This window comes from Lachnoclostridium sp. An169 (assembly GCF_002160525.1).
Lineage (GTDB): Bacteria > Bacillota > Clostridia > Lachnospirales > Lachnospiraceae > Mediterraneibacter > Mediterraneibacter cottocaccae.
The window spans coordinates 1-57,671 of the sequence record NZ_NFKT01000003.1 but is presented as its reverse complement, the minus strand read 5'-3'; the positions used below and the strand labels follow the sequence as shown (position 1 = coordinate 57,671).

55 protein-coding genes, 1 tRNA gene, 1 pseudogene, 1 riboswitch and 1 other annotated feature (1 of these 59 running past the window's edge) are annotated in these 57,671 nt (G+C 51.1%); of the genes and pseudogenes, 16 read left to right on the top strand and 41 right to left on the bottom strand.

The window, feature by feature from the left end:
* The 3 genes in view from B5F07_RS03170 to B5F07_RS03160 are tightly spaced (at most 40 nt apart) and all read left to right on the top strand, a layout consistent with a single transcriptional unit that may run on beyond the window.
* On the top strand, positions 1-1,475 hold the 3' portion of the coding sequence (locus B5F07_RS03170) for an OPT family oligopeptide transporter (protein WP_087159833.1). 418 nt of this gene lie to the left of the window's left edge; only the last 1,475 of its 1,893 coding nucleotides appear in the window; its start codon lies off the left edge, out of view; it ends in the stop codon at positions 1,473-1,475.
* A 40-nt stretch (positions 1,476-1,515) separates the two neighbouring features.
* On the top strand, positions 1,516-1,869 hold the full coding sequence (locus tag B5F07_RS03165) for a PqqD family protein (RefSeq protein WP_191403776.1): 354 nt from the start codon (positions 1,516-1,518) through the stop codon (positions 1,867-1,869).
* Positions 1,869-2,228 (top strand): hypothetical protein, encoded by a 360-nt coding sequence (locus B5F07_RS03160; protein WP_204248807.1) that lies wholly within the window; start codon positions 1,869-1,871, stop codon positions 2,226-2,228. Before B5F07_RS03165 ends, B5F07_RS03160 begins: the two co-directional genes overlap by 1 nt.
* Before the next feature lie 141 nt (positions 2,229-2,369).
* Here the strand turns inward: B5F07_RS03160 and B5F07_RS03155 are convergent, their stop codons facing one another.
* Both B5F07_RS03155 and B5F07_RS03150 read right to left on the bottom strand, forming a co-directional pair.
* Positions 2,370-2,741, bottom strand: coding sequence for an SHOCT domain-containing protein (locus tag B5F07_RS03155; protein ID WP_087159831.1), 372 nt, complete (start codon positions 2,739-2,741; stop codon positions 2,370-2,372).
* Between the two features lie 90 nt (positions 2,742-2,831).
* On the bottom strand, positions 2,832-4,289 hold the full coding sequence (locus B5F07_RS03150) for an aminoacyl-histidine dipeptidase (RefSeq protein WP_087159830.1): 1,458 nt from the start codon (positions 4,287-4,289) through the stop codon (positions 2,832-2,834).
* Between the two features lie 196 nt (positions 4,290-4,485).
* A riboswitch (M-box (ykoK) riboswitch) is annotated at positions 4,486-4,655 on the top strand.
* A 159-nt stretch (positions 4,656-4,814) separates the two neighbouring features.
* Between B5F07_RS03150 and mgtE the strand changes: the two genes are divergently transcribed.
* Entirely contained in the window at positions 4,815-6,146 is a 1,332-nt protein-coding gene (gene mgtE, locus B5F07_RS03145) for a magnesium transporter (RefSeq protein WP_087159829.1), read from the top strand.
* A 112-nt stretch (positions 6,147-6,258) separates the two neighbouring features.
* Here the strand turns inward: mgtE and B5F07_RS03140 are convergent, their stop codons facing one another.
* From B5F07_RS03140 to B5F07_RS03080, 13 genes are all read right to left on the bottom strand, one after another.
* Positions 6,259-7,299 (bottom strand): branched-chain amino acid aminotransferase, encoded by a 1,041-nt coding sequence (locus B5F07_RS03140; RefSeq protein ID WP_087159828.1) that lies wholly within the window; start codon positions 7,297-7,299, stop codon positions 6,259-6,261.
* A gap of 313 nt (positions 7,300-7,612) precedes the next feature.
* Entirely contained in the window at positions 7,613-8,122 is a 510-nt protein-coding gene (gene ilvN, locus B5F07_RS03135) for an acetolactate synthase small subunit (RefSeq protein WP_087159827.1), read from the bottom strand.
* Positions 8,123-8,155: 33 nt separating this feature from the next.
* A complete protein-coding gene (gene ilvB, locus B5F07_RS03130) occupies positions 8,156-9,874 on the bottom strand; it encodes a biosynthetic-type acetolactate synthase large subunit (protein WP_087159826.1) in 1,719 nt (572 codons plus the stop codon).
* Positions 9,875-9,925: 51 nt separating this feature from the next.
* Positions 9,926-10,189: a binding site (T-box leader), on the bottom strand.
* Between the two features lie 87 nt (positions 10,190-10,276).
* A complete protein-coding gene (locus B5F07_RS03125; protein ID WP_087159825.1) occupies positions 10,277-11,083 on the bottom strand; it encodes a lysoplasmalogenase family protein in 807 nt (268 codons plus the stop codon).
* A 16-nt stretch (positions 11,084-11,099) separates the two neighbouring features.
* Complete coding sequence (locus tag B5F07_RS03120) at positions 11,100-11,927, bottom strand: metal ABC transporter permease (protein ID WP_087159824.1); 828 nt, start codon at positions 11,925-11,927, stop codon at positions 11,100-11,102.
* Positions 11,920-12,630 (bottom strand): metal ABC transporter ATP-binding protein, encoded by a 711-nt coding sequence (locus B5F07_RS03115; RefSeq protein ID WP_087159823.1) that lies wholly within the window; start codon positions 12,628-12,630, stop codon positions 11,920-11,922. The genes B5F07_RS03120 and B5F07_RS03115 overlap by 8 nt, the downstream gene beginning before the upstream one ends.
* Entirely contained in the window at positions 12,630-13,718 is a 1,089-nt protein-coding gene (locus B5F07_RS03110) for a metal ABC transporter substrate-binding protein (protein WP_242972414.1), read from the bottom strand. The genes B5F07_RS03115 and B5F07_RS03110 overlap by 1 nt, the downstream gene beginning before the upstream one ends.
* Positions 13,672-14,166 (bottom strand): dihydrofolate reductase, encoded by a 495-nt coding sequence (locus B5F07_RS03105; RefSeq protein ID WP_087159821.1) that lies wholly within the window; start codon positions 14,164-14,166, stop codon positions 13,672-13,674. The genes B5F07_RS03110 and B5F07_RS03105 overlap by 47 nt, the downstream gene beginning before the upstream one ends.
* Positions 14,167-14,186: 20 nt before the next feature.
* A complete protein-coding gene (gene thyA / locus B5F07_RS03100; RefSeq protein WP_087159820.1) occupies positions 14,187-15,035 on the bottom strand; it encodes a thymidylate synthase in 849 nt (282 codons plus the stop codon).
* A 63-nt stretch (positions 15,036-15,098) separates the two neighbouring features.
* The gene (locus tag B5F07_RS03095) at positions 15,099-15,533 is read right to left on the bottom strand and encodes a MarR family winged helix-turn-helix transcriptional regulator (protein ID WP_087159819.1); all 435 of its coding nucleotides are present in this window, start codon (positions 15,531-15,533) and stop codon (positions 15,099-15,101) included.
* A gap of 34 nt (positions 15,534-15,567) precedes the next feature.
* Complete coding sequence (locus tag B5F07_RS03090; RefSeq protein ID WP_087159818.1) at positions 15,568-16,854, bottom strand: homoserine dehydrogenase; 1,287 nt, start codon at positions 16,852-16,854, stop codon at positions 15,568-15,570.
* A 201-nt stretch (positions 16,855-17,055) separates the two neighbouring features.
* Positions 17,056-17,128: transfer RNA gene (locus B5F07_RS03085), tRNA-Gly, on the bottom strand.
* Between the two features lie 81 nt (positions 17,129-17,209).
* Entirely contained in the window at positions 17,210-18,106 is an 897-nt protein-coding gene (locus tag B5F07_RS03080; RefSeq protein WP_087159817.1) for a helix-turn-helix transcriptional regulator, read from the bottom strand.
* A 127-nt stretch (positions 18,107-18,233) separates the two neighbouring features.
* Between B5F07_RS03080 and B5F07_RS03075 the strand changes: the two genes are divergently transcribed.
* The 8 genes and pseudogenes from B5F07_RS03075 (at position 18,234) to B5F07_RS03040 (ending at position 23,109) form a co-directional block, all read left to right on the top strand.
* Positions 18,234-19,451 (top strand): MFS transporter, encoded by a 1,218-nt coding sequence (locus B5F07_RS03075; RefSeq protein WP_087159816.1) that lies wholly within the window; start codon positions 18,234-18,236, stop codon positions 19,449-19,451.
* Between the two features lie 97 nt (positions 19,452-19,548).
* The gene (locus tag B5F07_RS03070) at positions 19,549-19,827 is read left to right on the top strand and encodes a type II toxin-antitoxin system HicB family antitoxin (protein WP_087159815.1); all 279 of its coding nucleotides are present in this window, start codon (positions 19,549-19,551) and stop codon (positions 19,825-19,827) included.
* A 31-nt stretch (positions 19,828-19,858) separates the two neighbouring features.
* Positions 19,859-20,131 (top strand): hypothetical protein, encoded by a 273-nt coding sequence (locus B5F07_RS03065; protein ID WP_087159814.1) that lies wholly within the window; start codon positions 19,859-19,861, stop codon positions 20,129-20,131.
* Positions 20,115-20,240: a DUF4160 domain-containing protein gene (locus B5F07_RS23515; RefSeq protein ID WP_242972413.1), complete on the top strand. Its 126-nt coding sequence runs from the start codon at positions 20,115-20,117 to the stop codon at positions 20,238-20,240. Before B5F07_RS03065 ends, B5F07_RS23515 begins: the two co-directional genes overlap by 17 nt.
* A 111-nt stretch (positions 20,241-20,351) precedes the next feature.
* On the top strand, positions 20,352-20,759 hold the full coding sequence (locus tag B5F07_RS03055) for a hypothetical protein (protein WP_087159813.1): 408 nt from the start codon (positions 20,352-20,354) through the stop codon (positions 20,757-20,759).
* A 150-nt stretch (positions 20,760-20,909) separates the two neighbouring features.
* Positions 20,910-21,503 (top strand): type IV toxin-antitoxin system AbiEi family antitoxin domain-containing protein, encoded by a 594-nt coding sequence (locus B5F07_RS03050; RefSeq protein WP_087159812.1) that lies wholly within the window; start codon positions 20,910-20,912, stop codon positions 21,501-21,503.
* Positions 21,503-22,344: pseudogene (locus B5F07_RS03045) on the top strand (nucleotidyl transferase AbiEii/AbiGii toxin family protein). The gene B5F07_RS03050 and the pseudogene B5F07_RS03045 overlap by 1 nt, the downstream one beginning before the upstream one ends.
* Positions 22,345-22,644: 300 nt before the next feature.
* Complete coding sequence (locus B5F07_RS03040; RefSeq protein ID WP_162613044.1) at positions 22,645-23,109, top strand: helix-turn-helix transcriptional regulator; 465 nt, start codon at positions 22,645-22,647, stop codon at positions 23,107-23,109.
* A 135-nt stretch (positions 23,110-23,244) separates the two neighbouring features.
* On the opposite strand, the gene aspS is transcribed toward B5F07_RS03040, so the two are convergent.
* The 13 genes from aspS to B5F07_RS02975 all read right to left on the bottom strand — a co-directional run bounded on the left by aspS (position 23,245) and on the right by B5F07_RS02975 (position 41,508).
* Positions 23,245-25,032: an aspartate--tRNA ligase gene (aspS, locus tag B5F07_RS03035; protein ID WP_087159810.1), complete on the bottom strand. Its 1,788-nt coding sequence runs from the start codon at positions 25,030-25,032 to the stop codon at positions 23,245-23,247.
* A gap of 21 nt (positions 25,033-25,053) precedes the next feature.
* On the bottom strand, positions 25,054-26,319 hold the full coding sequence (gene hisS, locus B5F07_RS03030) for a histidine--tRNA ligase (protein ID WP_087159809.1): 1,266 nt from the start codon (positions 26,317-26,319) through the stop codon (positions 25,054-25,056).
* A complete protein-coding gene (gene hemZ / locus B5F07_RS03025; protein WP_087159808.1) occupies positions 26,310-27,803 on the bottom strand; it encodes a coproporphyrinogen dehydrogenase HemZ in 1,494 nt (497 codons plus the stop codon). The genes hisS and hemZ overlap by 10 nt, the downstream gene beginning before the upstream one ends.
* A gap of 90 nt (positions 27,804-27,893) precedes the next feature.
* A complete protein-coding gene (locus tag B5F07_RS03020; protein ID WP_087160011.1) occupies positions 27,894-28,517 on the bottom strand; it encodes an MBL fold metallo-hydrolase in 624 nt (207 codons plus the stop codon).
* On the bottom strand, positions 28,517-30,823 hold the full coding sequence (locus B5F07_RS03015) for a RelA/SpoT family protein (RefSeq protein ID WP_087159807.1): 2,307 nt from the start codon (positions 30,821-30,823) through the stop codon (positions 28,517-28,519). Before B5F07_RS03015 ends, B5F07_RS03020 begins: the two co-directional genes overlap by 1 nt.
* A gap of 126 nt (positions 30,824-30,949) precedes the next feature.
* Positions 30,950-32,662: a single-stranded-DNA-specific exonuclease RecJ gene (gene recJ, locus B5F07_RS03010; RefSeq protein WP_087159806.1), complete on the bottom strand. Its 1,713-nt coding sequence runs from the start codon at positions 32,660-32,662 to the stop codon at positions 30,950-30,952.
* Between the two features lie 134 nt (positions 32,663-32,796).
* Positions 32,797-35,178 carry a protein translocase subunit SecD gene (gene secD / locus B5F07_RS03005; RefSeq protein WP_087160010.1) on the bottom strand — a complete coding sequence of 794 codons (2,382 nt, stop codon included), beginning with the start codon at positions 35,176-35,178 and terminating at the stop codon, positions 32,797-32,799.
* Between the two features lie 16 nt (positions 35,179-35,194).
* Positions 35,195-36,589, bottom strand: a complete 1,395-nt coding sequence (scfB, locus tag B5F07_RS03000; protein WP_087159805.1) for a thioether cross-link-forming SCIFF peptide maturase — start codon at positions 36,587-36,589, stop codon at positions 35,195-35,197.
* 143 nt (positions 36,590-36,732) lie between these two features.
* Positions 36,733-36,876 (bottom strand): six-cysteine ranthipeptide SCIFF, encoded by a 144-nt coding sequence (gene scfA, locus B5F07_RS02995; protein WP_072524833.1) that lies wholly within the window; start codon positions 36,874-36,876, stop codon positions 36,733-36,735.
* A gap of 76 nt (positions 36,877-36,952) precedes the next feature.
* On the bottom strand, positions 36,953-37,288 hold the full coding sequence (locus tag B5F07_RS02990) for a TIGR04086 family membrane protein (RefSeq protein ID WP_242972426.1): 336 nt from the start codon (positions 37,286-37,288) through the stop codon (positions 36,953-36,955).
* Positions 37,289-37,584: 296 nt separating this feature from the next.
* Positions 37,585-38,130, bottom strand: coding sequence for a stage V sporulation protein T (gene spoVT / locus B5F07_RS02985; RefSeq protein WP_087159804.1), 546 nt, complete (start codon positions 38,128-38,130; stop codon positions 37,585-37,587).
* A gap of 115 nt (positions 38,131-38,245) precedes the next feature.
* The gene (locus tag B5F07_RS02980; protein WP_242972412.1) at positions 38,246-39,652 is read right to left on the bottom strand and encodes an ammonium transporter; all 1,407 of its coding nucleotides are present in this window, start codon (positions 39,650-39,652) and stop codon (positions 38,246-38,248) included.
* A 227-nt stretch (positions 39,653-39,879) separates the two neighbouring features.
* Positions 39,880-41,508: a Na/Pi cotransporter family protein gene (locus B5F07_RS02975; RefSeq protein ID WP_087159802.1), complete on the bottom strand. Its 1,629-nt coding sequence runs from the start codon at positions 41,506-41,508 to the stop codon at positions 39,880-39,882.
* A gap of 272 nt (positions 41,509-41,780) precedes the next feature.
* Here B5F07_RS02975 and B5F07_RS02970 point away from each other — a divergent pair, with 272 nt between their 5' ends.
* Genes B5F07_RS02970 through B5F07_RS02960 form a run of 3 tightly spaced genes read left to right on the top strand, consistent with a single transcriptional unit; the run spans position 41,781 to position 43,834 of the window.
* Entirely contained in the window at positions 41,781-42,422 is a 642-nt protein-coding gene (locus B5F07_RS02970; protein WP_087159801.1) for a PduL/EutD family phosphate acyltransferase, read from the top strand.
* Between the two features lie 28 nt (positions 42,423-42,450).
* On the top strand, positions 42,451-42,897 hold the full coding sequence (locus B5F07_RS02965; protein WP_087159800.1) for a GatB/YqeY domain-containing protein: 447 nt from the start codon (positions 42,451-42,453) through the stop codon (positions 42,895-42,897).
* A 16-nt stretch (positions 42,898-42,913) separates the two neighbouring features.
* On the top strand, positions 42,914-43,834 hold the full coding sequence (locus tag B5F07_RS02960) for an AEC family transporter (RefSeq protein WP_087159799.1): 921 nt from the start codon (positions 42,914-42,916) through the stop codon (positions 43,832-43,834).
* Here the strand turns inward: B5F07_RS02960 and B5F07_RS02955 are convergent.
* The 9 genes from B5F07_RS02955 to B5F07_RS02915 form a co-directional block, all read right to left on the bottom strand.
* Complete coding sequence (locus B5F07_RS02955) at positions 43,828-44,484, bottom strand: cytidylate kinase-like family protein (RefSeq protein WP_087159798.1); 657 nt, start codon at positions 44,482-44,484, stop codon at positions 43,828-43,830. The two genes, B5F07_RS02960 and B5F07_RS02955, sit on opposite strands and share 7 nt — an antisense overlap.
* Positions 44,485-44,593: 109 nt before the next feature.
* Complete coding sequence (locus B5F07_RS02950) at positions 44,594-46,642, bottom strand: ABC transporter permease (protein WP_087159797.1); 2,049 nt, start codon at positions 46,640-46,642, stop codon at positions 44,594-44,596.
* Positions 46,639-47,403 carry an ABC transporter ATP-binding protein gene (locus B5F07_RS02945; protein ID WP_087159796.1) on the bottom strand — a complete coding sequence of 255 codons (765 nt, stop codon included), beginning with the start codon at positions 47,401-47,403 and terminating at the stop codon, positions 46,639-46,641. Before B5F07_RS02945 ends, B5F07_RS02950 begins: the two co-directional genes overlap by 4 nt.
* Before the next feature lie 156 nt (positions 47,404-47,559).
* Positions 47,560-48,552, bottom strand: a complete 993-nt coding sequence (locus B5F07_RS02940) for a sensor histidine kinase (protein ID WP_242972411.1) — start codon at positions 48,550-48,552, stop codon at positions 47,560-47,562.
* Between the two features lie 22 nt (positions 48,553-48,574).
* Entirely contained in the window at positions 48,575-49,252 is a 678-nt protein-coding gene (locus B5F07_RS02935; protein ID WP_087159795.1) for a response regulator transcription factor, read from the bottom strand.
* Positions 49,253-49,270: 18 nt separating this feature from the next.
* On the bottom strand, positions 49,271-49,690 hold the full coding sequence (locus tag B5F07_RS02930) for a GNAT family N-acetyltransferase (protein WP_242972410.1): 420 nt from the start codon (positions 49,688-49,690) through the stop codon (positions 49,271-49,273).
* Positions 49,691-49,873: 183 nt separating this feature from the next.
* Positions 49,874-50,095, bottom strand: a complete 222-nt coding sequence (locus B5F07_RS02925; protein ID WP_140397975.1) for a hypothetical protein — start codon at positions 50,093-50,095, stop codon at positions 49,874-49,876.
* Positions 50,070-51,551, bottom strand: a complete 1,482-nt coding sequence (locus B5F07_RS02920) for an LCP family protein (protein ID WP_087159793.1) — start codon at positions 51,549-51,551, stop codon at positions 50,070-50,072. Before B5F07_RS02920 ends, B5F07_RS02925 begins: the two co-directional genes overlap by 26 nt.
* A gap of 194 nt (positions 51,552-51,745) precedes the next feature.
* Positions 51,746-53,371, bottom strand: a complete 1,626-nt coding sequence (locus B5F07_RS02915) for a phosphotransferase (protein WP_087159792.1) — start codon at positions 53,369-53,371, stop codon at positions 51,746-51,748.
* 171 nt (positions 53,372-53,542) lie between these two features.
* On the opposite strand from B5F07_RS02915, the gene B5F07_RS02910 reads away from it, so the two are divergent.
* A complete protein-coding gene (locus B5F07_RS02910) occupies positions 53,543-54,133 on the top strand; it encodes a VanZ family protein (protein ID WP_242972409.1) in 591 nt (196 codons plus the stop codon).
* 20 nt (positions 54,134-54,153) lie between these two features.
* Here the strand turns inward: B5F07_RS02910 and B5F07_RS02905 are convergent, their stop codons facing one another.
* From B5F07_RS02905 to B5F07_RS02890, 4 genes are all read right to left on the bottom strand, one after another.
* Complete coding sequence (locus B5F07_RS02905) at positions 54,154-54,282, bottom strand: DUF3789 domain-containing protein (RefSeq protein WP_087159790.1); 129 nt, start codon at positions 54,280-54,282, stop codon at positions 54,154-54,156.
* A gap of 151 nt (positions 54,283-54,433) precedes the next feature.
* Positions 54,434-55,363, bottom strand: a complete 930-nt coding sequence (locus tag B5F07_RS02900) for an FAD:protein FMN transferase (protein WP_087159789.1) — start codon at positions 55,361-55,363, stop codon at positions 54,434-54,436.
* Positions 55,335-56,933: a response regulator gene (locus B5F07_RS02895; RefSeq protein ID WP_162613043.1), complete on the bottom strand. Its 1,599-nt coding sequence runs from the start codon at positions 56,931-56,933 to the stop codon at positions 55,335-55,337. Before B5F07_RS02895 ends, B5F07_RS02900 begins: the two co-directional genes overlap by 29 nt.
* Positions 56,914-57,555, bottom strand: coding sequence for a sensor histidine kinase (locus tag B5F07_RS02890; RefSeq protein WP_275533106.1), 642 nt, complete (start codon positions 57,553-57,555; stop codon positions 56,914-56,916). The genes B5F07_RS02895 and B5F07_RS02890 overlap by 20 nt, the downstream gene beginning before the upstream one ends.
* Positions 57,556-57,671 lie beyond the last annotated feature (116 nt).

The window sequence follows — 57,671 nt, the reverse complement described above, 5'->3', positions numbered from 1 at the left end:
TGATCGTGGAAGAACACGGAACGCTGCCGTTCCCGGAGGGAACTGCATGTGCGGAAGTCCTTCTCGCAGGCGAGCAGGGCGGAAGCAAAGCCGGATCCGTATTCGCCGGCCTTGGAATCTCCGCAGCGTATAAGTTCATCGCAGACGGACTGAAGTTCTTCCCCAGCGAGATCGGATATGCATTCAAAGGCTTCGCCGGCTCCCAGATCGGGATCCAGGTACTCCCGTCTCTTGCAGGCGTGGGCTTTATCTGCGGTCCGAAGATCGCAAGCTACATGCTTGCCGGCGGTACTTTAAGCTGGTTCGTGCTCATGCCGATGATCGCGCTCTTCGGCGGGGATCAGATTTTATTCCCTGCCAGCAAGCCGATCAGCGAACTTACACCGGATCTGCTCTGGACCAACTATATCAAATACATCGGCGCAGGAGCTGTGGCTGCAGGCGGTATCATCAGCCTGATCAAGAGCTTCCCGCTGATCGTACGCACCTTCAAACAGGCAATGGCGAGCATGTCCAGAAACCATGCGCAGAAGAAAGTCCTGCGTACAGAACAGGATCTTCCCATGCCGATTCTGCTCGTCATCGCGCTTGTAATCGCAGTTGCGATCTGGCTTCTCCCGGTATTCCCGGTGAACCCGCTTGGCGCACTGATCGTGGTAGTGTTCGGTTTCTTCTTTGCCACCGTGTCCTCCCGTATGGTCGGACTGATCGGATCCTCCAATAACCCGGTATCCGGTATGGCAATCGCAACACTGATTATCGCCACACTTCTTCTGAAGGCAACCGGGACAACCGGAACAACCGGAATGGTAGGCGCCATCGCCATCGGCGGTATCATCTGCATCATCGCAGCCATCGCCGGAGATACTTCACAGGACTTAAAGACCGGATTTATCGTAGGCGCAACACCGAAGAAACAGCAGCTCGGAGAGATGATCGGAGTGGTCGCTTCCTCCATTGCCATCGGATTCGTTCTCTACCTGCTTAACGCAGCCTGGGAGTACGGTTCAGACAAGCTTCCGGCAGCACAGGCAACCATGATGAAAATGCTTGTTGAAGGTATCATGAACGCGGAACTTCCCTGGGCTATGATCCTGATCGGCGTCTTTATCGCCATCGCAGTTGAGATCCTGAAGATTCCGGTTATGCCGTTTGCAGTAGGTCTTTACCTTCCGTTCAGCTTAAGCGCAGGTATCATGGCAGGCGGTATCATCCGCTTCATCGTGGACCGCATCAAGGGAAGCGATGAGGAGAAGAAGGCACGCGCAGACCGCGGTACACTCTTTACTTCCGGTCTTATCGCCGGAGAGGGTATCGTGGGCATCATCCTGGCAATCCTTGCGGTAGCCGGAGTGGACGATGCAGTCGGTTCCTTCCTGCCCTTCAAACTTCCGCAGATCGGAAGCCTGATCATCTTCCTGATCCTGCTCTTCGGTATCTATAAAGTGTGCATGAAGAAAGAGAAGAACAAATAGCATAAAGATTAAAGAAAGGAAAACAGGAGTGACAATGCCGATGAAAAAGAAAGAAAGCCGGAACTATCTTGACTATGTGCCGGTAAGGAACCCGGAAATTGAATATGAGACAGGGGACGACGGCATCGTCATCCTGTATGTGGAGTGGAAAGGATTCTACCACCGGATCGCGCAGCGATTCTTCCACAGACCCAGGGTGAGCGACATCACCATGGATGCATACGGAAGCTTCGTCTGGGGGGGCATTGACGGGAAAAAGGATGTACACGCCCTCTCGCAGGAGCTGGACAGCCGTTTTCCCGGCATGGAGAAATCCCTCTCCCGCCTGATCAAATTTCTGGAGATCATGCATGACAATCACCTGATCTTCTGGAAGGGGGAGAAACAGAAATAATGCTGCAGACCATTCTCCACTATATTCCTTACGTACTTCTCTTCGCCGTGGCGGTGGCGTTCATCTACGGATGGGGGCTCTGGCGCACGGCGAGGCAGAAGCAGGATCTGGCGAATCTCTTAAGTTCAAAAGGAATCGCCCGGATCCGGAAAGCGCTCCGCAAAAACGGAGCCATGACAGAAGAAGAGCTGAAAAGCGTGGTCGCAGGTCTGACGGCAAAACAGCCTTTCAGCAAAGAGACCATCGGCGTGACCGACCCGGAGAAATTTCTCCGCTCTCTTCTCCCCTATATGAAACGGCAGAAAATGATCACAGAGGAGACGGAAAAGGGACGGACGGTATATCGCCTGAGACGCTAGGGAAAAGCGCTCCGGCAGACACGCCACAGAAAAAGAACCGGAACCCCTCCGTGCAACACGGTCTGAGGTTTCCGGTTCTTTTTCTTTTTATGGATCTGTATTTTCGATCTGTATTTTCAGAGATCTGCGGGTCTGTCATTATCACAGTCTTCCAAGGATCTCCTTTCGCTTCTGCTCGTACTCCTCTTCCGTGATCCTGCCGGACTCATAGAGGGACTTTGCCGCATTCAGCCGTTCTTCTATCTCTGTTTTCAGGCTTTCTGTTTTTTCTTCACTGATTCCCGGATCTTCCCCATCCTCTATGACGATCTCATGGGAAGGTACTCCCCGGTCCGAAAATGCGTTGATTCCGTTGATGATCGTGATAATCAGCGCAAAGACTGTCCATATAATTCCAAACATTCCGAATGTCGGAATTACCACAAACACACCGATCAGGCAGAAAAGTACTCCTGCCGCCATCCCTGCCTTGGACTGGGTTTTCCCCGGTTTCACCCTGATATTCTTTGACATTTCCGCATATCCTCCTTTCATCCGCTGTTTCTCAACATCTCACCGATCTCCGGCATGCCAGGTTATTGGTTCACCTGGCATGCCGGGTCCTTACTCCGCCAGGCGGGCAAGGATATCTTTCAGGAATTCATAGAACCGCTCTGAGGAGTCCAGAGGCAGGTACTCATCCGGAGTATGGCACTCCAGGATCGTCGGTCCCACCGCGATGGCGTCAAGCCCTGGGATCGCGTCGGAGAAGAGTCCGCACTCCAGTCCCGCATGGATCGCCTCGATCTTCAGCTCCTCACCGAAGAGCTCCCGGTAGCTTTCCTGACAGATCTCACGGATCCGGGATTCCTCTTTGTAGCTCCATCCCGGGTATTCCCCGCTGCACTCCATGGCAAATCCGAAGGTATCCGCCAGAGTCCTGAGCCTCGTCCGCATCTCCTCCTGGAGGGAAGCCACGGAGGAACGCGGGGAGAATACGATCAGGAGGCGGTCCTCCTCTGCCTTTACGATACCCAGATTCGAGGAAGTCACAACGAATCCTTCCATCTTCATGTTTCTTCTCTGAACCCCGTTGGGCGCAAGGTACACTGCTGTCACAAGGTTGCGCGCGTCCTCCTCTGAGAGCGCCGCTGCCTCCCGGTTCTCTTCCACTGCGATCTCACAGGAGAAATCCGGCTCATAGGGCGTAATCTCATCTGCAAATGTCTCCGCCAGACTGCAGGCAAGCGCCTCTGCCTTCTTCGCCTCTTCCGCATCCGTATAGATCAGGGACGCCTCACACTCTCTCGGAATCGCGTTGTCCTTATTTCCGCCCGCAAATGTGACCAGTCTTCCATCTGTCTCCGTGAGAAGCCGGTTCAGCATCCGCGCCATCAGGATATTGCCGTTCTGGCGCTCTTTGGAGATATCTGTCCCGGAGTGACCTCCCTGCAGTCCTTCCACTGTAATCTGCAGCATGGTTCCGGATACCGTCTCACGCTGCACTTTCTTTGTCAGCTCCACATGCATCCCGCCTGCGCAGCTTACTGTGGCAACTCCTTCCGTCTCGGAATCCATATTTACCATAATCCGGGCGCTGATCTGGGATTTGTCCAGGGCAGCCGCGCCATTGAGCCCGATCTCCTCCTGGGTGGTAAACACGCACTCCACAGGCGGATGGGCCAGCGTATCATCATCCAGAACCGTCAGCATCAGAGCCACGGCAATTCCATTGTCCGCGCCAAGAGTAGTGCCGTTTGCCGTAAGGTTGCCGTCCTTCACAACCAGGTCCAGACCGTCTTTCTCAAAGTCGTGCTCCACGCCTGCACGTTTCTCGCACACCATATCTGTATGCCCCTGGAGCATTACCGCCGGCTTGTCCTCCGCGCCTTTGCTTCCGGCTTTCTTGATGATCACATTGTACATATCATCCCGGTAGTGCCAAAGACCTCTCTCCTCCGCGAATTTCACCAGGTAATCACTGATCCCTTTCTCATTCGCCGATCCCCGAGGCACTGCGCTGATCTCCTCAAAAAAGTGAAATAATTTTTCCGGCTTATAACCGGTAATTCTGTAATCCATAGTCATCCTACTTTCTGTAATCTTATTTTTCCGGCACGGCTGCGCCGGAAACGATCCTTAAATGATTATAGCAGATTTCCGTCCTTCTGACACCTGTTCCGGCTAATCTTTCTTCTTTTCCCGAAAAAAACTCCATGTTTTTCTTGACACATCCTCCCATATAGACTAGAATATTCGGTGCAGAAGAATTGAATATCCGTCATTTCGGTAGGTGAGGTTACCACAGGGATTGGGTTTATCCCGAAGATTGCTGCCGCGAGATTGTGGAGACACAAAGAGCTGGTCAGCAGGCTGCGTCGAGAAGGCGCAACCTAATGCAATTGATATGCCCTGTGATGCTAAAGCTTGGACGATTTGTACAGAACCGTTTTCGGGAAATATTATGAAACAGAGTGCGGCTCCGTCATTGTTCAGGCATTGACGGAGTTTTTGTTTATAAAAAAGGAGGTGAGGTTATGGACTCTGGCGCCAGTTGTCACTTGTGCGGCTTAAAGAAAGAAAATTGCATAAAGAGAGGTATTTATCATGAACAGAGATATTTTTGTAAAACTCCTGCAGCAGCGTCAGTTCAAAGCTGTCAGGAGCATTCTGGATGTAATGAACGAAGTGGACATAGCCTCACTTCTCTCGGAACTTGAAGACAAGGAGCTTGCCCTTGCCTTCCGTCTGATCCCCAAGGACAAGGCTGCAGAAGTGTTCGCCAATATGGATTCTTCCATGCAGAGCAGTCTGGTGGAGATCTTCACGGAAAAAGAGCTGAAAGAGCTGCTCGATGACCTGTACATGGATGACACCGTGGATATCCTCGAGGAACTGCCTGCCAATCTGGTCAGCCGTATCCTGGACGCCGTATCCCCGGATGCGAGAGTCAAGATCAACGAGCTTCTCAACTATCCGGACGACAGCGCCGGAAGCATCATGACCACGGAGTATGTGGATCTGCGCCAGACTATGACAGTTGCCCAGTCCATGGCGCACATTAAGAAAACCGGCATCCATAAGGAGACCATCTACACCTGCTATGTCACAGAGCGCAGGAAACTGATCGGAACCGTCTCCGCCAAGGAACTGATGACCGAGGACGATGATATGCTGATCCGGGATCTCATGGAGACGAAGATCATCTCCGTGCGCACCCACACGGATAAGGAAGACGTGGCACAGCTCTTCCGCAAATATGACCTGATCGCCATCCCGGTTCTCGACGAGGACGATCTGCTGGTGGGAATCGTCACCTTCGACGACGCCATGGATGTCATGGTCGAGGAGGCGACGGAGGACATCACAAAGATGGCTGCCATCAACCCCAGCGAGAAGCCCTATTTTGCCACCTCCGTGTTCGCTCACGCGAAAAACCGGATTCCCTGGCTTCTGATCCTGATGTTTACATCCATCATTACCGGAAATATTATAACCAAATATGAGAATGCATTTGCAGCCATTCCCCTTCTTGTGGCGTTCATCCCCATGCTGATGGACACCGGAGGAAACTGCGGCTCCCAGAGTTCCACGCTGATCATCCGGGGGATCGCACTGGGCGAGATCCGGTTCCGGGATATTTTCCGCGTTATTTTCAAGGAATTCCGCATTTCCCTGATCGTCGGACTGGTCCTCTCGGCTGCCAACGGGGTCCGCATCCTGATCCAGTACCGGAATGCCGAACTGGCACTGGTCATCATGCTCTCCCTGATCTTTACTGTCATCATCTCAAAGATGATCGGCTGTATCCTGCCCCTGCTCGCAAAACGCGCGGGACTGGACCCGGCTATCATGGCTTCGCCCCTGATCACAACGCTGGTCGATATCTGCTCGATCCTGATCTATTTCAACGTGGCGACCGTGCTGTTCCATCTTTGAAATACACCGGCCGTATGTGCTGTCCCGGCTTCCGATATACGGACAGCTCCGTGCGGCCGGATAACAAAAAAGAACCCGCCCAGGCTGGTTCTTTTTTGATACATTCTATTTCTTATTCGATTACCTTGATCCAGCCTTCCGGCGCCTCGATGTGTCCCATCTGGATACCGGTCAGAGTATCGTACAGCTTCTGGATCGTCGGTCCCATCTTCTCCATTCCGCTCGGGAAGCAGATCTCCTCGCCGTGGTTTACGACTTTTCCAACCGGAGAGATCACTGCCGCTGTTCCGCACAGTCCGCACTCTGCGAAGTCTTTCACTTCATCGAAGTATACTTCTCTCTCCTCAACCTCGAGTCCGAGATAATGCTCCGCCACATACATCAGAGATCTTCTTGTGATAGACGGAAGGATCGTCTTTGATTTTGGTGTGACGATCTTGTTGTCCTTTGTCACAAAGAGGAAGTTGGCTCCGCCTGTCTCCTCAACCTTGGTTCTGGTCGCAGAATCAAGATACATATTCTCATCGAATCCGTTCTTATGTGCTGTCACAATTGCATGCAGGCTCATGGCATAGTTCAAACCAGCCTTGATGTGTCCTGTTCCGTGCGGCGCCGCACGGTCAAAGTCCGAAACACAGATTGTAATCGGCTTTACGCCGCCCTTGAAGTACGGTCCCACCGGTGTGGTAAATACACGGAACTGATACTCGTCAGCCGGCTTCACACCGATTACCGGGTTGATGCCGAACATGTACGGTCTGATATAAAGTGTCGCTCCTGAGCCGTACGGCGGTACGTAAGCCGCGTTTGCCTTTACGGTCTGGACAACCGCATCTACAAAGCGGTCCTCCGGAAATACCGGCATCTCCAGGCGTTTCGCCGAATCTACCATACGGGCTGCATTCAGGTCCGGACGGAAAGTTACAATGTGTCCGTCTTCCGTCGTATATGCCTTCATGCCCTCAAATACAGTCTGGGCATACTGAAGAACTCCCGCGCACTCGTTCATCACGATATTCGGGTCATCGATCAGCGCGCCGTCATCCCATTTCCCGTCCTTGTAATTAGAGACGTACCTTTTATCGGTCTGCACATAGCCAAACCCCAGGTTCGCCCAGTCAATGTTCTTCTTCTCCATTGTAAATTCCTCCATTCCCCGCTGCTTCACACAGTTCGTCAAAATCATTACGGAGACATTATAATACGATCATTAAGAAAAATCAAGAGTGCGCTCGGTTTTTTACGGGGGATGATATCCCGGGTGCTTATTTTTCCCCATACCTGATTTCAGGCTGTACTGTTTCATGTTGTCACGAAGGCCCGTAGTGGAACGCCGGCCCTTGGGCTGCGTCTTTTGCAGCCTTAGTGCCGCTGCGTTCCACTCCCGAGCGAAAGCGTGGCCGCCGGGACAATATGGAACAGTACAGACGGACGGTTGGCAGATGTGTGAAAAGTAAGGCGCCGGGCTATCTCTCCATCATACTTATGGACTCGATTCCCACGCTTCCGCCCCGGACCACCTCTATGGTCCTGAACTCTTCTTTCATCAGTTTCACCACCGCGTCATTCTTCGTGGCCGTCTGCACGAACTCCACCAGGACGCTGTCCCTGCCGTAGTCGATCACCTTTGCCTTGAAAGTCTCGGCGATCTGGAACACTTCCACCTTGTCTGCAGCGCTGCAGTTGAACACCTTGATGTAGAGAATTTCCTTCATCCTCACAAAAATATCGGTGAAGTCGATGACCTTGATGACCTCGATCATGCGGTTGAGCTGTTTCTTGATCTGCTCAAAGGTCTCGTCATCGCTGACTGTGGCAATCGTCATCCTGGAGACGGTGGGATCCTCGGTTGTCCCCACCGTCAGGCTGTCCAGATTATAAGATTTTGCGGAAAAGAGGCCGGAAATCTTGGAGAGAACACCAACCTGATTTTCAACATACAGTGAGATCCATCTTTTTTTCATATTATTATCCATATTCTCTGTTACCTCCAATCACGTTGTCCCGGACTAGCAGTCCATAATCATCTCTTCCAGAGTTCCGCCGGGCTTGATCATCGGGTAGACCATCTCTTCCGGATCGATGATGAACTCGATCAGCGTCGGCACCTTTGTATTTTTCTTCGCCTCTTCAAATGCAGCTGCGATCTCTTCCTTCTTCGTCACGCGGATTCCCTTTGCCCCGTAACTCTCCGCCAGTTTTACAAAATCCGGTGTATACTCAGGCATCTCCTCCCCATTGGTCCTGCGGTAAAGCGCTCCTGCGCGCATATTCGTCATGCCGTAGCGTTTTCCGTAGAAGAGCTTCTGCCACTGGCGCACCATTCCAAGATACTCATTGTTGAACACGCAGAGGATCAGAGGCAGCTCCTCCAGCACAGCAGTGGCAAATTCCTGAATATTCATCTGCATGCCGCCGTCTCCTGAGATGGCGATCACGGTTTTATCCGGATTCCCGAGTTTCGCGCCGATCGCTGCCGGGAACCCGTATCCCATGGTTCCAAGGCCGCCGGAGGTCACCAGCTGCTTCTTCGGGGTGATCTCCGCATACTGGGTGACAAACATCTGGTGCTGTCCCACGTCCGTAGTGATAATCGCGTCGTCGAACTGGCGGTTCATCTCCTCGATAATGTCCATGGGGCTCATATTTCCCCGGCTGCGCATGGTAAGCGGATGTTCTTCCTTCCACGCCCGGATCTGCGCAAGCCATTCCTCCGTCTCACAGGGCTCCACATACTCGTTCATCTTCGTCACCGCCTCAAGGGCATCCGCCACAATCGGCACATCCACATGGATATTTCTGGAAATGGAAGCGGTATCGATATCGATGTGAACGATCTCCGCCTTCGGGGCAAATGCATGGAGCTTTCCGGTGATCCGGTCATTGAATCTCGTTCCGATGGAGAAGAGCAGATCGCACTCGCTCACCGCCATGTTAGCCGCGTACTGGCCGTGCATTCCGAGATTTCCTATAAACAGCGGATGGTTCGTCGGCACCGCCCCGCGTCCCATGATCGTGGTGACAACCGGCACGTTCGTCTTTTCCACCACTTCCGTAAACACGGCGTTCGCCCGGGCGATATTCACGCCTCCACCTGCAAGGAACAGCGGTCTTTTCGCCTTTTTCAGCATTTTCAGGGCACGCTTCAACTGTCCCATATGTACGCTGGTATTGGGCTTGTAACCGCGGATATTTACCGAATCCGGATATTCTGCGCTTCCCAGCTCTCCCATCACGTCTTTTGGAAGATCGATAAGCACCGGTCCCGGTCTGCCGGTTCTGGCGATGTAGAAGGCTTCCTTGATGATCCTTCCCAGATCCTTGCGGTCGCGTACCGTCACTCCGTATTTTGTGATGCTCCTTGTGATGCCCACGATATCGACTTCCTGGAAGGCATCGTTTCCGATCAGGTGCCTTGCCACCTGCCCGGTAAAGCAGACAAGGGGAACACTGTCATAGTTCGCCGTCGCCAGTCCGGTGACAAGGTTCGTCGCTCCCGGACCGCTTGTCACCAGGCAGACGCCCACCTTTCCCGTTGTCCGTGCATAGGCGTCCGCCTCATGGACAAGCGCCTGCTCATGTCTGGGAAGAATGACCCGGATATCGTTCTGTTTGTACAGCTCGTCGCTGATATCAATGGTACAGGCTCCCGGATATCCGAAAATAGTATCCACTCCTTCCTCTTTCAATGCTCTTACCAGCAATTTGTTTCCTGTAATCTGTCTCACTTTGCTACCTCCTTTTTTAGAAAAGAAAAGCCCCAAGCATCTTCTGCAAATGCTTAGGGCGAATCTGTCATCCGTGTTACCACCTAAATTCAGAGAAATCCTCTCTGCGCTCTGCCGGTACGGGACTCTGGTCTGCTGTCCGATACCGCTTCCCTGTAACGCGGGAAAAACGTTGAGCCCTACTAATGCGCCGGCGGCGCCGTTTGGGTCCACTGCTCGAAGGCTACTTCCATGACCCCCTCACGAAGATTTCCACCATCCATCTTCTCTCTGGGCTTTGGCAGGCCATGTACTCCTCCCTGTCACTGCATTTCTGATATCCTGTAAATATTATGGGTAAAAAATTTAAATTCATTATAGTGTGTATTTTTATCTTTGTCAATCCTGTTTTCTTGATCTTTTTTAAGCAAGACGCAGAGCCAGCAGGTAGACAGAGAGATAATAGAGAATCAGCACGGCGGCTCCCCGCACTTTACTTCTCTTTCTTCCGAGGCGGTTGATTCCGAGGAGAATGTCTGAGACGAGGAAGAACACGCCTCCTGCTATCGGGATCAGTCCTGCTGCATTTCCTGTCTCCAGGATGCGCACGGTGCCGGAAACGACGGCAGCGGAACACATGACGCTGAGGATAAGGATATACAGGACCGCAGGCACAAGCAGCTTCTTCAGATGGGGAATGTATTTACGCAGGAAGAAAGCTGCAAGGAAAACGGACAGTAGAAAGCATACCCCCAGAAGCAGGGAAATCTCCGTCTGCGTGGGAATTTCTGCCCCGTAGGAATATATGCCCGCAGTTTTCCCTGCATATTCCTCTGCATATTTTTCCGCATATTTTCCCGCAGCAGAAACCTCTCCGCCCAGAACAAATCCCGCGGTCATACAGATATGTCCGGCGCTGAAGCAGACCGCGCCCCAGACAAACTTACATTCCAGGAGCACATCCGCCGCCATGTAAAAGACCAGAGCGGCAAGGGTACAGATATAAGCATACAGCATTTCTCCGGTATTTCCGTCAGCTGCAGCTGTTCCCATGTTTCCGACGACGATTCCCGTTCCCGGGAACAGCTTAGAAAAGCTGCAGACAAGCAGAAGCACGGGCATAAACGTGGCTGCTGCCTTGCAGAACAGCGCCGCTCTCCTGTTCTTTTTCTTTCTCAGAAAATAAAATGTTCCAAATACTGCCATGAACGGAATGACCGCTATCGCCATAATCTCCTCCCGACTTCTACCGCCATGTTTTCCTCCTGATCACACCTGCCAGAGAATAGAGAATCAATGCTGCAATATTCGCCATCACCACGCTGGCCCCCGCCGGAGTCGCGCAGTAATACGACAGGGCAATCCCCGCCGCCAGACACACCACCGAGATCACCGCCGAATGGATCACCACACTGCGGAAGGTGGTACACACACGCATGGATGTAAGCGCCGGGAAGATAATCAGGCTGGAGATCAGCAGCGTCCCCATCATCCGCATTCCCAGAACAATCGTCACCGCCGTCAGCACGGCAATCAGTGTGTTGTACAGATCCGCCTTCACCCCTGTGGCCTGAGCAAAGGTCTCGTCAAAGGTAATGGCAAATATTTTGTTGTAAAAGAAAATATAAAGGATCAGGACAACCGCCGCCAGAGCAACGCTCAGGCGGACATCCTCCGCGCTCATCGCCAGGATACTGCCGAACATGTAATTGTACACATCCGTGTTCATCCCTGTGGTGAGCGAGATCACCATCACGCCCACGGCAAGAGAGGACGTGGAGATCAGGGCGATGGCCGCATCCCCCTTGATCCTGCTGTTTCCCCGGATACGCAGAAGAAGGATGGCAGCCACAATCACCACCGGAATGGCAACCGTCAGGGGTGCCGCATTGAGCGCCGCCGCCACCGCCAGCGCGCCGAATCCCACATGGGAGAGGCCGTCCCCGATCATGGAGTACCGCTTCAGCACAAGGCTGACCCCCAGAAGCGCCGAACACAGCGCCACAAGCGCCCCGACAATGAATGCCCGCACCATAAAGGGATAGGAAAACATCTCAATCACCGACTCAAACATGCTGCTCACCTCCCAGAAACGTCCGTCCCACGCGGCTGTGCTCATACTCCTTTGCCGTCCCGAAGAACAGCGCCGTCTCCTGCAGATGCAGGATGTGGCTGGCATACTGAACCGCGCTCTCAATATCGTGGGAAACCATCACCACTGCGATACCGGATTCCCGGTTGATCTTCCGGATCAGCTGGTAGAACTCCGCCGTGACAATGGGATCCAGTCCGGTCACCGGCTCATCCAGCAGAAGCAGTGTCTTCGTAGCGCACAGTGCCCGCGCCAGCAGGACTCTCTGCTTCTGACCGCCCGAGAGATCCCGGAAACACTGGCGCGCCAGATCCCGGATACCAAGCATATCCATCTTCTCCCACGCCTGCTTTTTGTCTGCCTGGGTATAGAACGGGCGGATTCCCCGGCTGTTCAGACGACCGGAGAGCACCACCTCATACACGCTGGCAGGAAAATCCTTCTGGGAATCCGTCTGCTGGGGAAGGTAGCCGATCTCGTTCTGCCGCAGACCGTCCCCGTAGAGGATTCTGCCCTTCTCCACAGATTTCAGTCCAAGGAGACTTTTCACAAGAGTGCTCTTTCCAGAGCCATTTTCCCCCACAATACACAGATAATCCCCCGAATGTATCTCAAAATTCAGGTTTCTGACCACAGTCTGGCCTTCATACCCGATGGATACATTTTCACATTTGATCAGAGCCATCAGTTCAGAACCTCCTTCAGCGTCTCTACATTCTGTTCCATCATCGTCAGGTAGCTCTCACCGTTCTCAAACTGCTCTGCCGAGAGATTGTGACAGCTGTAAAATACTCTGACTTCCGTTCCTGTCGTCTCTGCAACCGCGTTGGCTATATCCGCATTGCTCAGCTCCATCTTCAGCACGGCAGGGACGTTCTCCTCTTTTACTTTGTCAATGAGAAACACCATGGTCGCGGCGCTGGGCTCCGTGTCGGAGGCGCACCCCGGGAATGCCGCATAGTAGTCCAGTCCGTACTCATCCGCAAAATACCGGAACGGGAAACGATCCCCGAAAATCAGGAGACTGCGCTCTGCATGTTCCACCACGTCCCGGAACTCCCCGTCCAGATCCATCAGCTTCTCCGTATATTCCGCCGCGTTCTCTTCATAAATGTCTGAGTGTCTGGGATCAGCTTCTTCGAGAAGCCCCGCAATCTCATCCACAATCGCCGCGGCATTGACCGGAGATGTCCAGACATGTTCGTCGATCTCATGGACCGAGTGGACATCTTCCTCTTCTTCCCCGTCCTCTTCTTCCCCGTCATGGGAGTGCCCGCCCACAGACTCTTTCATGCCCTCCACATGCTCCTCCTCCACCGTGTCCACACAGTCAATAAGGCGGAGCGTGCGCATATCGCTTGCGGGCATGGACTCCAGGATATCTTCCACCCAGACGTCATTTTCTCCGCCTACATAGATAAAGATATCACAGTTCTGTATGGCGATGATATCCCGGGGAGTGGGTTCGTAGGAATGGGATTCCTCACCGGGTTTGAGAAGCATCTGAAGATCCACCTCATCCCCGGCAATCTCCCGCACAAAATCATACTGGGGGAAAATTGTCGTCACCACACGGATCTTCCCGTCCTCCGCGCCGTCTCCGGAAGAGGCTGTATCCTTCCCGCTGTCTGCTGCCGGCTGACAGCCCGCTGTCACAACAGCCGCCAGAAGCGCCATAACCAGGATCTTCGCGCCTGCAGAAGCCTCCCGGCAGCCGTTACGCCTCTTACGCCTTTCTTCTCTCATATTTCGTAAAAGTAAATTCCAAATCAAAACAGGTCTGCTCCTCGCTTTCCTCTGTCATCTCCCACTCATCCATCTCATCGAGATTCGGGAAGAAGGTATCCGCCTGAAAAGCCCGGTCGATCTTTGTCACCAGAACCGTGTCACAGTACGGAAGCATCATGCGGTATACACTTTCTCCTCCGATAACGTAAATATCGTCGGAATTATATTTCTCCAGTTCCCTGAGCAGTTCATCCTCCGTGTGGACAATCACAGCGTCCTTCACACTGTAGTTTGGGTTCCCGGTGAGCACAATATTCGTGCGGTTTTTAAGAGGAAGCCCATTCGGGAAACTTTCCAGTGTCTTTCGTCCCATAACTACAACTTTTCCGGTAGTTGTCTGTCTGAAAAACTTCATGTCAGACGGGATGCTCACAAGCAGCCTGTTGTTTAATCCGATACCCCAGTTTCTGTCTGCGGACAGTATTGCCTTCATAATGTTTCTCCTCCCAGTTTTTATACAGCCACAGGAATATTTTTAATCTGCGGATGTGTCTCATAATTTTCCAGTGTCACATCGTCCGGTGTGAAGTCGTAGAAATCCTTCACATCCGGATTCAGGTGAAATACCGGCGCCGGAAGCGGCTCGCGGGAAATCAGTTCCTCCACCATCGGCACATGGCGGTCGTAAATATGGGCGTCCGCAATCACATGCACAAACTCTCCCGCCTTCATGCCGCACACCTGTGCCAGCATATGAATCAGCACCGCATACTGGCACACATTCCAGTTGTTCGCCGTGAGCACGTCCTGGGAACGCTGGTTCAGGATCCCGTTAAGCGTCAGGACGTCGCTGTCTTTTTCTTTGGTCACATTAAATGTCATACTGTAGGCGCAGGGATAGAGATTCATCTCATGGAGATCCTGATGCACATAGATGTTCGTCAGAATCCGCCGGCTGTACGGATTATTCTTCAGGTCATAGATCACCCGGTCCACCTGATCCATCATGCCCTCTTTATACTGATGCTTCACTCCCATCTGATAGCCGTATGCCTTGCCGATGGAGCCGTTCTCATCCGCCCAACTGTCCCAGATATGGCTTTTAAGCTCATGGACGTTGTTGGACTTCTTCTGCCAGATCCACAGCATCTCGTCCACACAGCTCTTGATCGCCGTCCTGCGCAGTGTCAGGGCAGGGAACTCTTTTGAAAGGTCATACCGGTTCACAACCCCGAATTTCTTAATCGTGTAGGCAGAAGTGCCGTCCTCCCACACCGGACGGACCTTCTCTCCCTCTGTACTGGTGCCGTTGTCAAGAATATCCCGGCACATATCGATAAACACTCTGTCAGCGTAACTCATTTTTCTCTTCCTTCCTGTCTCATACTTCCTGTTTCACATATTTTCACCATCACCGGATCACAGTCACGGATCTGCAATATTGTAGAGCAGTTTCTCCAGATTCTTCCGCAGCGCCTCCGTCTCCCGCTTCGTCATGCCCCGGGTCAGCTCCCGGTCCATCTTTCTGCGGTCCGTCTCCATGCGTTTCTGGATATCGTATGCTTTTTCCGTGAGGTAAATATTTTTCTTTCTCCGGTCCTCCGCGTTCGGGACGCACAGCACATAGCCCTTCTCATCCAGCCGTTTGAGTATCCCGGTGACAGTCGGATTCTTCAGATTCAGATGGCGCTCCACATCTCTCTGGCTCACCTCTTCCTTGCTTGTGTGGAAAAGATAGTCCAGCACCGCACACTGGGATGAAGTAATCCCGATTCTTTTCAGCTTCTCATTCAAATCTTTCTCGTATACATTGTTGATCTGTTTGATCAGAAACCCAAGCGGGCGGCTCCTTCTCTCCATCCGTTTCCTCCTGTTCCTCCTGCTGTCTTCTTCATCAGTCTTTCATATATACCCGGATCACGCTGCTGATCTCATGGACACATTCCATCGCCCGCAGCTCGTCCAGGGCATCCTGCATATGGTACTCTTTCACTTTCTCCGTCACTATGACAAGTTCCGCGCGCTCCGGTACAGCGTGCTGCTGCACAACCCGCTCGATGCTCACCTTGTGCTCTCCGAACACCCGGGCGATCGCCGCCAGGACGCCGGACTGGTTCGCCACCTGCATGCGGATGAAAAACTTGTTGCGCACATCCCCGAAATTCCGAATCGGGATCTCTTTGTAGCAGGTACAGCTGATTCTTCCCGTACAGCCGTACTGCAGATTTCTCACCACATCGATCACATCGCCGACCACCGCGCTGGCTGTGGGCATCTCTCCGGCGCCTCTTCCGTAGAACATGGCATCGTCTACCGCGTCTCCGTGAAGGAACACCGCGTTGAATGAATCCCGCACCGGCGCAAGGGGATGATCCTTCGCGATCATCATCGGATAGACTCCCGCCATAATGCCCTCCTTCGTATGCCTTGCCACGCCGAGCAGCTTGATTACACTGTCAAACTCCTCCGCATAGGCGATGTCCCGGGACGTAATCTGCGTAATCCCCTCGATATGCACATCGGAAAACACCACTCTCGAGTGAAATGCCAGAGAAGCCATGATCGCCACCTTGCGCCCTGCATCCAGCCCTTCGATGTCCGCCGTGGGATCAGCCTCCGCATATCCCAGTTCCTGAGCCTTTTTCAGGGCGTCCTTAAACTCCATACCGTCCTCTGTCATCTTTGTCAGAATATAGTTGGTCGTCCCGTTCACAATTCCCAGAACCGCTGTGATGTCATTTGCCGCAAGGCACTGCTTCAGGGGACGTATGATCGGTATGCCGCCTGCCACTGCAGCCTCGAAAAGGAAATCTCTGCCGTACTTCCGGGCATCGTCCAGAAGAATGCCGCCATCTTCTGCAATCAGATCCTTATTTGCAGAGACTACATTCTTCCCCGCTTTGAGAGCCTCCCGGATAATCGTGCGCGCAGGCTCGATGCCGCCCATCACCTCTATAACAATCTGAATCTCATCGTCGTCAACGATCTCATGCCAGTCATCTGTCAGAAGGGCAGGATCAATCCCCTCCCGTTTCTTTGCCATATTGTGAACAAGGATTCTGCTGACCTCAATCTGCGCCCCTGCCGTCTGTTCCATCACATCCGCGCGCATTTTCAGGAGCTTCCATACTCCCGTTCCCACTGTTCCAAGACCTAAGAGACCAACTTTTACCGTCTTCATGTATTTCCTCCTTCTACGTACCTTGACACCATACAGATATCTTTTTTATCCCCCTCTTTGCATTACATTAGAGTATACCATGATTTCCAGACCGGCGAAAGACCTGCCGGGAAAAATACCTGTCGAAAAAAAATAGCCGTTGAGATAATTCCCATACCTATCAGGCAACTATCCCAACAGCTACTCCGCTGCAATAAAAAAAGCGACAGACGGGGTTCGAACCCGCGACCCCGACCTTGGCAAGGTCGTACTCTACCAGCTGAGCCACTGTCGCATTTTTCTGTGTTCCGCTGACCGGAACAATAGATACTATACTATACCATCAAATAAATGTCAACACTTTTTTCAAATTTTTTTATTTAAAATTTTTCACCCGTTTTTTCATGGCCCGCGGGGACTCTCCGAACTCCTTTTTAAACAGTCTGCTGAAATATCCCGGATCGTCAAATCCCGTCAGAGAGGCTATCTCGGTAAATGAACTGTCTGTCTCAAGGAGAAGCTTCTCCGCCTGCGACAGCCGGTATTTTCTCAGATATTCTATGGGCGTCATCCCCCTGCCTGCCCGGAAGCAGCGGATCGCCTCGTTCTTCCCGATATTTCCCGCTTCCGCAATATCCCCCAGACTGATCCGGTCCATAAAATGTTCCCGGATGAATACCGTCATTTTCTTCAGCCTTGTCTCTGTGAGCATATTCGCTGTCCCCCGTGCTGTACAGACCATATCTCCCCGGTTGAGGAAAAGGATGCCCCACAGCCGGCACAATCCGGACTGCACCAGAATCTCCCAGGCATCCGCCCGGTCGCGGCAGATCCGGAAAATCTCCCTGAGCTGCCCACTCAGCTCTCTCTCATACTCCCGTTCCCCGCGGATCAGCATGCAGGAGTACGGATTTTCCAGAAACGGCAGGACATATTTCTGATACACAACGCCCGACTCCTGAGCGATAAATTCTGCCGGAAACACAATATTCGGTGCAATACAGGAAGCACAGGCCCGAAAACTGTGCATCACGCCTGAATTGATAAACACAGCCTCTCCCTCCTGCAGTATGTATTCTTCCTCGCCGATACGGATCTGCGCCTTTCCGCGCTCGATCAGCATAAATTCAAATTCCCGGTGCCAGTGCCAACCGATTTCGTGATCCCGGTATTTGTAGATATCTTCATAATAATAATCAATTCTGCTGTTCCCCGCGCCCGGACGGTTTCTCTCCATCATCGCATCATCTGTGACTACATCCGTAAGCTGCATTCTTCCACACCTCCCCGAGTGATATATTACCAGTTTTCAGTGATATTGTACAAGTAATATGAAAGAAAATTTTATATTATGTGTTTCAGTTGTTATTTTTCACTTTATCACGGAGGCAGAATATATTATGAACGAATCCTGTTCAGGGAACAGATCCCTACCCAAAAAAGAATCTTATACAAAGACCGTAGCCGCCTGCTACACGGGATATGTGGTGCAGGCAATCGTAAACAATTTTGTGCCGCTTCTGTTTCTGACGTTTCAGAGTACATACGGCATTTCCATGGGCAGAATTACCCTGCTCATCACCGTGAACTTTATGATTCAGCTCGCCATCGATTTCCTATCCGCAGGATTTATCGACAGAATCGGCTACCGGGCATCCGTAATCATCGCCCACGCACTTGCCGCGGCGGGACTCGCCAGCCTGACCGTTCTTCCGGACCTCATGCCCGATCCATACTTCGGCCTGCTTCTGGCGGTCACACTCTACGCGGTAGGCGGAGGACTTCTGGAAGTGCTGTTAAGCCCCATTGTGGAAGCCCTTCCCACAAAAAACAAGGAGAAAACCATGAGCCTGCTGCACTCTTTCTACTGCTGGGGCCATGTTGCCGTGGTTCTGATCTCCACTATATTCTTTGCAATTTTCGGCATAGAAAACTGGAAAGTCATGGCGCTTCTGTGGGCTCTTGTCCCCGCCTTCAATCTGGTGGCATTTATCCGTGTGCCCCTCTGTTCTCTGGTCGAAGCCGAGGAGGAAGGTATCTCCCTTACCGGACTGGTAAAAATACCGGCATTCTGGATTCTCATGGTGATCATGATGTGTGCGGGCGCCAGCGAACAGGCGGTGAGCCAGTGGGCGTCCACCTTTGCCGAACAGGGACTTGGCGTAACGAAATCCATCGGCGATCTCGCCGGACCGATGTTTTTTGCCATATGTATGGGGACTTCCCGGCTGCTCTACGGTCTGTATGGAGAAATGCTTGACCTGCGCCGCGCCATGATCGGAAGCGGACTGCTCTGTATCATCTCCTACTGCCTGATCTCCCTTTCCCCGCTTCCTGCCTTAAGCCTCCTGGGCTGCGGCATCTGCGGTTTTTCCGTGGGGATCATGTGGCCCGGAGCTTTCAGTATCGCCGCCGCCCTTCTGAAAGGAGGAGGCACTGCCCTCTTCGCATTCCTCGCCCTGGCAGGCGACCTGGGCTGTTCCGGCGGTCCCACCTTTGTCGGGCTGATCGCGGACAGCGTATCCGGCGGCCTGAAAACCGGTATTCTCTGCGCCCTTGTCTTCCCGCTGCTTTTAATGGCGGGAGTCGTGCTGATCCGCAAGATGAAAAACTCTTGATAAAAGGATGAAAAGCGCCTGATAAAATCCCCGTTGTCAGAGACGGGGATTTATACTATACTGAAAGCATACAAAATACAGAAGGAGAATCACTACTATGAAATTTATATATCCCGCAGTTTTCAGGAAACAGGAAGAGGGAGGCTACCGTGCTTTTTTTCCGGATCTGGAGCAGTGCGAAGCCATCGGCGAGACACTGGAGGACGCCATCGAAAACGCCAATGAGGCGGCAAGAAACTGGATCTCCGTGGAACTTGAGGAGGAGGATCCTTTCCTGCCCTATGTGTCCGATATCGAAGATATTGAGACCGAAGAAGGAGATATTGTGAGAAATATCTCCGTGAACATCCGTTTCTATGAAGGATGGGATGAATAAAAAGCTTTGCTTGAAAGGATGGTGTTTATTTATGATGTATCCTTATCTTACTCTTAATGATGACACGGAGATTACCCACTCGGAAATGCTCCCTGATGGACGTATCAAAGTGTATATTGAAACTCCGGACGAGAAAGACGGATTTCACAATGCAACCTGCTTTCTTCCCGGATACGAGTGGTCTGATATTAATGGCTATTCTGAAAATGAGATGAACTATTTCAAGAAACTGATCCGCGATAATGCACACCTGATCATGGAATTTTCGCAGGAAGGAGGATTCTCTGATGCCGCAAATCTTTAGAATCGGCTCTTATATCGTATATTTCTGGTCAAATGAAAATGACCCCCTCGAGCCGGTACATGTGCATATCGCAGAAGGACGAGCTTCTGCAAATACCACCAAAATCTAGATAACCAGTACTGGCAAAGCTCTGCTGTGCAATAACAATTCCAAAATTCCAGAGAAAGACCTGCAAGGATGGGATGAATAAAAAGCTTTGCTTCAGAGAGGAGGTGATCGAATGACAGGTACAGTCAGAACCAGAATCATTTCTGCACTCTGTTCGTTCTACCTGCTCTCTCTTTTTCTTACAGGGTGCAGTTCTTTCTCGGCATCAACAGAAGTCACCCCGGAAACACTCTACGCAGACAATCAAGATATCGATATGTTTGTATATAAGGATACCGCCTGGGTCAACGCCTCGAATGTGGACTGGGGCACTGAGCTTCAGCCGGAAGCGGTTAGCCAGATCGGAGAAGTGAAAAAAAGCGGTGTGACCAAAGACTTCAGGGACTGGGATGCCACCGTGCTCAAAGCAGGCACTGCCGTCTACAGCTGTCAGGACAAAGACGGAACGGAGCGGACCGATCTCCTGCTCGTGGAAGAAAGAGGAAACTTCACGCCTTATCTGAAATATGTGGAAGGGTAGAAAACAGGATCTTATATAGCCGATTGATTCAAAACAAAAATCAGTCGGCTGTTTTATACCCGGATATTCAAATTTGCTTAGACATTATTTTCTACTTTACTTTCATACTACATTTTAATATAATATGTAGCATAAAAGTAAGGTGATGAAATGCAAAAATCAGAACTGATAGAAAAAATTTTAGAAGAAAATAATGGAATTTTACGTTTAGAGGATGCCCTGCTCGCAGGAATTTCCAAAACATATACTCTTGATTTTATTAAAAAAAATAATTATGAACAGGTGGCAAGGGGAATTTATTTGTCTCCTGATGCATGGGAAGACGGTATGTATATCCTTCAGAAACGATACAAAGGAGTAGTTTTTTCCTATGAAACAGCGCTATATCTTTTGGAAATGGCAGATCGGGAACCACTCCAATATACGGTTACGACGAAATGGGGGTATAATCCCACCAACCTTACAAAGCAAGGGGTAAAAGTTTATACAGTAAAGAAAGAATGGTATCCTTTAGGAATAACACAGGCACATACTCCAATGGGACATATGGTGTACATCTACAATGCGGAAAGGACAATATGCGATATATTCCGGGGGAACAGCCGGGTTGAAATTCAGGACAGACAAACCGCTATAAGAGAGTATGCTGCAAGGGAAAAAAAGAATATTCCACGGCTAATGGAATATGCAAAAATTTTTAAAGTTGAGAAAATTATAAAGCAATATCTGGAGGTGCTATTATAATGATCCATACATCAAGACAGCTAAAAGCATTGGTACGGAATCGTTCTGGCGGGGACAGTGCAAAAGCGCAGACAATTATAAGAAATTATATTATGGAAAGATTGCTTGAACGTATTTCTTTGTCCAAATACCGGGATAGGCTCATCTTAAAAGGCGGAATGTTGGTTTCTGCTCTGGTTGGTTTGGAAAACAGGTCAACAATGGATATAGATACGACTATGAAAATCTTCCACTGTCAGCGGATGAGTTAGCAGATATCTTGACAGAAATTATGAAGATTGAAATAGACGATGGTATTATCTTTACGCTAAAAAAGGTGTCAGAAATTATGGATGAGGCTGAATATCCGGGTGTCCGGGCAATGTTGGAAGCACAGTTGGATACAATGCGGACACCTTTAAAAATAGATATTTCTACCGGGGATGTAATAACACCAGGAGAAATACAGTTTGAATACAAGCTGATGTTTGAAGAGCGGACGATTTCTATCTATACCTATAATATTGAAACAGTATTGGCAGAAAAACTTGAAACAGTCATTTCAAGAGGGACGGCAAATACAAGACTACGAGATTTTTATGACTTGTATATCTTACAGCAGGTAAGGAATATATCTGTTGATGAATTAAAACTGAAAATGGCATTGGAGGCAACAAGTAGAAAGAGGGCATCATATGAAATTATGCTACAGGGAGCCTCTATATTAGAGCAGATTTACAACGACACAGATATGAAAAAGTTGTGGATAAATTACCAGAAAAAATATGACTACGCAAGGGATTATACGTGGGATAAAGTCATGGAGTCTATAAAAACCTTATACGATAATATCCAAATTTAAGATCAGCCGGATAATCTTATCCGGCTGTTTCAGCTATTTCTTCCGTATATATTTAATGCATGCTATAATCACCAAAACCATCATAATCAGTCTGAGCAGGCTGCCCAGATATTGAAACAGCAGCAACAGAATTCCCAGTATATCCATGCTTTCCCCTCCTTTATAATTCCTTTTTAAAATATGCGAAGACTATCTGTATTTTTATTTTACATTATCCAGAAAGAAAATCAACGCTTTTTACATTATCAGACGCAACCATTGGTTGCCAAATGTAAAAAACGCATTCTGTGGAGGCTTCACATGAAAGAACTGAAAGAACGTTTAAGAGAAGAGCGCATCGCTCACCATTATACCCAGGCTTCACTCGCCAGTCATATTCACGTCACACGGCAGGCTGTATCAAAGTGGGAAAACGGGCGTGCTATCCCGGACATCGATATGATAAGAAAGCTTTGCAGGCTCTACGGTATTTCCATCGATAACCTGATCGGAGATGGCACGGATGAAAGAACCAGGCAGCCGGAAAGCATATCGGAGACGGCTCCGGAGGAGACTGTGAATAAGGACGGATCACAGACCTGGATAACAGAAACCGAGCTGTTTCTTATTCTGACATTGTTTTCTCTTGTCTCCTGTCTGATTCCCGTAGTCGGTCTTCTCGTGCCTTTCGGCATCTTTTTCTATAAAAAGAAGCTTTTTTATTTCTTTTTATGCGTTATATGTTTCATAATAAATCTTTTCTTTTTTCTTCTCTGTTTCAGCTGAGATATATGCCGACCGACATATCGCAGGGATTTCCTACAAAGTAAAGCAAAAAAAGACCAGAACAGCAGAATTTGCTCTGTCCGCTCTGGTCTTCTCTTGTCTTCGCTGCGGGGAATTTGTTTCTCCGCGAATATACTACTCTTCCGTCAATGTCTCAAGCCCAAGTTCTTTGAGCTGTTTCTCATCGACAACGCTGGGAGCCTCTGTCATCAGGCAGGATGCGTCTTTCACCTTCGGGAAGGCGATCACATCGCGGATGCTGTCCTGTTTTGCCATGAGCATGACAAGACGGTCCAGACCGTATGCCAGTCCTGCGTGAGGCGGAACTCCGTATTTGAAAGCATCCAGAAGGAATCCGAACTGGCTGTACGCCTGCTCTTTTGTAAATCCGAGCACCTCGAACATCTTTTCCTGGATATCATCCTGATGGATTCTGACACTTCCGCCACCGATCTCATTTCCGTTAAGCACGATATCGTAAGCTTTGGCGCGCACTTTCCCGGGCTCTGAATCGATGAGAGGAAGGTCCTCCTCCATGGGCATGGTAAACGGATGATGCATCGCCACATAACGGTTCTGCTCATCGCTCCACTCGAGAAGCGGGAATTCGGTGATCCATACAAAACGGTACTCGTTCTTATCGAGGAGTTCAAGCTGCTTCGCCAGTTCCACACGGAGCGCTCCCAGGGAATCCCATACCACTTTATTCTTATCCGCTGCGAACAGAAGCAGATCCCCCGGCTCGCCGCCCATTGCACTGATCAGGTTCTGCATCTCCCCGTCGCTCATGAATTTCGCGAAAGAAGACTTCACCGTGCCGTCCTCCTGGATGGCAACATAAGCCAGACCCTTTGCGCCGTAATCTTTTACAAATGCCGTCAGCTTGTCGATCTTCTTTCTCGGCATTGCGCCCTGTCCCTTGGCGTTGATGCCCCGGACGCTGCCGCCGTTTTCGATGGCACCTGTAAATACTCCGAATCCGCAGCCTTTCACCACATCCGTAACGTCAACAAGCTCCATGCCGAAACGAAGATCCGGTTTGTCGGAGCCGAAGCGGTCCATCGCCTCCTGCCATGTCATTCTCTGAATCGGAAGCTGCACGTCTACATCAAGAACTTCCTTGAATAATTTTGCCAGATATTTTTCATTTACCGCAATCACGTCATCCACATCCACGAAGGAAAGCTCCATGTCGATCTGGGTAAACTCCGGCTGCCGGTCCGCGCGCAGGTCTTCATCGCGGAAACATCTGGCGATCTGGATATAGCGGTCGAATCCGGAGCACATCAGGAGCTGCTTGTAGAGCTGCGGAGACTGGGGCAGGCCATAGAAGCTGCCCGGATGGATACGGCTGGGCACAAGATAGTCTCTCGCCCCCTCCGGCGTGCTTTTTCCCAGCATCGGAGTCTCGATCTCCAGAAATCCTTCATTTGCAAAGAACTGGCGCGTCAGTGTCATCACACGGCTCTTCATCAGAAGATTTCTCTGCAGATCCGGTCTTCTCAAATCCAGATAACGGTATTTCAGACGGACCTCCTCCCTTGTCTTGGAGTCCTCTTCCACCGGGAACGGCGGAGTCAGAGACTCGGAGAGAATCCGAAGCTCTGTGGGGAGAATCTCAATCTCACCTGTGGCGATCTTGTCGTTGACCGCGCCGGAGCGTCTTGCCACTTTTCCCACAAATGCGACCACATATTCGGAGCGGAGTCCTGCTGCCTTCTCAAGAAGAGCCGGATCCGTTTTGCCTTCCTCGCATACCACCTGGATGATTCCCGAGCGGTCGCGCACGTCCACAAACACAAGTCCTCCTTTATTTCTGTTCTTCTGCACCCATCCCATGATGGTCACTGTTTCGCCGACTTCCGCCGCAGTCAGTTCACCGCACCGGTGGGTTCTTTTCAATCCCTGCATTGATTCAGCCATAACTGTCTCATACCTTCCTTTCTATAATTGATCCACAGAATCGCGGTAGCACTCTGTAATATCGGAATATCCTTCCGCCTCAAGCTGTTCTTTCTGGAACTTCTTGTTCTTCTTCATATTGGCGATCATCACCTGTTTTCCGGCCTCACGCTCTGCCTTCGCCAGAGAGAGGATCTTGAGCATGCCTTCCTGTGGCATATTCTTCTCGATCAGGAACGCTTTCTTCGGCTTGCTCGTAGGCACTTTATAGCCGCGCTCGAGAAGGAGCATGACGATCCGCTCAAAGCCGATGGAAAATCCGACTGCAGGAGTATCCTGTCCGGTAAACTTTCCGATCATCTTGTCATAGCGTCCGCCGCCTCCCACGCTGCCGCCGAACTCGTCCATGGAGATCTCAAAGATCGTCCCTGTATAGTAGGACATACCGCGCACCAGAGTGGGGTCGAATTTCATGCGGAAATCCGCTTCTTTTGCGCTCTCCACGCTTGTGATGATCATTTCCAGGGAATCCGCCGCCTCCGGAGCAAGGAATCCGGAAAGTTTTTCCTTGCACATGCGCACACCTTCCACATCATCCGTAATCTCCTGAAACAGCGCCAGATATTTATCTACGGACTCTTCCGGATAACCGTTTTCCTTCAGCTCCGCCGCCACGCCGTCGAGTCCGATCTTGTCCATCTTGTCCAGAGTGATAAACACGCTGTCATAATCCTCTTCCGCAAATCCGCTGTACGCTGCCATTGCCTTTAAGAAGCGGCGGTCATTGATGCGGATGGTAAAGTTGTGGAAATCCAGTTTTCCCAGAAGCGCCGTAGTGGCAAGGATCAGCTCGATCTCCGCCAGGTTGGAAGGCTCTCCCAGAATATCGATATCACACTGCATGAACTGGCGGAAACGGCCTCTCTGGGGACGGTCTGCCCGCCATACATTTCCCATCTGCAGGGCCTTAAAAGGCGACGGAAGTTCATTTGCGTGGTTCGCATAGTATCTGGACAGGGGAACCGTCAGATCATAGCGCAGACCGCTGTCCACAAGGTCCGCCTCCTCCTTCGCCTCATCCAGTTTTAATTTCTCTCCTCTCTTCAGGATCTTGAAGATCAGCTTCTCGTTGTCACCGCCCTGTTTGCTGCACAGATTTTCAATATGCTCCACACAGGGTGTCTCCATGGAAGAAAATCCATATGTCTTATAAGTCTCCTTGATCAGACTGATCACATAATCGCGGATCTCCATCTCAGAGGGCATAATGTCTTTCATCCCGGTAACCGGTTTCTTTTTCAGCGCCATAGCAATTCTCCTTTTCGTTCTATCATTTCGTCAATACGGCTGATATACTCCGTAATGTTCTTAACATTCTCGATCCGGATCAGGTTCGTCTCCTTCCCGTTCTTCATCCGGATCTTCTCCGGCAGCACGAACTTCGTCGAGGCGCCGGCCCCGGCGGCAAGGATCGTCTGCTTTTCTTCCATAATAAGTATATTGTATATTCCGGCTTTGTCAACCTTTGCATAGCCAACATTTTCAAAATTTCCCGCAATATTTTTCTGCCGGTAGAGATAATAGGGCACAAGTCCCATTCTGGCAGCGCTCCCGGCAGCCTCTTCGATCATCCGGTCGATCTCCGTATGCATATCTGCCGCCCTTCCCTCCTGCCCGAACCTCGCCGCCCGCTTGATGGCAAGCGCGTGGACGGTCAGGCTGTCCGGCGCAAGCGCCTCCACTCTGCGCAGGGTATCCTCCATGTCCTCCGCCGTCTCCCCCGGAAGCCCGGCGATCAGATCCATGTTGATATTGTCAAAGCCCAGACTGCGGGCCATGCGGAAAGCTTCTTCCACCTGCGCCACCGTATGTTTTCTTCCAACCAGATCAAGAGTCTTCTGCTGCATGGTCTGGGGATTGATGGAAATACGCGTCACCGGATATTTACGGATCACGGCAAGCTTTTCTTCCGTGATGCTGTCCGGTCTTCCCGCCTCCACGGTGAACTCCAGGGCGTGCTCCACATCGAAACACTCCGCGATAGTGCCGAGCAGCCGGTCAAGCTGTCCGGCAGTCAGCGTGGTGGGCGTGCCCCCGCCGATGTAAACCGTATCCGGCGCCGGCTTTCCCTCCGGTGCTTCTATCCCCGCACCCGTGCGCGCCACGCGATTTTTCGCCATCTTTCCCAGTGCGCGGATCTCTTTTTCCAGAGCGTTCAGATAGTCTTCCACCCGATCCTTCCACTCTGCAATGGGGGAAGAACTGAAGGAACAGTAGGAGCATACACTGGGACAGAATGGGATTCCCGCATACAGGCTGAAACCATCCCGGCAGTTCAGAAGATCAAGCTGGTGCTTCTCCCGGCACGCCACCTCGTAGGCGAGCTCCGCTTTCTCCCGGCTCACGAAATCGTCCTCCATAAAGGAACGGACGATCTCCTCTCTGTACTGCCCTTCCTCGATCTTCTGCATCGCCATCTTGGTAGGGCGCACGCCGGTGAGCATGCCCCAGGCAAGTTTCCGACCGGTCTGTTCGGAAAGATGCCGGTACACCCGGCGGGTTACTTCCCATTTTTCCACCTGGAGGGGATCGTGATCCGCCTGTTCAGAGCCGGGTCCCCAGACCTCCCCCGGAGTCACAGAGAAAACAGTACCGTCCGCCAGTTTCAGAGTCACCAGAGTCTCCTGCCCTTCATCCACCTTCTGTGTGATCTCCTCCTCCGGGAAAAATGCTTTCACGATATGGTAGACATTGTAGGTAAATTTGTTTTTCTTACTTGCTATTTCAATCATTGCACTCATATTCCTTCCAGGCATACATTTCCAGACTGAAAAAACGGGCTGCCCCGGGGACAGCCCGCCTTCATGTCCTATATAAACATCCTATATAAACGGATTATACCTCTTCTCATACCCGATGGTCGTCTCTTCCATATGTCCCGGATACACCTTCGTCTCCTCCGGCAGGGCCATCAGTTTCTCCCGCACCGAGCGGACCAGCTGGCTGCTGCTTCCAGTGGGAAGATCCGTCCTTCCGATGGAGCCGTGGAACAGGGTGTCTCCGCTGATCAGCACGTTCTCCGCCGGAATATAATAGCAGCATCCGCCGATGGTGTGTCCCGGCGTGTAGATTACATGCACTTCGATCCCCGCCACTTCAAGAACCTGCCCGTCGGTGAGATACTCTGCCCCGGAGAATGTATACGGCCTGCCGAACATCCCCAGGGAGGAATTCAGGTTCGCGTCCTCCAGGACCTTTTTCTCCTCCTGGTACGCGTACACCGGCACCGGAAATTCTTTCAGGAAATCATCCAGTCCCATGATATGGTCAAAATGTCCGTGGGTGAGCAGCACCGCCCGCACCCGAAGCCCTTCCCGGCGTATATGTCCGGTCAGCTCCGGCGGACATGCCGCCGGGTCTGTCACGAAACACTCTTTCGTCTCTTCATTTCTCACAATATAACAGTTTGTCCCGATGGGACCGATCACAAATTTCTCTATTTTAATCATCCGGTCGTCCTCTCTATGTCAATCACGCTTTCAATCTGTCTGAGCTTCTCGATCACAGTGTTCAGCTCTTCCCTGCCATGGACGATAAATCCCATGTCCAGTGTGGCGGTTCCCTTCTTGCTGGTGCGGATATTCATGTTCTTCACATCGATCTTCGCCTCGGTAAACACCTTGGAAATATCCATCAGAAGCCCCTGCCTGTCGTGGGCGTACATCTTAAGTTCCGCCAGATACTGGCCGCCCTCATCGCTGTCCGCCGTATCCTCCCACTCCGCGTCAATCAGCCTCTCCCGCTCGGCAGCGGAGAGATGGAGCATATTCACACAGTCCGTGCGGTGGATGGACATCCCCCGTCCCCGGGTGACGAATCCCACGATCTCATCTCCCGGCACCGGATTACAGCACTTGGAGAACCGGACTGCCATATCGTCGATCCCCTTGACCACGATGCCGCTCTTGGACTTGGCGATGTGCACCTTCTGGCTGTTCGCCTCGGCGATCTTCTCCAGGATCGTCTCGTCCGTGATCTCCTTTTTGTGTTCTTTCTCATATTCTTCCAGAAGCCGGTTCACTACCTGGCCTTCCTTGAGTCCGCCGTGTCCGATGGCAGCCAGGACAGCATCCCAGTCGCGGAAGCCGTACTTCTTCTGAACCACCTGCTGATATTTGGGCTTCAGAATATCGTTCAGCGCAATGCTCTTACTCTTACAGTATGCGGAAATGAGTTCCTTCCCGCGGACAATATTCTCCTCCTTGAATTCCCTCTTAAACCACTGGTTGATCTTGTTCTTCGCCTGTGTGCTCTTGACGATGTTCAGCCAGTCGCGGCTGGGTCCCTTGGAATTCTGGGAAGTCAGGATCTCAATTCGATCCCCGTTCTGAATCTTGTAGTCAATGTTGACGAGCTTGCCGTTCACCCTCGCCCCCACCATCTTGTTGCCCACCGCGCTGTGGATGGCATAGGCGAAATCCACCGGCGTGGAGCCGTTCGGCAGGTTCTTCACATCTCCGTTGGGCGTAAAGCAGTAGACGTCCTCCTGGAACAGGTCCAGGTCGCCTTTGAGCAGGCTCAGGAACTCCCGGTTGTCGGACATGTCCCTCTGCCACTCCAGGATCTGCCTGAGCCAGTTGAGCTTCTCCTCTTCCCGTGCCTTCACGTTCTTCGTGGCGTCTCCGCCCTCCTTGTATTTCCAGTGGGCAGCGATACCGTACTCAGCCGTCTTGTGCATCTCCTCCGTGCGGATCTGGATCTCGAAAGGCTGTCCCGACGGTCCCATCAGCGTAGTGTGGAGAGACTGGTACATATTCGGCTTGGGCATGGCAATGTAGTCCTTGAACCTTCCCGGAATCGGGGTGTACATCTCATGGATCACGCCCAGGGCGGCATAGCAGTCCTTCACCGTGTCCACAATAATGCGGACCGCGAACAGATCATACACCTGATCCAGCGTCTTGTTCTGGTTCACCATCTTCTTGTAAATGCTGAAGAAATGCTTGACGCGTCCGTACACCTTGGCGTTGATATGTGCATTCTTCATATGTTTGGAAACTTCCGCGACGATCTGCTGTACAAACTCCTCCCGCTCCGTCTTCCGGGCGTTCAGATCCTTCACAAGCTGATAGTACACTTCCGGCTGATAGTATTTCAGCGACAGGTCGTCCAGTTCCGTCTTGATCTTCGATATACCGAGCCGCTGGGCGATGGGGGCATAGATGTCCATCGTCTCACGGGCTTTTTCCTTCTGTTTCTCCGGTGTCATAAACTCCAGCGTCCGCATGTTGTGCAGCCGGTCCGCCAGCTTTATGATAATCACCCGGATATCCTTGGCCATGGCGAGGAACATCTTTCTTAAATTCTCCGCCTGGACCTCCAGTTTATCCTGGGCGTAATTGAGCTGTCCCAGTTTCGTGACGCCGTCCACGAGAAGGGCAACCTCCTCGCCGAACTCTCTTGTGATATCGTCCAGCGTCATCTCCGTATCTTCCACCGCGTCGTGGAGCATGCCGGCGACAATAGTCTCCTTGTCCATCTCCAGATCCGCAAGTATGATTCCTACCCAGAGCGGGTGAATGATATACGGCTCCCCTGATTTTCTCACCTGATCTTTGTGGGCTTCCTTCCCGATTCTGTAAGCCTTTTCGATCATGGAAATATCCGCAGAAGGATGATACTTTCTCACCCTTGCGACCAGCGCCTGATATAATTCTTCAGGGTCCTGATAATCTTCCGGCGCTTTTACGGCATGGCCGTCTACGATTTCGAGATTTTTATTCAGCTGTTCATATTCCAGAGTACCTGCCATATCGAATCCCCCTTCCCTGTTTCTCCTGTGTATCCGTCATTCTTTCATATGTCAGACATTAATATTACTTAGTATATCACCATTTTACGCATTTTCAAACCTTTTTCTGCTCCGGAGCGCTCCGGATTACTGATAATTCATAATCGTCAGCTGCAGGGTCCGCCTTCCCATGTACTCATTCACTGACGGATAGTAGGTAAAAGACATGACCGGTTTTCGCTCCATCGCTTTCAGACACTCCTCCACATCGCCGAAATAGACGGCTTCCATCTGGTTCCCTTTCGCGTCTTCCAGCCGGCACTTGAGCACGTTGCGGTTTCTTCCGAAAATCCTCGGGCTGATTACCCGCAGGTTCCGCTCCGCAAAGAGAGGCTTTGCGTTTCCTTTTCCAAAAGGTTCCAGCAGCTCCAGCTCTCCGATCAGTTCTTCAGTTATGTAGGGGAAGGGGAGCTGCATGTCAATGGAGACCTTCATCTGCAGGTCGTCTTCCGTCAGCTCCGCCAGATCATTGATGGTGCGGCGGAAGAGATCTACATTTTTCTCCTCCAGAGAAAGCCCCGCCGCCAGCTTGTGGCCTCCGAACTTGGTAAACAGTTCCCGGCAGCGGCTCATCTCGGCAAACATGTCGTATGTCTCAATGGACCGCCCGGATCCCTTTACGCCCTCTTCCGCCTTTGTAAGGACGAATACAGGACGGTAATAGCGCTCCCGGATACGTCCGGCGATAATCCCGGCGATACTCTCATGACAGTCCGGAAGATAGACAACCAGCACCTTGTCATCTTTCAGATCCGTGCTCTCGATCATCCGCACCGCCTCTTCCACGCCTTTCTCCGTCATCTCTTTGCGGCTGTCATTGAGGGCTTTCAAATCCTCTGCCAGCATAACCGCCTCCCGTCTGTTCTTCGCATTCAGAAGCTCCAGGGCCCGTTTCGCCGTATCCAGCCTGCCGCTGGCGTTGATGCAGGGTCCCAGGACAAAACCGATGTGATAGGCAGAAAGCCGTTCCACGTCAATTCCGGTACACTCGATCAGAGCTTTCAGTCCCGGATTCTTCGTGCGTTTGAGCATCTCCAGCCCCTGTTTGACAAAGATCCGGTTCTCCCCGATCAGATCCATTACATCCCCCACGGTGGCGATGGCAACATTTTCCATAAGATAATCCACGTCCTCCGGATCCCGCTGCATCACGTTGTAGAGGGCCTCCACCAGCTTGTATGCCACCCCTGCGCCGCAGAGCCCCTTAAAGGGATATTCGCAGTCCGCCCGGTGGGGATCCACAACTGCGTCCGCCCGGGGCAGGATGTAGCGTTTCTCCCCGTTTTCTTCCAGATAGGGAACTTCATGGTGATCCGTCACAATCACTGTCAGCCCGTGTTCTTTTCCATAGGCGATCTCAGCTGCCGCCGCAATCCCGTTGTCACAGGTAATAATCGTATCAATACCGTCGTCCAGCGCCCGGTCGATGAGCATCCGGTTCAGCCCGTAGCCGTCTTTGATCCGGTCCGGAATGTCCGTATCCACCTCCGCGCCCAGCCCGGAAAGTCCCTCCTGCAGGATGTAGGTGGCATTCACCCCGTCAATATCATAATCCCCGATGATCCGTATGGGCCGCTCTTCCCGGATCTTCTCCGCCAGAATCTCCACTGCCCGGTCCATATCCTTCATCAGCATCCCGTCGTAGAGATCGGCGATCGTTCCGTTCAGATAGAAGTCAACCTCCTGGTCCCCGATCACATCCCGGTTTCGGATCAGGCGGGCAATAATGGGAGAAATATGGTACTTCTCCGCAATTTTATTAAAATCTGCTTTCTTCATGGTAATAAACCATTTTTCCATAACAAGTGCCTCCCGGGGCGGTCAGCGCCGCCTCTTTTGTCTGCGCATGCCTGCTGCTTTTTACAGAGAAGCCTGCCCGGCGGCATCCGCACATCGTCTGTGCTCCTCCGCCCGGCAGGCTTCCCCGCTTTTTATTACTGTCTTCTCTTTTTCTTCTTTTTCTTCGGCTTCGCCGCACTGTTTGCGCTCTGTACCGCACTTGATGCAGCCGCCTTATCCTCAACGCCCTCAGTGTTCATGGTGATCACCGCCTGCTCTGCAGCAGCCAGCTCTTTCGCCCCTGCGCCGACTTTCGTCTTCATCACATACCAGAGTGCTCCGGTAATGCAGATGGATGTATAAGTACCGCAGGCGATACCTACCATCAGCGGCGCCGCGAACTCTTTAATGGAGCTTACGCCCAGGATAAAGAGGACGACAACCATGATAAATGTAGTCAGGTTTGTATAGATACTTCTCGTCAGCGTCCGCATGATACAGTCGTTGACAAGATCTTTCAGGCTCATGTTCTTCGGCTTCGTCTTCAGCTCCTCGCGGATACGGTCGAAGATAACGATGGTTGCATTGATCGAGTATCCGACGATGGTCAGCATACATGCGATAAACGTGCTTCCCACGGAAACCCGGGCGATCACATAGAACGCCAGTACAACGAGCACGTCATGCACCAGAGCCACAACCGCACTGGTCGCAAAACGGATATCCTTGAAACGGAACCAGATATAGAGCAGCATACAGATCGTCGCAATAACAACCGCGATCACCGCATCCATTCTCATCTCCCCGCTGACCGTGGAGCTGATGTTGTTGGTCTCAATATCCTTCTCCGGATTCACGCCGTAATTGTCTTCCATATACTGTGCGAACGCCTCACGCTCCTCAAGACCGAGTGTCTGAGTCTTGAAGATTACCTGGTTGCTGTCGCGGACGGTCTGTACCTGGATGTTCACATCTCCGGTGATCTCCTCCAGATCCGGAATCATCTGGCTGTCCACTTCCTCCAGGGTGTACGGCTGATCGAAAGTAACCGTTGTGGAACTTCCGCCTGCAAAGTCAAGACCGTAATTCATGGCCCCGATGCCCCGTGCATGGTTGATTCCCATAAACACAAATCCGCTCAGGCACATGATGATGGAAATAACAAAGAACACATGTCTCTTCCCTACGAAGTCGATGGCTTTCCGCTTCTTGAGCAGACGTCCGTACAGCTTCTTATTGCGGAGTCCCACCGCATAGAAGGAGTAAATGATCAGTCTGGTAACAAGAAGTGCGGTAAACATGGAAACCACGATACCAAGCGCCAGTGTCTGCGCAAAACCGCGGATGGAACCGCTGCCCCGCAGCCAGAGAACAGCCGCAGCGATCAGTGTGGTCACGTTTCCGTCGATAATCGCGGACATGGCCTTGTGGAACCCGGCATGCAGCGCGCTGCGCACGGATTTTCCCTCTGTCAGTTCCTCCTTTACACGGGCGAATATGATGACGTTCGCATCCACCGCCATACCGATACTCAGGATAATACCGGCAATACCGGAGATCGTCAGTGTAATGTCAAATGCATTCAGCAGGACGAGAACCAACCCCGTATAGATCAGAAGGGCAAGACTGGATGCCAGTCCCGGCAGATAATAAACGCAGATCATAAAGATGCATACGATCGCCAGTCCGATAGCTCCTGCGAGAAGGCTGGTTGTAACCGCTTCTTCACCGAGCTGTGCGCCCACCACCTGGGAGGTCATTTCTTCCAGTTCCACGTTCAGGCCTCCGATACGGATGGTGGAGGCAAGGTTCTCCGCCTCCTCGTAAGAAGCCATTCCTTCGATCTCTGCCTGGCCGTTCTCAATGGCAGTGTTTACTCTTGGCACGCTTACAAGCTGTCCGTCGTAGTAAATGGCGATCGTCTCGCCTTTTGCTGCCGCTTCTGTTGTGGCATCGGCAAATTTTGTCGTACCTTCCTCTGTCATGGTAAGCTGAACAACATACTTGGTTGCGCCGGTCTTCTGGTCCTGTCCGGCAGCCGCCGATGCACTCTCCACATCCGTTCCGGTAAGAACAATACTTCCATCCGCTTCCAGCTCATCAATGGACTTGTTCAGCTCATAAGCTGTACCGTCCGCATTCACCTGATAGTTCGGATTCCCCTCGCTGTCATTCTGCCGGATGAAATACAGGTTTCCCGGCTGTCCCAGCTCTGTCAGAATCTCGTTTGCGTCCTGGACACCCGGGATCTCAATGCTGATCCGGTTGTCGCCTTCCTGATATGCCTGTGCCTCTGTGCTGTACTCCTCCACACGTCTCTGGAGCTTGTAAACCGTATCGTCCATATCCTCCTGAGACGGCGTGTCGCCCTTTACCTGGTACGTGATGCTCACGCCTCCCTCCAGGTCCAGACCGAGATTGATGTTCTTTGCCGCCCCCATACCGTTCAGATCGATGCCGAGCACGGTTGTGACCCCGAGAAGGATCATCACGGCAACAACAAGGATCAGGCTCAAAATTCCTTTGCTTCTGTTCATGATCTGCATCCCTTTCTTACTCGTCTGCCAAAGCAGCTTTTATCATAATCGCGCATTCCACTCGCTTGCGCTCCATCTCGCAGCTCACCTCATAGGTGTCATTGATGTTGTGATGGAATTTATATGAATTTGCCATACAGCCTCCGCTGCAGTAAAATCTGGCAAAACATGTCCTGCAGCTCTCTTTGGAATAGACGCTGCATCCCCGGAACTCTTCCGCGATCTCCGGCTTCGTGATGCCCTCGTCCACATTTCCCATAAGGAACTCTTCCTGTCCCACAAACTGATGGCAGGGATAGAGGTCTCCCCATGGCGTCACCGCCAGGTACTCGGTTCCCGAACCGCATCCGGAAAGCCGTTTGGACACACAGGGACCGCCCTCCAGATCAATCATAAAGTGGAAGAAAGTAAATCCTCTTCCCTCCCGCTCGCGGTCCACCATAATCTTCGCGAGCTTGTCATACTCCGCGAAAATCTGCGGCAGATCCTCTTTCCGGATGGCATAGGGATCTGTGTCATCTCCCACCACCGGCTCGATGGACATCTGCTCGAATCCCAGATCTGCGAAATGCAGCACATCATTGGAAAAGTCCAGGTTGTCTCTGGTAAATGTCCCGCGGATGTAATATTTCTGCTGCTTTCTGCTCTCCGCCAGTTTCTGGAACTTGGGAACGATCAGGTCGTAGCTGCCTTTTCCGTTCCGGAACGGACGCATCCGGTCATTGACCTCTTTCCTTCCGTCCAGGCTCAGGACCACGTTGTCCATCTCCCTGTTCAGGAAGTCCTGGATCTCGTCATTGAGAAGAACGCCGTTCGTCGTCAGCGTAAATCGGAAATGTTTGTCATAGATCTTTTCCTGCTCGCGCCCGTAAGCCACCAGGTCCTTGACAACCTGCCAGTTCATCAGCGGTTCGCCGCCAAAGAAATCCACTTCCAGGTTATGCCTGCTGCCGGAATTCGCGATCAGGAAATCCAACGCCTTCTTTCCCACCTCGAAGGACATCAGCGCCCTTCTGCCGTGATACTCGCCCTCCTCTGCAAAGCAGTACTTACAGGCAAGATTACAGTCATGGGCAATGTGAAGACAGAGCGCCTTTACAACTGTCTTTCTCTTCTTCACAACATCCACATAGTCCTCGTAGATATCTTTCGTAAACAGTCTGCCCTGCTCTGTCAGCTCCGTAACAGCCTCCAGAATATCCTGCAGGTCTTCCTGCGGGTATGTACCTCCCCGCTTTTCAGCCAGATAAGCAGCAGTCCGGGGATCCTTAAGTGTCTCGACAGTATGGTTCTCATTCTGTTCATTCAGGGCGGCAATCACATCGTAAGCCTCCTGGTCCACCACATGGACAGCACCGCTGTTTACATCGAGGACGATATTATATCCATTGTTCTGATACTGGTGTATCACAACGATACCTCTCTTTCATCATTAGATTATCAAATTTATCCGATCCTCTTTATCCGATCAGCAAATTTGCAGGGACACGCGTAAGGCAGCGGACATAAGCCGCTGCCTTCCCCCTGATTCTTTTTACACGTTACAAAAACAGACTATTTCCTGTTCTCACATGTCTGATTTCCGACTGTGCAGGATGTCTTGCAGGCAGACTGACATGATGTCTGGCACTCGCCGCATCCGCCTTTCTTTACTGTGTTGTTTAATGTCTGTGTATTCAATGTCTTGATGTGTTTCATGTCACAACCTCCTGTTCTTTCTCATTTTCTGCTCGTAACATTATATCACATGACATCAGGTTTTTAAAGAGTTTTTTTACGCAATCATTCCTCCCAGCATTCCGCCGCCTGCGCAGAGCAGAAATGTGGTGATCAGACCGCTGATCTCCGACTGAAGGGAATGGTACAGCCCCAGTGAGATCAGCACAAGAAGCAAAAAATAGAGAATCCCCGCCAGAAGCCCCCAGAGAAACTTCCTGCTCCCGGTCAGTTTTCCCATCACAAACCCGCCTGCAAACGTCGAGATCACATAGATCAGCGTGATTCCCGCATTGACGTTTTCTTCGCTGAGTCCCATTTTATATAGAAGAAGTGTCAGAATCAGCAGAAAAATTCCCGTCACCACATATGCGCAGAGCAGAGATTTGATCATCCAGACCGCTTTTCCTGCGATACCTTCCCCGCTTCTGCCCGCTCCCGTGCCGGCAGCCGTGCTTTCCCTGCGCACCCTGCCTGCACTTGTGCTCCGCATCCTGCTTTTGATTCCGCCTGCTTTTTTCTCCATCCTCATGTCCCTCCCGGATTTCAGTCAATTCTTTCACGATTCTCTGACGCAAAGTCCGGCAGGGCAGTTACCCGGGCGACGCTCGCCGCATCAGTATGTCCCGCCCGGAACTTTGATAATAAAGTTTATGACTGATCCGGGATGTTTATGACAGGAAATGCGACCTACGATCCCATCTGCCGTCCGAGGAAATCTGCCGCGCTTGCCGCCACCTTCTGTTCCAGTTCCCCGAACTTTTTCTTATCGTCTTTATTCAATATCGTCACGCCGCCGATCACATCTCCCTCGCTGATAATCGGGCAGACAGCCTCATCCATAAAATCTGTCATATCCGGAATGACTTTTATAAATCCCGTCTGCCCCGCCTTTTCCAGCAGCATCTTCCGCTCCTGCAGCACTTTTTCCAGTTCCTTACTGATAAACTGATCCTGCAGTTCCTTCTTTCCTGCCCCGGACGCGGCAACCACCTGATCCATATCCGTGATGCATACCGTACAGCCGAGCGTCTGCGAAAGACTCTCCGCGTAGAGCTTCGCCAGTGTTCCCAGCTCACCAATAGGGGAATATTTTTTCAGAATAATCTCCCCCTCGCGGTCCGTAAATATCTCAAGCGGATCACCTTCGCGTATCCTGAGCGTCCTTCTTATTTCCTTCGGGATGACGACGCGCCCAAGATCGTCGATCCGCCTTACTATCCCTGTCGCCTTCATATAAAAAATCCTCCGTTTTACAAATTTCTACATTCTTACTTCTTTCTGTCAGTAAATGTAGTATCTGTAAAACAGAGGAAAATATGCATTCTACTTATATCACATTATCTCACATCTATTCCACATCCTGAAGCGCTGCAAGATCTTCTTCGCCGGTTCTCACCTTCACCACTCTCGTCACGTTATAGACGAAGATCTTGCCGTCTCCGATATGCCCTGTATAGAGTGCTTTCTTTGACGCCTCAATCACGGCATCCACCGGAATCTTGCTGACCACGACTTCCACTTTCACCTTTGGAAGCAGATTCGCATCCATCTCGACACCACGGTATTTCTCGCCTGCTCCTTTCTGGATTCCGCAGCCCATAACCTGGGTCATGGTGATGCCGGTTACGCCCAGATCATTGAGTGCCGTCTTCAGAGCATCGAACTTGGACAGCCTGCAGATAATGCTGACCTTATGCATGCCGGTGTCGTACACACCGTCCACGACAGTTTTCTGATTCACTACTTTCACCGCCGCATCAACCTGAGCCTTGGAAGCTTTTGCGTAGTCGTCTTCTCCAAGATCTGTATTTTCATTCACATCCATATCCATTCCGGTCATATCGTTGATGGCAAATCCGGAGTATGCAGATGCAAGGCCGTGCTCGTGAATATCCAGTCCGTCGATCTCGACCTGTGCCGGGACACGGAGTCCGACCGTCTTGTCAATGATCTTGAACACGATAAACATGACGACAAGCACATATGCTGCAACCGAGACAACACCGAGTGCCTGAATGCCCAGCTGTGCAACACCGCCGCCGTAGAAAAGACCTTTTGCCACGCCGTCACCGCCGTTGCTGAAAAGTCCCACAGCAAGTGTTCCCCAGATACCGTTTACCATATGCACGGATACAGCGCCCACCGGATCATCGATTTTTGCAACATTATCGAAAAATTCAACAGAAAGCACAACCAGGAAACCTGCCACAAGTCCGATGAAGAATGCTCCTACCGGTGTCACGCAGTCACAGGGTGCAGTGATCGCCACAAGTCCTGCCAGAGCCGCGTTAAACGTCATGGACACATCCGGTTTGCCGTAGCGCAGCCAGGTAAAGATCATTGCCACAACTGTGGAAACTGCCGCTGCAAGGTTTGTATTGAACATAACGAGGGACGCCAGTTCCATATCTGCATCTGTTGTCATTGCAACCGTGGAACCGCCGTTGAATCCAAACCAGCAGAACCAGAGAATGAACACGCCCAGTGCCATGGCTGTAATATTATGTCCCGGAATCGCTCTTGCCTTTCCGTTCTTATCATATTTTCCGATACGTGGTCCAAGCATGGCAGCGCCCAGGCATGCGATCAGGCCGCCGACCATATGTACGCAGGTGGATCCCGCGAAATCATGGAAGTTCAGACTTGAAAGCCATCCGCCGCCCCAGATCCAGTGTCCGGAGATCGGATAGACGATCAGGCTGATCGCTGCACTGTAAATAATGCACCTCGGAGGAAATTTCTCCTCCGGATGCACATCTTTGTACCGGTTCAGGTATTTTTATGGTAAAAGTAAAGGCGCTTCGGAATCTCTTCCAAAAACGCCCTTGCTTTTATGGGTTATACTTTACTCCTTGAAAATGCAGTTGTCAAGAAGCATGTTAAGATTTCGCTAATTTTTGTGATTTCTTCTTGATTTTTCACTTTTCTCTGATCATTTTCATGCTATTTTACAATAGCCGGGGCATATAGATACGCCCCGCGTTATTTCATCCCCTGATACTCCTGGGCAATATTCAGGGCATGATCGCCCATTCTCTCAAAATCTGTAAGGATCTCCGAGAACACGATTCCGCTCTGAGGCTTGCATTTTCCTTTTTTCAGGCGCTGCATCTGCTTCTTGAAATATTTGTCGCGCAGATCGTCCGTCTTCTGCTCAAGGAGTACCGCCTGGCTGAGTACCCGGTCGGCATTGTCCGAAGTGACTTCCTTCACATTATCCAGAGACTGGACGCACTGCTTTTTCATCTCCTCCAGCTCTTCCAGCACATTGTCCGAAAACTGCAGATCCCACTTTTTCATATCATCGGCATACTCCGCGATATTGACCGCATGGTCGCCGATCCGCTCAAGGTTGCTGATGATGGCATAGTATCCGTTGATCTTCCGGGAGTCGTCCGTGGACATCTCGCTCGCCATGAGGGAGACCACATACTCGGAAATTCCCTTGTTGAGGAAATCGATGTACTCTTCCCGCTCCGCGACTTTCCGTCTGGACTTCTCATCATATTTAATCAGAGTGTCAAATGCATCTGAAATATTTTTACAGACCATATCCCGCATACGTCCGACCTCATCCCGCACCTGGGAAACCGCGACAGCGCTGTGTCCGATCGCATAGGATGACTCAAAGGGACGGATATATTTCAGACGCAGGTCCTCGTCGTCCTCCTTCTTGCTGTCCGGAAGGATCTTCACCGCCAGGTCGGCCATCTGGGTGCCGAACGGCAGCAGAATCAGCGTGGTCACAATATTGAAAATCGTGTGAGCATTGGCAATCTGTCTGACCGGATCTCCCGGGGAAATCGCCTCAACCAGACTGACATACGGCGTCGTCATACAGATCACGGTAAAGATGATGGTACCGATAATATTAAACATCAGGTGAATGATGGTGGTTCTCTTTGCATTGACCTTCATGCCGATGGAGGCCAGAACTGCCGTGATACAGGTTCCGATATTCTGTCCGAAGAGCACGTACACCGCACTTGAAAGGGGGATCATTCCTGTTGCCGCCAGCGCCTGGAGAATACCCACTGACGCGGAAGAGGACTGAATGATCGCGGTGAACACTGCACCCACAAGAATGCCGATCAGCGGATTGCTGAACTTGGTCATAAGGTTGATGAACGCCTCTGAATCCTGCAGCGGTTCCATGGCGGTTCCCATCATGTTCATTCCCATAAAGAGGATACCGAGACCTGCAAAAATACTGCTGATATGGTGAGCTTTCTCATTTTTCACAAACATCATGACAGCCACACTGATGATAGCGATCAGCGGTGCAATGGCTCCGATATCCAGAGCGATCAGCTGTCCGGTGATGGTCGTACCGATATTGGCTCCCATGATGATCCAGACCGCCTGATAAAGCGTCATAAGGCCGGAATTTACAAAGCCCACAACCATAACGGTGGTCGCGGATGACGACTGGATGACCGCGGTAATCGCCGCGCCCACAAGCACGCCTTTGATACGGTTTGACGTCAGTTTCTCAAGGATCGACTTCATTTTGTTGCCGGCTGCGGCCTCAAGCCCATTGCTCATCATCTGCATTCCATACAGGAAGAGCGCCAGTCCGCCCAGCAGTGAAAGTACATCTGTAATGCCCATTACTCCTTCTCCTTTGTGTAAACACTGTTAACTTATATTCATTTTTACGCACTATTATCAAAATAACATGCCGTGCTCCGGCATGTCAATGCATATTTTACATTTCATAACACTTTCCTAACATATTTCTAACACATTCATAACACAATATTAACCTGTATCACTGTCCCTTGAAAACTGCACTTTATTCTGCTAAAATCGTAGACAGGGCAAACGCCTTTTTCAAAGATTTCTGTGATCCTTATACCAACTGACAAGGAGTGGGAATAACCATGAGTTTAAAGATACCGATCGAGACTTCTGCACGGCATATCCATATTACCGCGGAGGATTTTGAGACACTGTTCGGGCCCGGGGCGCGCCCCACGTTTTCAAAAGAATTGAGCCAGCCCGGCCAGTACGCCTGTAAGGAACGTCTGGCTGTCGTCGGTCCCAAAGGCCGATTTGAAAAGGTCGTCATCCTCGGTCCCTGCCGGAGCGAGACCCAGGTTGAGATCTCTGTGACGGATGCCCGAAGGCTGGGGATCAGAAGCGTCATACGTCAGTCCGGCGATCTGGAGGGCACGCCGGGGTGTACACTGATCGGTCCGAAAGGAAAGGTTGAACTGGAAAAAGGCGTTATCGTGGCAAAACGGCATATCCATATGACGCCCGTGGATGCGATCCGGGCACACGTAAAGGATAATGACATCGTCTTTGTCATCACCACCAGTTATGAGCGCTCGCTCATTTTTTCCGATGTGGTGGTTCGCGTAAGCCCTTCCTACCGGCTTGCCATGCACGTGGATACTGATGAGGCGAATGCATTTGCCAACGAGGACAATCCCACCGGAGTTATCCTCAAGCTGTTCAACGGACACACCTACAGTCTTCAGACCTGGGCAGATGAGCTTCAGGCGGGAATACACAGATAAAACAAAATTCTGAGGAGGAAATGAAACTATGAGTAAAATTGATGAAGTAAGAAGCGCTATGGTTGCGGCCATGAAGGCCGGCGACAAGGAGAGAAAGGCTGCACTGTCCTACCTTCTCTCATCCCTGAAAAACAAGGCTATCGACAAACGTGCCGATCTGACCGAGGAGGAAGAAAGCCAGGTAATCCTCAAAGAGATCAAACAGCTCAAAGAGACCCTGGAGACAACGCCCGCAGACCGGACGGATCTCATCGAAGAGTGTCAGAAACGGCTTTCCGTCATCGAGGAATACGCTCCGAAAATGATGAGCGACGACGAGATCCGCGCGGTTGTAAACGAGGTCCTCTCCGAGCTGGGAATCGATGCTCCGACTGCAAAGGACAAGGGAAAGATCATGAAAGAACTTATGCCGAGAGTCAAGGGAAAGGCAGACGGAAAGGCAGTGAACGCCATCGTTGCCTCCCTGATGCAGTAGGAGGAGCTTCCGGACTATGTTTATTCTGATCTTCGAGCAGCAGGTGAAGATGTTCTTCATCATGCTGCTCGCATTTTTCTGCTATAAAATCAAACTGGTTGACCAGAACGGGAACCGCACCGTATCCAATCTTCTTCTCATGGTGGTCAATCCCCTTCTGATCCTGACCGTGTACCAGACCGACTATGATCCGCATCTGGTGCAGGGACTGATGTGGGCATTTGCGGCTGCCGTCATATCCCACATTGCCGCAATTATCATCGGCTCCGTCCTCGTCCGCAGCAAAAGCGGGGCGGATTACTGCATCGAGCGCTTCAACGCCATTTATTCCAACTGCGGCTTTATCGGAATCCCGCTGATCGGAAGCGTACTGGGGGACACCGGAGTATTCTATCTGACCGCCTACATGGTCACTTTCAACATCTTTACCTGGACCCACGGGGTAATGCTGATGGAGAAGAAGTTTTCCCTGGAGAACTTAAAAGAGGGAGTACTCTCCCCCTCTTTTCTTGCGGCACTTGCAGCGGTAATCCTCTTTTTCCTGCAGGTCCGCCTGCCCTCCGTCCTGCTCGACTCCATGCAGTATGTGGCGGACATGAACACGCCCCTTGCCATGATGGTGGCAGGCTTTTCCGTGGCACAGGCTGACCTGACCAGGATGTTCCGGAATGTGCGGATGTATTACATCTGTCTGATCAAACTGTTCCTCATCCCGGCTGCCATGGTGCTGATTCTTCTGCTCATGCCGGTCTCATCGGAAGTGACCATCACCATCCTCATCGCCACAGCCTGCCCGGCTGCCACAACCGGAACAATGATGGCGATCCGCTACAGACAGAACTACGCCTATTCATCTGAGATCTTCGCCATGTCCACTGTTCTGTCGGTTCTTTCCATACCGGCGGTCGTCCTGGTGGCCGAGCAGCTGCTCTACTGAGGCTGACGCGATTTTTCCCTGTCTCTCGACTCCCATTTCCGGTAAATCGCCTCCAGGGCATCCACCGCGCCGTCGATTCCGAGCAGGCTCACATTGAACATCATGCTGTTTCCTTCAATGCTCCCCCACTCCCGTCCGGTTCTCGACTCGTAATAGAGCTTTCTGTCCCGGTCGGTTTTGCGGATCTTCTCTTTTGCCCGCCGCTCATCCAGGTTGTACAGCTTCATGATCCGGTTGAGCCGGTCCTCCTTGTATGCGTAGATAAATGCATTGATACAGTTGGAGTAATCCCCCAGAATGTAGTCCGCGCAGCGCCCCACAAAGATGCCCGGACCTTTTTCCGCCAGTTTGCGGATGATCGCCGACTGCCGCTCAAACACCCGGTCCGTCAGCGGCATCCCGGATGCATCGCTTGTGATAAATGCCCGGTACTCCAGGCTGTTTGCCGCATAGGCGGACAGGAACCTTCCCAGAACCGTCTCATCCACCTTCGTCGCATCCTCGTTGCTGATGCGCAGCTCCTGGGCAGCCATGCGGATCAGGTTGTGGTCGTAAAGGGGAATGTCAAGCCTCTCTGCCAGGCGGTTGCCCACCTCATGCCCTCCGCTTCCGAACTGTCTGCCGATTGTAATAATTGTGTGCTGCATCATATCTGTCACTCCTCCCCGCGGATTATTGTGCGGCGGACCCGGTCCGCCTCTTTACTGACAGTATAACATTTTCAGGGCAATTTGCACAGACAATTCTGCATTTTCAGCCTCACGTCCGGTTTCCTCCGCTGACAATCCTGTAATACTCCCTGGACGTCACCAGATAGACGAGCACGTAGAACAGGGCGAATACGGCAAAGGTGGCAGCGGTCACCAGGATCAGCAGCATCCTGTCTGTAGAGAGCATCAGGAGCAGGAGCTTGGCGATCAGCGGGAAGGCAAAGACCAGATGGACTCCCGCCGCGATCAGGGGCAGGAAGAACACAGTCAGCACCTGGGAATTGATGCTCTGCCGGATCTCTTTCCGGCTCATTCCCACTTTCATGAGGATGGCGAACCGGTCCTGATCCTCATAACCCTCCGAGATCTGCTTATAGTACATGATCAGCACTGTTCCGAAGAGGAATACCGCTCCCAGCAGTACGCCCAGGAAGAACAGTCCCCCGGTCAGGCCATAGTATCCTGACCGCTCCGCTTCTCTGCACTCCGTATAGGTAATGGGCCACTCATCGCCCTCTGCTGTCCCTGCAGCCCGGAGCTCGCTCACGGCATCGTCGATCTCCTTCCCCACCTCGATTTTTTCCTCAGAGGGACAGTCCATGTCAAATCCGTAATATTCGCAGCTGTGGGACATCAGTTTTTCCCCGTAGACTACTCCCTGACCCGCCTCGATCCTGTCGAGAACCCCCAGGTCTTTCACCAGGATATAGTACGTGCTCGTAACCGCAGCCATATCCCCGCCCATGGGGATGAAGTCGTCCAGAATGCCTTTCACCTTCCATGTGCCGCACTCTTCCAGGGTGATGGTATCGTAATCATAGTCCGCCCGCACTCCGGATATATACACCTCATCTTCCGCAAGGGTAAGGTTCTCTCCCATAGCGGCATTGTAGTCCTCCAATGGAAGGACATAGATGCTGCGGATTCCGGACATGAGATTCACGCCGTCCTGAAATGCCACATCGGTATCAAAATAGATCATATCCTCCTTCTGGTATCCGGAGGTTCCCAGATAACGGTAGTTGATGATATTTTCCTCTGTCAGCCCGTGCTTTTCCATAACGCTGTCAATGGCGTCATACACAGGCGTGACGTATTTTTCCCGGTCCATGGAGTAGATCTCCAGCGTCAGATCCCGGGGATACCGCTTCACCAGACTGGTCTCGGAGCCCGCATACAGGCAGACCGTGGATGACACGGTGACGAGCACCATGGTGGAAAGGATACAGATGGACGCAAGTCCGGCTCCGTTCCTCTTCATCCGGTAGATCAGGGATGACAGTGATACAAAATGTTTCGTTTTATAGTAATAGCTCTTATTCTTCTGGAGCAGCCGGCACAGAGCCACACTGCCTGCAATGAACAGAAGATAGGTGGCAATGATCACCATCACGACCGCCACAAAAAACAGGAGCATCGCCGTCATCACGTCGTCGATGGTTACAGCCAGATAATATGCCCCCGCCAGCAGGATAACTCCTGCCAGGGCTAGGATCCAGTTCGCCTTCGGCGGCTTCTCTCCCACGCTCTCGCTGCGCAGCATCTCCACCGGGCGGGAACGGAAGATGTAGAACAGCATCCGCAGCATGATCAGGAAGAAGAGTCCCACGAACAGGACTGCCGTGGTCACCGCCACGTCCGGGCGCACTGTCATGGAGAACCCCGCATTTCCGCCCAGGATCTTCGCCGCCACCATCTCCCCCAGTTTGGAGAAGAGGATTCCGCAGGCAAGCCCCAGCACAAGAGAGACAACTGCTGTCAGCACATTCTCCCAGAAGAGGATCTTCACAAGATTCCGTTTTCCCATTCCAAGGATATTGTAAAGTCCGAACTCCCTCTGCCTCCTGCGGATCAGGAAGGAATTCGTATAATACAGAAAGATCAGGGAGAAGATGGCGATCACAAACACGCCAAGTCCCAGAAATCCCTGCATGGTTGCACCGCCGGGCACATTTTTAAAGTCGTCGCTGACCGAGAGATACAGTACGATATAGAACATCATGATCATGCAGACACAGGTAAGAATATAGGGAAAATACAGTTTCCGGTTCTTCATGATCCCCGTGCCTGCCAGCTTTATATAAAATCCGCCCCTCATTTTCTCTCACCGCCTGTCGCAAGCATGGTCAGGGTATCCGATATCTTCTGATAGAGCTGTTCATCCGACATCACGCCCCGGTAAACCTGATGGAAGACCTCCCCGTCCTTGATAAAGAGCACCCGCCCCGCCCGGCTTGCCGCCTTCACGGAATGGGTCACCATGAGGATCGTCTGCCCCATCTCGTTGATTCTGGCAAAGAGCGCCAGAAGTTCATCCGTGGACTTGGAATCCAGGGCGCCGGTTGGCTCATCCGCCAGGATCAGCTTTGGCTCCGTGATCAGAGCCCGTGCCACAGCCGCCCTCTGCTTCTGCCCTCCGGACACCTCATAAGGATATTTGTCCAGCAGCATGTCAATCCCCAGTTCCTTTGCCACCGGAGTGATCCGCTTCGCCATCTCCCTGTGAGGCATGCCCTGCAGGACGAGCGGCAGAAGAATATTGTCCCGCAGATTGAAGGTGTCGAGCAGGTTGAACTCCTGGAACACAAACCCCAGATTGTCCCGGCGGAACCGGGCGATGTCCTTTTCTTTCACCGAGCTGAGAGGCTTCCCTTCCAGATATACCTCCCCTTCTGTGGGTCTGTCGAGGGCAGCCAGGATATTGAGCAGCGTAGTCTTACCGGATCCGCTCTCCCCCATGATCGCCACATATTCTCCCGCCTCCACGGAAAAGGACACCCGCGAGAGGGCCTGCACCTGATTTCCGCCGAAACGGGGCCTGTATATTTTCTTTATGTTTTTCACATCCAAAACAGCCATGATTTATGACCTCCTTCTCAAGTTCTGAAATCAGTATAACAAAACAGCCGGAACGCCAACATCGAATCCCGTGACATTCCGACTGTCCTGTGTGACATTTTTGTAATGTTGCGGCAGATCGCTCCGCCTGGAATGGATCGCTCCGCCCGGAACGGATCACTCCGCCTGGAACGGATAGCTGTCAAGCTCCACCGTAAACCTGCTGCCCTCTCCCAGAACCGACTCCGCTGACAGCCTGTGTCCCAGCCGGTCCGCCGCCGTCCTGCACAGATAGAGCCCGATTCCCGTGGATTTCTTATCCAGCCTTCCGTTGTACCCGGTGTATCCCTTCTCAAAGATACGGGGCAGATCTTCCGGCGCAATGCCGATCCCCGTATCCGACACGCTCATCCGCTTCTTCTCATCCACTGTGATCGTGATGGAACCGCCGGGAGCGGTATACTTGACTGCATTGGACAACAGCTGTTCCAGAATAAATGACAGCCATTTCTCATCCGTCAGCACCTTCTCGTCCGTTCCCTCATAGACAAGGCGGATCTTCCTGCGGATAAACTGCCCCGCGAACTTGCGCACTGCTTTCCGGATGATATCGTCCAGGCTGTACTCCTGGATCACCAGATCCGATGCATCTGCTCCCAGCCGCACATAGCAGAGCGCCATCTCCACATACTGTTCGATGCGGAACAGCTCGGCTTTCAGCTCCTGGTTCTCCTGGGTGTCGTCCTGCTGCAGGAGTACCCGCATCACGGCAATGGGAGCCTTGATCTGGTGAACCCATGTGGCGTAATAGTCTTCCATATCCTGCCGGGCGTTCTCCCCGTGTTCCTTCTCCCGCCGTCTCAACGACTCTTCCCTGCGCACAAGATCCTGGTAGTCCTCCTCCAGGACCCCCTCCGGTGCAGGGAGCGCATCGCCCACGCCTTCCTTCCCCTTCTTAAGGCTTTCCAGAATCCGGTGTTTTCTGCGGAAATCAAGGAAGCCCCAGAGGAAAAATCCGACACTGACAAGCGCGCACAGCAGAAGGGGATACCAGACTGCTGCCATGGTGATCCCGTACAGGGCAAATATCACCGCAAAGCAGACGGAACACAGGACTGCCCAGATGATCACCTTCTTCACTTTACAGATATACTGAAACAAAAGCTTCACCGGTTCCACCTCTTCCTTCCGCTCACTCTGCCGTCAGGATATATCCGCCGCCCACCTTTGTGGTAATAAAATTGTGAAGTCCCGCATTTTCAAGCTTTTTCCGCAGACGGGCAATATTGACGGTGAGCGTGTTCTCCTCAATATAGTTGTCCGTCTCCCACAGCTTGGTCATGAGAGTGTCCCGGCTTACAAGCCGCCCCTTGTTCTCCATCAAAGTCTGCAGGATGCGGAACTCGTTTTTCGTCAGGCTGATCTTCTCTCCCTCGTAGGTCAGCGTGGTGTCGTACAGGTTCAGCACCGCGCCTCTGTGTTCCAGAATCGGCACCTTTCCGGACAGGTCGTAGGTCCGCCTCAGAACCGCCTGCACCTTCGCCGTCAGCACGCTCAGGTCAAACGGCTTGGCAATGAAGTCATCGCCGCCCATATTCATGGCCATAATGATGTTCATGTTGTCCGCCGCCGATGAGATAAAAATCACCGGCACATTGGAAATCCTGCGGATCTCACTGCACCAGTGGTATCCGTTAAAAAACGGAAGCGTGATATCCATGAGAACCAGATGCGGATCATAGTCCGTAAACTCCGCGAGCACGTTCCTGAAATCTTCCACATACTCCGCCTCGTTTCCCCAGGCGGTCATCTCTTTGCGGATCGCCTGTGCCATGGCCAGATCGTCCTCAACAATCAGAATCTTGTACATTCCTTCTACCTTCCTTTTTCAGCCCAGAATCTGAATCGCCGCGTCCTCGTCTCCGGTGATGGAAAAACCTGTCTTCTCGTAAAATCCCGCCATCAGCACCTCGTACTGCGCCGGTCCTTCATATCCCACGGGCGCAAGCTTGTAGCCGAGAGGCGCGCGGATCAGTGTGACGCCCTTCCTGCTGAGCTGGTCCAGGATCTCGATCATGCATACACTGCCATACCCTTTTCCCCTCAGCCTTATGTCCGTGACATAGAAATCAATAATCTCCGCCTTGAACTTCGTCTCAAGGAAATACTGGAGATGGAACACGGGCGCGCCGTCCTCGAACACATCCACATTTTCTCCCTGGTAATGAAACTCCAGAATATGGGCACTTTTGTCGGAAAGGGTAACGCCTCTGAAATAATCTTTTCTTATGTATAGTGCTATCGCCATAATCTTTGCCTTCCTTTTCTTCCGGTAAAAGATTTCTGTCTGCACCAGTCATTATAACAACCGGGGCAGGGAAAAACAACGCTGTTTCTGTAAAAAATCTGTCGGCGCCAAACCGGAAAACAAAAGGGCTCCGTCCGCTCTGCTGCGCTGCAAAGTCGGGGAAGCCCTGTATCTTTGATCCGTTTACCCGATCATATCTTTCAGTCCGGAAAACAGTTTCATGTCGGAATCCACCAGTCTGGCCTCGGAGCTCACCGTCTCCTGCCCCGGTCTGGTCACCTTCAGTTCGATCACCGTGTCCTCCGGCATGCCCTCGCCGCCGAACTGCTCCAGCACGAAATGGAAGAATTCCGGGTGATTGTCAATGAATGCCCTGCGCTCATTGACCACTTTCATTACTGACATTGGATTGATCATCTGTACCATACACCTCGCTTATCAGTCTTTTTGCCTCTGCGACACTGTTCTCATCCGGAATAATCACATAGAGCTGCTGTCCCGGCATGGAGAAGGTCTCCGCATATGTGCTCTGTCCGTCAGAAGTATAGGATGTGATGTTCCAGGTTGCCATATCGGACAGCTGCATCTTCACCAGCGCCGCGATCTGTTCCTGAGGCATGTTCGTCTCGAAACTTCCCGCCACCGCATTCATAACCGAATTATAGTTTGTCAGGAGCGAGGATGACGCCGCCTTGTTGATCACCGCACGGATAACTTCCATCTGGTTCTTCGCCCTCTGGAAATCTCCCGCCGCGAAACTGTACCTCTCACGGGCAAATGCAAGCGCTTCCAGACCGTTGAGCTGGTTGTATCCCTGATGGTACTCTTTGATATTCTGTACCGTGAAATCATAGTCCGAATAAACATCAATGCCGCCGAGCGCATCGATAATCTCGATAAATCCGGTAAAATTCACCCGCAGATAATAATTGATATCAATGCCATACAGCCGCTCCAGCGCATCCATGGAAGCGTCAACGCCGTAAATGCCGGCGTGGGTCAGCTTGTCCTTTGCGCCCCCCGTCACGGAAAAGTCCACATAATAATCACGGGGTGTGGAGAGAAGAAGGATGTTCTTCGTCTTCGTGTTCACCACCGCCAGAATATTCACATCACTTCTGGAACGGGCAGATATGCCGCCGTAGGTGTCAATTCCGCTCAGGTACATGATAAAGGACTCCGGAACATCCTGCGGGACTTCCTCCTCCGGCTGTTCCGTCACTACCTTGTGGGAAACAGATGTGATCTCCCTGAGATCCGTGGAAACCCATTCGTAGCCTTCCACATCGCCTGCGATTCCCACATAGGCACCGTTCATGATAATCGCGCCTATGGTTCCGCTTTTGAGTTCATCCAACATGGTAAACATGCTGTCATATTCCGTAATGTTCAGCTGCCGCCCCAGGGTTCCCTGAAGCTCCTCAACCGTCTTGTCCGTATTCTCCCTGTCAATATTGCTTGTAATACCGAACTGGTATGTGGCCACATCCGTCAGGACCTGCGCCGGGTCATCCTGCATGACGTAGACACTGACTACATCTGTCTCCGTCTCCGTCGTGGAAACCTGCCGGATCGTTGTATCCATCTTGTCCACATAGTAACATCCCGCGATACATGCAACAGCCAGTAACACGCACAATACGTCTCCTATGATTCCCGTGGCGAACTTCTCCTGCATGATGGCAAACAGCACTGCCAGGATCGCCAGGACGATTCCCAGGATCAGGAGATATTTCACCGGCAGCATGTCAAGCCCGATACAGAAAATGATCAGGACGAACGCTGCCACTGCGTACACTGCGATAAACGAGTAACCGACCATCTTGCGGATCGGCAGACCTCTTCGCTTTTTTCCTTCCATCGTATATCAACCTCTTTTGGTATTTTCTGAGCATGCCGGCATAAACAGACATACACAGAAGCTATTATAGCAGTCTGACCCGGATTTTACAATATTATTCTGAAATACGGCAAAATCCGGCAAGACCTGCAAAGTAGAAAAACTGCTCTTCGCGCAACTTATGGGGCTCCTGCTGACAACTTCCGGTTATCCGGTTATCTTCCCGCATACCGGCGGACGATCTCCTGCATTTTGTCAAACTGCTGCTCCATCTCGTCCACAAGGCGGAACTGGGTCCTTGCACGGACCAGATTGTGTTCCGGATATTCGGTCTTGAAATAAGTATCTCCCTGAAGATAATCCGTGAGGAAACGGATGCCGCACTCCAGCGTCATCAGCCGCGCTCCCCAGGGCAGACTCTCGATCTCCTGTTCCGTCAGCACGTCCCCCGTCTCCTCCAGATAGCCTTTCACATAGAGCTCATAGAGGGAGATGTCAAAGTGCACGAGATCCAGATCCGGCTCGTCCTCCGCCGCCGTGGCAGCGCCGAACCGGATCGAATCTCCGAAATCATTGGCAGCAAGCCCCGGCATGATGGTATCCAGGTCGATGATGCACAGACCTTTTCCCGTCTTTCCGTCAAATAAAATATTGTTCAGCTTCGTGTCGTTGTGGGTCACGCGCAGGGGAAGCCGTCCCTCCTCCTGCCATTTTACAAGCACGCCGCAGTCCGCCTCCCTTGCCAGGACAAACTCCGTCTCCCTCCGGCAGGACGCCGCACGGTTCTTCAGATCCCTCTTTAAGGCAACCTGGAACGCGCCGAAGCGTTTCACCGTATTGTGGAAATCCGGGATCGTCTCCACCAGCTTCTCCGCCGGGTAATCACTGAGCTGCTTCAGGAAATGTCCGAAGCTGCTGCCCGACTGGTAAAACTGCTCCGGCTCCTCCACCTGCTGGTAACACACCGAATCCGGGATGTAGTTATAACACCTCCAGGGCTCCCCTTCGCTGTCCTCGAAATAGTTGCAGCCGCTCTTCGTCTTGATGTAGGAAAGCGTCTCCCTGTCCGGATCACCGCCCTCCCGGCGGATTACATTTCTCAGATATTCCGTCACCCCGAAAATGTTGTCCATCACCCCTGCCGGGTCCTTGAACACGTTGCTGTTGACCCGCTGCAGCACATAGGAGAGCTCGTCCCCGTCCTCCCCGGGCATGTACACCGCATAAGTCTCGTTGATGTGTCCCGCGCCGAAAGGCTTGACATAGCTGCACCTGGGGCCGAAGCCGAAGGCATAGATGGCATCCTCCAGATCCCGGTCATTTACCCCGTCTATTTTTCTCCGGGTGGAGAAAATGACCTCTCCTGCCTCCACCTTCTGCTTTGAGACAATACTGCAGTTCGCCTTCACCACGCTTCCCAGGCCGATATGCGCGCCGCAGGCCACAAAGGAATCGTGATCCACCACCGCGCCGCTGTTGACAAGGACGCCGTGCTCGATGACCGTGTGGGTATTGACCACCGCCCGCTGCATGATAAAGCTTCCGCTCCCGATCACCGCACTGGGACTGACCACTGCCGACGGATGGATGATCGCCGGCACATGATACCCTGCCTCCATCAGCTTCTCCGTCCAGTACAGCCGCATGTTGTTGTCCCCCAGGGCTGCCACCGCCGTGTCATATTCTTCGCGGAAATCCTCATAGTCGCAGCACTTTCCCACCACATCCCTGTCGCGGACTGCATCGTCAAGGAACACCACCTTCTCATAGCCGAGCAGGACTGCCGTCTCCTGGATCATATGGCCGAAGCCGCCTGCGCCCAAAATCAGTAAACTCTTCATTGTACTGTAACCCCTTTCTTCCCGGTACCAATTATTGTTATATTATAGACGCTTTTCCCGTCTTCTGGCAAGAAAAAGTAGAAGAATCCCTGTTTTATCTTGAGCCATAACGGTCTTTTGTGCTATATTGGTTGAGTATTTTTTGGATTGATTTCAAACAGGAGTTTTGTTTTGGGCAATTGGGGTAATATAAAGTTACTGATAAACTGCATAGCGAACGACATGATGGAACCGATCGGATATATTCCCTTCGGGCTGATTTCGGGCATCCTGTACCTGGTCATTTTGCATGCCAGGAGGAGTTTCCGGAGAAAAAATAATCTGCCGGAAATGAAAAAGGTCTCCCCGCGCGCTGCCGTGCAGAAGGACCTCATTCATTTTCTCATCATCGTATATGCCGGCGTTCTCCTGAAACTGGCTTTCTTTTCCCGCGAGCCGGGATCGAGGACGGGAATCAGTCTGCTCCCCTTTGAGACATGGGGCACGACCGAGATCGCCCATGCCTTTTTTATCGAGAACATCCTCATGTTCATCCCCTTCGGCGTCCTGCTGCCCCTGGCGTCCGCGCGATTCCGAAAACCTGCGGTATGTATTCTCTCCGGACTGCTCTGCAGCACATGCCTCGAACTGATGCAGCTGATCACCCAGCGGGGATTCTGCCAGCTCGACGACATTATGACCAATACCCTCGGGACAGCGATGGGCTTCGTTCTCTTCTCTGCAGGGCGCCGGCTGAAAGACAGATTCGCCCGCTCCCGCTAGGCATTCTCTTTTCCCGGACATTATTCTTTCATATTCATTTCATCCCCGGTGTGGTATCTGTGTTCCCGGTTTACCTGCAGAAGACACATTGTCACCACGCCGAGAATCAGCCCCAGAAACAGCCCTCCTATGAATGCTGCCAGTACCATTTCCCATCAACTCCCCTTAATTTGTTCTCACTTTCTACGGATTTTCAGTATCTGCTGAAAGTGTACCCCTTTAAAGAAAGTTTATGCGGGGTGAGGGGAAATCATGCGGAGAATGGGTTGGATGGGAAACAGTGAAAATTTTTTCATATTTTTACCTGACTCCTACGCAGGATATGGAAATTCCGGTTTGCCGCAGCTGTTCAATAACATCCATTCCCTTTTTCTGTCCGAGTAAAAAAAGAGCTGTGGAAAGGATGTCGCCATATACCGCAATATCTGTTATGACTGACACACTTGAAAAATCTGAAACAGAGCAGATACCGCTTTGAGGATTTATCAAATGACTGTAAATTATTCCGTCTTTTTCAAAATAATGTTCATACCATGAAGAAGTTGAAATTGCCTGATCTTTCAATACTACTTCTGTTACAATCTTATCAGATTCGTCCGGATCTCGAATCCCTATTTTCCATCCTTCTGCCGCAGGTGAAGGACTGCCCAGTACATAAATGTTTCCGCCAAAGTTCAGGCAGGCATTTTGCACCTGTTTATTTCTTAAATAATGTATAACCCTGTCCAGTGCAAAACCTTTCCCGGATGCACCGGGATGTATAGTGATTCCCGGAACGTCGATCATAACTTCCGTTGTTTCAGGATTCAGATGAATATGTTCCATCCCCGAATTGTACAAGATCTTTTTCATGATTTCCGATTCCGGAACGCTCTCCTGCTTTTGGCATTCCTCCCAATATCTGATGCCATTTCCAATGGTTGGATCAAAAATACCATAGCAGTATTTTGAAGCCGTTTTATTAACTTTTAGAAAATCATATAGCATGTTCGAGACGTGATAAGGAATCAACGGTCTGTAACAGGCACATAATCGGGATAATTCCGATCTAGGATCATAAATATTCAGTGTGTCCTGCACCTGAAAAGCAATTTCCCGACAAGCCGACAGTATTTCTTTTCCATCACACTCTCTTTCTATTTTAATCATGCAATAAGTTTCATATGCATTAAAATATATTTCCGCAAATTCAAAAGGCCTGCTATTTTTTGTAGAGTTTTCTATACTCATTTGGCGTCATCCCCGTTTTATCCTTAAAAATTTTTGTAAAATACGCAAAATTATCATACCCCACCCGGGCAGAAACGACACTGACCGGGATATTCGTAGATGTCAGTAACTTTTTAGCCTCATCTATCCTTTTAAAAATTATATAACCGCTGATAGACATTCCTGTCTTCTTTTTAAAAATCCGGGATAAATAATCCGGATTCAGAAAAACCAGACGGCTCAGTTCATCACGGGTCAGATTACTTTGGAAATGATTGTCTATATACTCTTTTATCTTATCTGCAAAATCAGATGACTTCCCGCTCTCATTATTATAACCGGATGCTTTCATCAGCAGATAATCTACATATTCAAGCATGTTATGAACAGACAGGGCCGCTTTGCTGTAGAACATCATATTTTCTTCATTGTCAAACAGCAGATGTGCATATACATGAACAGAATCCAGATAGGAATAAATCATCTGAGTGATATCTATTCCAAACTGTTGCAGATTTCGTGAACTGAGATAATTTTTTTCTTCAAGTTCTTTAAGAAAATACCGGACGGCTTTTTTCAACTCTTCCGTTTTTCCTTCCCGAAGAAATCCGGTCCAAATACTCGTATCCGGATATATCCTGGGCATATTGACCGGCTGATATGATGCTAAAAGCACAATATTCTGATCATTTCTGGGAGCATCCAGCATCATTGCATTTATATTCTGAATATCGTCAAATACCAGATCAATAACACTCCACATACCTATGCCCAAAAAGAATTTTTCCTTCCTGTCTTTCATACATTTATCGAGTTCAGCTGTAAAAAACTGCACTGCTGATTCCAGTTTACTGTTTTCCGTATTCATGTAGGCTTTTAACACAAAAACTGTTGTGCTTTCCGAGATACGCTTTCCGATTTCAAAAAAGACGCATGGCTGCTCCTGATCCGTCTGCTTTAATGCTCCGCAGATATCAATTATATTTGCTTCAATGCATGCGGCTGTAATACTCCCAGGAGTATACGCCTGGACAATTACAGGCAGAAATATCATTTCTCTGATATATGTCAAACCGCATTCATCAATAAATGAATCCAGCGAGATACTGTTTTTTAAAATGCTCCCCGTTATAACACAGCTCCAGAAGTGTTCTTTCACCTTCTGCTTATTCTGTTCCCAGTACTGGTTGGTTTGCTGCATCCGTTCATTTTCTTTCATCTTTACTGCATTTTCCAAAGCCTTCCCAATGGCACGCTCTAACAAATTATAGTCAACCGGTTTTAATATATATTCCAGACTCCCCAGCTCAATTGCCTTATGTGCATACTCGAATTTGGCATAGCCTGTCAGAAATATTACCTGAACTCTAAAATGTCTTGCCCTCATCCAGTCAACAAAATCCAGCCCCGTCTCACGCGGCATCTCAATATCGCAGATAACAATATCGATATCATGTCTCAGAAACATCTGTTTCGCAGCTGTTACCCCCAGGGCATAAAACACGTGCTCTATGTCTACAGATTCCCAATGGATATTCTGTTGAATCCCCTGGATAACGTGAAAGTCATCATCAACTATCAGCATATTCATGTACATTTCTCCTCTGGGCATGTCCATCCGAAGGAATATGGATTTCTACCACAGCTCCATTCAACGGACTGTTATAAAAATGGATTTTTGCAAGGCTATTGTATGTAAATTTTAATCGCTTTATTGCATTTGAAATACCAATGTGATTATTTTCATTTTCTGCATATGTATCTGTATTTTCTAATTTCTTCAGAAGTTCCGCTGAAAAGCCGGGGCCGTTATCCATAATACAGATACTCGCATAATCCTGATTATTAATGTTCTCCGAATAAACGGTTACAGTTAGCATAAGTCTGTCATCAAAACTCATGGCATATTTCACTGAATTTTCTACAAAAGTCTGAATAATCAGAGGCGGGATTTTCACCTCTCTTGACTCATCATCCTGTTCAAGGTAATATTCAAAAGCCTGTCCGAAACGAAGCTTCTGAATTTTCAGATAATGTTCAATATGTTCCAGTTCCTCCCATAAATATACTAAATTCCGTTCATTATTAAATAAGTATCTCATATACCCCGCTGTCATTGCAGCCATCAATGAAGCCTGGGAATATTGTTTCAGATCGATCATATTATAAATAAAGTTCAGACAATTCAGATAAAAGTGCGGTTCTATCTGCAGTTTTAAAGTAAGTAGGTAATCATCCGTATCTTCAAATCCCTTCCTGCATTTGATAAGATGTTCTCAAATGATGGAGGTGATACCAATAGAGATGGATGGCAATAAAATCTCAAAAA

What these genes read in the sequence shown, in the direction of transcription:
- B5F07_RS03165 (WP_191403776.1), top strand. Translation starts at nt 1,516, where the DNA reads ATGAAAAAGAAAGAAAGCCGGAACTATCTTGACTATGTGCCGGTAAGG.
- B5F07_RS03160 (WP_204248807.1), top strand. Translation starts at nt 1,869, where the DNA reads ATGCTGCAGACCATTCTCCACTATATTCCTTACGTACTTCTCTTCGCC.
- B5F07_RS03155 (WP_087159831.1), bottom strand. Translation starts at nt 2,741, where the DNA reads ATGTCAAAGAATATCAGGGTGAAACCGGGGAAAACCCAGTCCAAGGCA.
- B5F07_RS03150 (WP_087159830.1), bottom strand. Translation starts at nt 4,289, where the DNA reads ATGGATTACAGAATTACCGGTTATAAGCCGGAAAAATTATTTCACTTT.
- mgtE (WP_087159829.1), top strand. Translation starts at nt 4,815, where the DNA reads ATGAACAGAGATATTTTTGTAAAACTCCTGCAGCAGCGTCAGTTCAAA.
- B5F07_RS03140 (WP_087159828.1), bottom strand. Translation starts at nt 7,299, where the DNA reads ATGGAGGAATTTACAATGGAGAAGAAGAACATTGACTGGGCGAACCTG.
- ilvN (WP_087159827.1), bottom strand. Translation starts at nt 8,122, where the DNA reads ATGGATAATAATATGAAAAAAAGATGGATCTCACTGTATGTTGAAAAT.
- B5F07_RS03125 (WP_087159825.1), bottom strand. Translation starts at nt 11,083, where the DNA reads ATGGCGATAGCGGTCATTCCGTTCATGGCAGTATTTGGAACATTTTAT.
- B5F07_RS03120 (WP_087159824.1), bottom strand. Translation starts at nt 11,927, where the DNA reads ATGTTTGAGTCGGTGATTGAGATGTTTTCCTATCCCTTTATGGTGCGG.
- B5F07_RS03115 (WP_087159823.1), bottom strand. Translation starts at nt 12,630, where the DNA reads ATGGCTCTGATCAAATGTGAAAATGTATCCATCGGGTATGAAGGCCAG.
- B5F07_RS03105 (WP_087159821.1), bottom strand. Translation starts at nt 14,166, where the DNA reads ATGAAGGCAATACTGTCCGCAGACAGAAACTGGGGTATCGGATTAAAC.
- thyA (WP_087159820.1), bottom strand. Translation starts at nt 15,035, where the DNA reads ATGAGTTACGCTGACAGAGTGTTTATCGATATGTGCCGGGATATTCTT.
- B5F07_RS03095 (WP_087159819.1), bottom strand. Translation starts at nt 15,533, where the DNA reads ATGGAGAGAAGGAGCCGCCCGCTTGGGTTTCTGATCAAACAGATCAAC.
- B5F07_RS03090 (WP_087159818.1), bottom strand. Translation starts at nt 16,854, where the DNA reads ATGAAGACGGTAAAAGTTGGTCTCTTAGGTCTTGGAACAGTGGGAACG.
- B5F07_RS03080 (WP_087159817.1), bottom strand. Translation starts at nt 18,106, where the DNA reads ATGCAGCTTACGGATGTAGTCACAGATGATGCGATGATGGAGAGAAAC.
- B5F07_RS03075 (WP_087159816.1), top strand. Translation starts at nt 18,234, where the DNA reads ATGAACGAATCCTGTTCAGGGAACAGATCCCTACCCAAAAAAGAATCT.
- B5F07_RS03070 (WP_087159815.1), top strand. Translation starts at nt 19,549, where the DNA reads ATGAAATTTATATATCCCGCAGTTTTCAGGAAACAGGAAGAGGGAGGC.
- B5F07_RS03065 (WP_087159814.1), top strand. Translation starts at nt 19,859, where the DNA reads ATGATGTATCCTTATCTTACTCTTAATGATGACACGGAGATTACCCAC.
- B5F07_RS23515 (WP_242972413.1), top strand. Translation starts at nt 20,115, where the DNA reads ATGCCGCAAATCTTTAGAATCGGCTCTTATATCGTATATTTCTGGTCA.
- B5F07_RS03055 (WP_087159813.1), top strand. Translation starts at nt 20,352, where the DNA reads ATGACAGGTACAGTCAGAACCAGAATCATTTCTGCACTCTGTTCGTTC.
- B5F07_RS03050 (WP_087159812.1), top strand. Translation starts at nt 20,910, where the DNA reads ATGCAAAAATCAGAACTGATAGAAAAAATTTTAGAAGAAAATAATGGA.
- B5F07_RS03040 (WP_162613044.1), top strand. Translation starts at nt 22,645, where the DNA reads ATGAAAGAACTGAAAGAACGTTTAAGAGAAGAGCGCATCGCTCACCAT.
- aspS (WP_087159810.1), bottom strand. Translation starts at nt 25,032, where the DNA reads ATGGCTGAATCAATGCAGGGATTGAAAAGAACCCACCGGTGCGGTGAA.
- hisS (WP_087159809.1), bottom strand. Translation starts at nt 26,319, where the DNA reads ATGGCGCTGAAAAAGAAACCGGTTACCGGGATGAAAGACATTATGCCC.
- hemZ (WP_087159808.1), bottom strand. Translation starts at nt 27,803, where the DNA reads ATGATTGAAATAGCAAGTAAGAAAAACAAATTTACCTACAATGTCTAC.
- B5F07_RS03015 (WP_087159807.1), bottom strand. Translation starts at nt 30,823, where the DNA reads ATGGCAGGTACTCTGGAATATGAACAGCTGAATAAAAATCTCGAAATC.
- recJ (WP_087159806.1), bottom strand. Translation starts at nt 32,662, where the DNA reads ATGGAAAAATGGTTTATTACCATGAAGAAAGCAGATTTTAATAAAATT.
- secD (WP_087160010.1), bottom strand. Translation starts at nt 35,178, where the DNA reads ATGAACAGAAGCAAAGGAATTTTGAGCCTGATCCTTGTTGTTGCCGTG.
- scfA (WP_072524833.1), bottom strand. Translation starts at nt 36,876, where the DNA reads ATGAAACACATCAAGACATTGAATACACAGACATTAAACAACACAGTA.
- B5F07_RS02990 (WP_242972426.1), bottom strand. Translation starts at nt 37,288, where the DNA reads ATGATCAAATCTCTGCTCTGCGCATATGTGGTGACGGGAATTTTTCTG.
- spoVT (WP_087159804.1), bottom strand. Translation starts at nt 38,130, where the DNA reads ATGAAGGCGACAGGGATAGTAAGGCGGATCGACGATCTTGGGCGCGTC.
- B5F07_RS02975 (WP_087159802.1), bottom strand. Translation starts at nt 41,508, where the DNA reads ATGGGCATTACAGATGTACTTTCACTGCTGGGCGGACTGGCGCTCTTC.
- B5F07_RS02970 (WP_087159801.1), top strand. Translation starts at nt 41,781, where the DNA reads ATGAGTTTAAAGATACCGATCGAGACTTCTGCACGGCATATCCATATT.
- B5F07_RS02965 (WP_087159800.1), top strand. Translation starts at nt 42,451, where the DNA reads ATGAGTAAAATTGATGAAGTAAGAAGCGCTATGGTTGCGGCCATGAAG.
- B5F07_RS02960 (WP_087159799.1), top strand. Translation starts at nt 42,914, where the DNA reads ATGTTTATTCTGATCTTCGAGCAGCAGGTGAAGATGTTCTTCATCATG.
- B5F07_RS02955 (WP_087159798.1), bottom strand. Translation starts at nt 44,484, where the DNA reads ATGATGCAGCACACAATTATTACAATCGGCAGACAGTTCGGAAGCGGA.
- B5F07_RS02950 (WP_087159797.1), bottom strand. Translation starts at nt 46,642, where the DNA reads ATGAGGGGCGGATTTTATATAAAGCTGGCAGGCACGGGGATCATGAAG.
- B5F07_RS02945 (WP_087159796.1), bottom strand. Translation starts at nt 47,403, where the DNA reads ATGGCTGTTTTGGATGTGAAAAACATAAAGAAAATATACAGGCCCCGT.
- B5F07_RS02935 (WP_087159795.1), bottom strand. Translation starts at nt 49,252, where the DNA reads ATGTACAAGATTCTGATTGTTGAGGACGATCTGGCCATGGCACAGGCG.
- B5F07_RS02930 (WP_242972410.1), bottom strand. Translation starts at nt 49,690, where the DNA reads ATGGCGATAGCACTATACATAAGAAAAGATTATTTCAGAGGCGTTACC.
- B5F07_RS02925 (WP_140397975.1), bottom strand. Translation starts at nt 50,095, where the DNA reads ATGTCAGTAATGAAAGTGGTCAATGAGCGCAGGGCATTCATTGACAAT.
- B5F07_RS02920 (WP_087159793.1), bottom strand. Translation starts at nt 51,551, where the DNA reads ATGGAAGGAAAAAAGCGAAGAGGTCTGCCGATCCGCAAGATGGTCGGT.
- B5F07_RS02915 (WP_087159792.1), bottom strand. Translation starts at nt 53,371, where the DNA reads ATGAAGAGTTTACTGATTTTGGGCGCAGGCGGCTTCGGCCATATGATC.
- B5F07_RS02905 (WP_087159790.1), bottom strand. Translation starts at nt 54,282, where the DNA reads ATGGTACTGGCAGCATTCATAGGAGGGCTGTTTCTGGGGCTGATTCTC.
- B5F07_RS02900 (WP_087159789.1), bottom strand. Translation starts at nt 55,363, where the DNA reads ATGAGTATAGAAAACTCTACAAAAAATAGCAGGCCTTTTGAATTTGCG.
- B5F07_RS02895 (WP_162613043.1), bottom strand. Translation starts at nt 56,933, where the DNA reads ATGAATATGCTGATAGTTGATGATGACTTTCACGTTATCCAGGGGATT.